Annotated in this window: 55 protein-coding genes and 1 other RNA gene (1 of these 56 cut by a window edge); 29 read left to right on the top strand and 27 right to left on the bottom strand. The window is 55.2% G+C overall.

The window, feature by feature from the left end; translation table 11 throughout:
• Nucleotides 1-42: the 3' end of a GNAT family N-acetyltransferase gene (locus CNE01S_RS06890; protein ID WP_061274586.1), read on the top strand. The gene continues 489 nt to the left of window position 1, outside the view; 42 of the gene's 531 nt are visible here — the last part of the coding sequence; its start codon lies beyond the left edge, outside the window; its stop codon occupies nt 40-42.
• A gap of 76 nt (nt 43-118) precedes the next feature.
• Nucleotides 119-748, top strand: coding sequence for a LysE family translocator (locus CNE01S_RS06885; protein WP_008453726.1), 630 nt, complete (start codon nt 119-121; stop codon nt 746-748).
• Between the two features lie 58 nt (nt 749-806).
• Here CNE01S_RS06885 and yjgA read toward each other — a convergent pair whose 3' ends face one another.
• Complete coding sequence (yjgA, locus tag CNE01S_RS06880; protein ID WP_061274584.1) at nt 807-1,361, bottom strand: ribosome biogenesis factor YjgA; 555 nt, start codon at nt 1,359-1,361, stop codon at nt 807-809.
• 99 nt (nt 1,362-1,460) lie between these two features.
• Here yjgA and pmbA point away from each other — a divergent pair, with 99 nt between their 5' ends.
• Nucleotides 1,461-2,813: a metalloprotease PmbA gene (pmbA, locus tag CNE01S_RS06875; RefSeq protein WP_061274665.1), complete on the top strand. Its 1,353-nt coding sequence runs from the start codon at nt 1,461-1,463 to the stop codon at nt 2,811-2,813.
• A gap of 189 nt (nt 2,814-3,002) precedes the next feature.
• Nucleotides 3,003-3,389 carry a cytochrome b562 gene (gene cybC, locus CNE01S_RS06870; protein WP_061274581.1) on the top strand — a complete coding sequence of 129 codons (387 nt, stop codon included), beginning with the start codon at nt 3,003-3,005 and terminating at the stop codon, nt 3,387-3,389.
• 37 nt (nt 3,390-3,426) lie between these two features.
• Here the strand turns inward: cybC and CNE01S_RS06865 are convergent, their stop codons facing one another.
• Nucleotides 3,427-4,059 carry a CatB-related O-acetyltransferase gene (locus CNE01S_RS06865; RefSeq protein WP_061274579.1) on the bottom strand — a complete coding sequence of 211 codons (633 nt, stop codon included), beginning with the start codon at nt 4,057-4,059 and terminating at the stop codon, nt 3,427-3,429.
• A 387-nt stretch (nt 4,060-4,446) separates the two neighbouring features.
• Here CNE01S_RS06865 and mdcA point away from each other — a divergent pair, with 387 nt between their 5' ends.
• From mdcA to mdcH, 8 genes are all read left to right on the top strand, one after another.
• Nucleotides 4,447-6,102 carry a malonate decarboxylase subunit alpha gene (gene mdcA, locus CNE01S_RS06860; protein ID WP_061274578.1) on the top strand — a complete coding sequence of 552 codons (1,656 nt, stop codon included), beginning with the start codon at nt 4,447-4,449 and terminating at the stop codon, nt 6,100-6,102.
• Nucleotides 6,102-6,971, top strand: coding sequence for a triphosphoribosyl-dephospho-CoA synthase (locus CNE01S_RS06855; protein ID WP_061274576.1), 870 nt, complete (start codon nt 6,102-6,104; stop codon nt 6,969-6,971). The genes mdcA and CNE01S_RS06855 overlap by 1 nt, the downstream gene beginning before the upstream one ends.
• Before the next feature lie 10 nt (nt 6,972-6,981).
• Nucleotides 6,982-7,281, top strand: coding sequence for a malonate decarboxylase acyl carrier protein (mdcC, locus tag CNE01S_RS06850; protein WP_061274574.1), 300 nt, complete (start codon nt 6,982-6,984; stop codon nt 7,279-7,281).
• Nucleotides 7,274-8,104 carry a biotin-independent malonate decarboxylase subunit beta gene (locus CNE01S_RS06845; RefSeq protein WP_061274572.1) on the top strand — a complete coding sequence of 277 codons (831 nt, stop codon included), beginning with the start codon at nt 7,274-7,276 and terminating at the stop codon, nt 8,102-8,104. Before mdcC ends, CNE01S_RS06845 begins: the two co-directional genes overlap by 8 nt.
• Nucleotides 8,104-8,904, top strand: a complete 801-nt coding sequence (gene mdcE / locus CNE01S_RS06840) for a biotin-independent malonate decarboxylase subunit gamma (RefSeq protein WP_061274570.1) — start codon at nt 8,104-8,106, stop codon at nt 8,902-8,904. Before CNE01S_RS06845 ends, mdcE begins: the two co-directional genes overlap by 1 nt.
• Before the next feature lie 125 nt (nt 8,905-9,029).
• On the top strand, nt 9,030-9,989 hold the full coding sequence (locus CNE01S_RS06835; RefSeq protein WP_061274568.1) for an AEC family transporter: 960 nt from the start codon (nt 9,030-9,032) through the stop codon (nt 9,987-9,989).
• A 3-nt stretch (nt 9,990-9,992) separates the two neighbouring features.
• Complete coding sequence (locus tag CNE01S_RS06830) at nt 9,993-10,613, top strand: malonate decarboxylase holo-ACP synthase (RefSeq protein ID WP_061274566.1); 621 nt, start codon at nt 9,993-9,995, stop codon at nt 10,611-10,613.
• Nucleotides 10,610-11,518, top strand: a complete 909-nt coding sequence (gene mdcH / locus CNE01S_RS06825) for a malonate decarboxylase subunit epsilon (RefSeq protein WP_061274564.1) — start codon at nt 10,610-10,612, stop codon at nt 11,516-11,518. The genes CNE01S_RS06830 and mdcH overlap by 4 nt, the downstream gene beginning before the upstream one ends.
• Here the strand turns inward: mdcH and CNE01S_RS06820 are convergent.
• Genes CNE01S_RS06820 through CNE01S_RS06810 form a run of 3 tightly spaced genes read right to left on the bottom strand, consistent with a single transcriptional unit; the run spans nt 11,502 to nt 13,037 of the window.
• Nucleotides 11,502-12,440: a LysR family transcriptional regulator gene (locus CNE01S_RS06820; protein WP_061274562.1), complete on the bottom strand. Its 939-nt coding sequence runs from the start codon at nt 12,438-12,440 to the stop codon at nt 11,502-11,504. The genes mdcH and CNE01S_RS06820 overlap by 17 nt on opposite strands.
• Entirely contained in the window at nt 12,440-12,727 is a 288-nt protein-coding gene (locus CNE01S_RS06815) for a helix-turn-helix domain-containing protein (RefSeq protein ID WP_052048993.1), read from the bottom strand. Before CNE01S_RS06815 ends, CNE01S_RS06820 begins: the two co-directional genes overlap by 1 nt.
• Nucleotides 12,714-13,037, bottom strand: coding sequence for a type II toxin-antitoxin system RelE/ParE family toxin (locus CNE01S_RS06810; RefSeq protein WP_061274560.1), 324 nt, complete (start codon nt 13,035-13,037; stop codon nt 12,714-12,716). The genes CNE01S_RS06815 and CNE01S_RS06810 overlap by 14 nt, the downstream gene beginning before the upstream one ends.
• A 454-nt stretch (nt 13,038-13,491) precedes the next feature.
• Here CNE01S_RS06810 and CNE01S_RS06805 point away from each other — a divergent pair, with 454 nt between their 5' ends.
• From CNE01S_RS06805 to CNE01S_RS06760, 10 genes are all read left to right on the top strand, one after another.
• Complete coding sequence (locus CNE01S_RS06805) at nt 13,492-13,794, top strand: glycine dehydrogenase (RefSeq protein ID WP_038476338.1); 303 nt, start codon at nt 13,492-13,494, stop codon at nt 13,792-13,794.
• Nucleotides 13,795-13,811: 17 nt separating this feature from the next.
• The gene (locus CNE01S_RS06800; protein ID WP_061274558.1) at nt 13,812-14,174 is read left to right on the top strand and encodes an SFCGS family glycine-rich protein; all 363 of its coding nucleotides are present in this window, start codon (nt 13,812-13,814) and stop codon (nt 14,172-14,174) included.
• A 2-nt stretch (nt 14,175-14,176) separates the two neighbouring features.
• Nucleotides 14,177-14,473 (top strand): DUF4312 family protein, encoded by a 297-nt coding sequence (locus CNE01S_RS06795; RefSeq protein ID WP_008453694.1) that lies wholly within the window; start codon nt 14,177-14,179, stop codon nt 14,471-14,473.
• A gap of 24 nt (nt 14,474-14,497) precedes the next feature.
• On the top strand, nt 14,498-15,274 hold the full coding sequence (locus CNE01S_RS06790) for a DUF4311 domain-containing protein (RefSeq protein ID WP_008453692.1): 777 nt from the start codon (nt 14,498-14,500) through the stop codon (nt 15,272-15,274).
• Nucleotides 15,275-15,285: 11 nt separating this feature from the next.
• Nucleotides 15,286-15,927, top strand: a complete 642-nt coding sequence (locus tag CNE01S_RS06785; protein WP_061274556.1) for a DUF4310 family protein — start codon at nt 15,286-15,288, stop codon at nt 15,925-15,927.
• Nucleotides 15,928-15,982: 55 nt separating this feature from the next.
• The gene (locus tag CNE01S_RS06780) at nt 15,983-17,086 is read left to right on the top strand and encodes an amidohydrolase/deacetylase family metallohydrolase (protein WP_061274554.1); all 1,104 of its coding nucleotides are present in this window, start codon (nt 15,983-15,985) and stop codon (nt 17,084-17,086) included.
• Nucleotides 17,087-17,099: 13 nt separating this feature from the next.
• Nucleotides 17,100-18,212 (top strand): DgaE family pyridoxal phosphate-dependent ammonia lyase, encoded by a 1,113-nt coding sequence (locus tag CNE01S_RS06775; protein ID WP_061274552.1) that lies wholly within the window; start codon nt 17,100-17,102, stop codon nt 18,210-18,212.
• 2 nt (nt 18,213-18,214) lie between these two features.
• Complete coding sequence (gene dagF, locus CNE01S_RS06770) at nt 18,215-18,955, top strand: 2-dehydro-3-deoxy-phosphogluconate aldolase (RefSeq protein WP_061274550.1); 741 nt, start codon at nt 18,215-18,217, stop codon at nt 18,953-18,955.
• Nucleotides 18,956-19,047: 92 nt separating this feature from the next.
• On the top strand, nt 19,048-20,199 hold the full coding sequence (locus tag CNE01S_RS06765) for a lactonase family protein (RefSeq protein WP_061274548.1): 1,152 nt from the start codon (nt 19,048-19,050) through the stop codon (nt 20,197-20,199).
• A 46-nt stretch (nt 20,200-20,245) separates the two neighbouring features.
• Nucleotides 20,246-22,156, top strand: a complete 1,911-nt coding sequence (locus tag CNE01S_RS06760) for a BglG family transcription antiterminator (RefSeq protein WP_061274546.1) — start codon at nt 20,246-20,248, stop codon at nt 22,154-22,156.
• Nucleotides 22,157-22,311: 155 nt separating this feature from the next.
• Here CNE01S_RS06760 and dolP read toward each other — a convergent pair whose 3' ends face one another.
• The 4 genes from dolP to CNE01S_RS06740 are packed head-to-tail and all read right to left on the bottom strand — an operon-like array spanning nt 22,312 to nt 25,978.
• Nucleotides 22,312-22,887, bottom strand: coding sequence for a division/outer membrane stress-associated lipid-binding lipoprotein (gene dolP / locus CNE01S_RS06755; protein WP_008453679.1), 576 nt, complete (start codon nt 22,885-22,887; stop codon nt 22,312-22,314).
• A 32-nt stretch (nt 22,888-22,919) separates the two neighbouring features.
• On the bottom strand, nt 22,920-23,510 hold the full coding sequence (gene diaA, locus CNE01S_RS06750) for a DnaA initiator-associating protein DiaA (protein WP_038476306.1): 591 nt from the start codon (nt 23,508-23,510) through the stop codon (nt 22,920-22,922).
• A gap of 21 nt (nt 23,511-23,531) precedes the next feature.
• Nucleotides 23,532-23,927, bottom strand: coding sequence for a YraN family protein (locus tag CNE01S_RS06745; protein ID WP_061274545.1), 396 nt, complete (start codon nt 23,925-23,927; stop codon nt 23,532-23,534).
• The gene (locus CNE01S_RS06740) at nt 23,885-25,978 is read right to left on the bottom strand and encodes a penicillin-binding protein activator (protein WP_061274543.1); all 2,094 of its coding nucleotides are present in this window, start codon (nt 25,976-25,978) and stop codon (nt 23,885-23,887) included. The genes CNE01S_RS06745 and CNE01S_RS06740 overlap by 43 nt, the downstream gene beginning before the upstream one ends.
• Before the next feature lie 62 nt (nt 25,979-26,040).
• Here CNE01S_RS06740 and rsmI point away from each other — a divergent pair, with 62 nt between their 5' ends.
• A complete protein-coding gene (rsmI, locus tag CNE01S_RS06735; RefSeq protein ID WP_061274541.1) occupies nt 26,041-26,907 on the top strand; it encodes a 16S rRNA (cytidine(1402)-2'-O)-methyltransferase in 867 nt (288 codons plus the stop codon).
• Nucleotides 26,908-27,049: 142 nt separating this feature from the next.
• Nucleotides 27,050-27,667, top strand: a complete 618-nt coding sequence (locus tag CNE01S_RS06730; RefSeq protein ID WP_061274539.1) for a hypothetical protein — start codon at nt 27,050-27,052, stop codon at nt 27,665-27,667.
• A 51-nt stretch (nt 27,668-27,718) separates the two neighbouring features.
• Here CNE01S_RS06730 and CNE01S_RS06725 read toward each other — a convergent pair whose 3' ends face one another.
• The 8 genes from CNE01S_RS06725 to kbaZ form a co-directional block, all read right to left on the bottom strand.
• Nucleotides 27,719-29,608 carry an alpha-galactosidase gene (locus CNE01S_RS06725; protein ID WP_061274537.1) on the bottom strand — a complete coding sequence of 630 codons (1,890 nt, stop codon included), beginning with the start codon at nt 29,606-29,608 and terminating at the stop codon, nt 27,719-27,721.
• Between the two features lie 22 nt (nt 29,609-29,630).
• Entirely contained in the window at nt 29,631-30,509 is an 879-nt protein-coding gene (gene kbaY / locus CNE01S_RS06720) for a tagatose-bisphosphate aldolase subunit KbaY (protein ID WP_061274535.1), read from the bottom strand.
• Between the two features lie 10 nt (nt 30,510-30,519).
• Nucleotides 30,520-31,677 carry an SIS domain-containing protein gene (locus CNE01S_RS06715; RefSeq protein ID WP_061274533.1) on the bottom strand — a complete coding sequence of 386 codons (1,158 nt, stop codon included), beginning with the start codon at nt 31,675-31,677 and terminating at the stop codon, nt 30,520-30,522.
• Between the two features lie 348 nt (nt 31,678-32,025).
• Nucleotides 32,026-32,460 (bottom strand): PTS galactosamine/N-acetylgalactosamine transporter subunit IIA, encoded by a 435-nt coding sequence (agaF, locus tag CNE01S_RS06710; protein WP_061274531.1) that lies wholly within the window; start codon nt 32,458-32,460, stop codon nt 32,026-32,028.
• A 12-nt stretch (nt 32,461-32,472) separates the two neighbouring features.
• Nucleotides 32,473-33,342, bottom strand: coding sequence for a PTS N-acetylgalactosamine transporter subunit IID (gene agaE / locus CNE01S_RS06705; protein ID WP_061274529.1), 870 nt, complete (start codon nt 33,340-33,342; stop codon nt 32,473-32,475).
• The gene (gene agaW, locus CNE01S_RS06700) at nt 33,332-34,114 is read right to left on the bottom strand and encodes a PTS N-acetylgalactosamine transporter subunit IIC (protein WP_061274527.1); all 783 of its coding nucleotides are present in this window, start codon (nt 34,112-34,114) and stop codon (nt 33,332-33,334) included. The genes agaE and agaW overlap by 11 nt, the downstream gene beginning before the upstream one ends.
• Nucleotides 34,115-34,124: 10 nt before the next feature.
• Nucleotides 34,125-34,598 carry a PTS N-acetylgalactosamine transporter subunit IIB gene (gene agaV / locus CNE01S_RS06695; RefSeq protein WP_061274525.1) on the bottom strand — a complete coding sequence of 158 codons (474 nt, stop codon included), beginning with the start codon at nt 34,596-34,598 and terminating at the stop codon, nt 34,125-34,127.
• A gap of 24 nt (nt 34,599-34,622) precedes the next feature.
• Nucleotides 34,623-35,915, bottom strand: a complete 1,293-nt coding sequence (gene kbaZ, locus CNE01S_RS06690) for a tagatose-bisphosphate aldolase subunit KbaZ (RefSeq protein ID WP_061274523.1) — start codon at nt 35,913-35,915, stop codon at nt 34,623-34,625.
• 251 nt (nt 35,916-36,166) lie between these two features.
• Here kbaZ and CNE01S_RS06685 point away from each other — a divergent pair, with 251 nt between their 5' ends.
• Complete coding sequence (locus CNE01S_RS06685; protein ID WP_061274521.1) at nt 36,167-36,976, top strand: DeoR family transcriptional regulator; 810 nt, start codon at nt 36,167-36,169, stop codon at nt 36,974-36,976.
• A 59-nt stretch (nt 36,977-37,035) separates the two neighbouring features.
• Nucleotides 37,036-37,412: RNase P RNA component class A (gene rnpB / locus CNE01S_RS06680), an RNA gene on the top strand.
• A 185-nt stretch (nt 37,413-37,597) separates the two neighbouring features.
• Here the strand turns inward: rnpB and CNE01S_RS06675 are convergent.
• Nucleotides 37,598-38,524 (bottom strand): bifunctional helix-turn-helix transcriptional regulator/GNAT family N-acetyltransferase, encoded by a 927-nt coding sequence (locus tag CNE01S_RS06675; RefSeq protein WP_061274519.1) that lies wholly within the window; start codon nt 38,522-38,524, stop codon nt 37,598-37,600.
• A 279-nt stretch (nt 38,525-38,803) separates the two neighbouring features.
• On the opposite strand from CNE01S_RS06675, the gene CNE01S_RS06670 reads away from it, so the two are divergent.
• Entirely contained in the window at nt 38,804-39,901 is a 1,098-nt protein-coding gene (locus CNE01S_RS06670) for an AAA family ATPase (protein WP_061274517.1), read from the top strand.
• Nucleotides 39,902-39,942: 41 nt separating this feature from the next.
• On the opposite strand, the gene CNE01S_RS06665 is transcribed toward CNE01S_RS06670, so the two are convergent.
• From CNE01S_RS06665 to CNE01S_RS06640, 6 genes are all read right to left on the bottom strand, one after another.
• A complete protein-coding gene (locus tag CNE01S_RS06665) occupies nt 39,943-40,737 on the bottom strand; it encodes a hypothetical protein (protein WP_061274515.1) in 795 nt (264 codons plus the stop codon).
• Between the two features lie 16 nt (nt 40,738-40,753).
• On the bottom strand, nt 40,754-41,917 hold the full coding sequence (locus tag CNE01S_RS06660; protein WP_061274513.1) for an MFS transporter: 1,164 nt from the start codon (nt 41,915-41,917) through the stop codon (nt 40,754-40,756).
• Between the two features lie 81 nt (nt 41,918-41,998).
• Entirely contained in the window at nt 41,999-42,790 is a 792-nt protein-coding gene (locus tag CNE01S_RS06655) for a hypothetical protein (RefSeq protein ID WP_061274510.1), read from the bottom strand.
• Between the two features lie 3 nt (nt 42,791-42,793).
• Entirely contained in the window at nt 42,794-44,242 is a 1,449-nt protein-coding gene (locus CNE01S_RS06650; RefSeq protein ID WP_061274508.1) for a radical SAM protein, read from the bottom strand.
• Complete coding sequence (locus CNE01S_RS25720; RefSeq protein WP_245874330.1) at nt 44,242-46,881, bottom strand: glycosyltransferase; 2,640 nt, start codon at nt 46,879-46,881, stop codon at nt 44,242-44,244. The genes CNE01S_RS06650 and CNE01S_RS25720 overlap by 1 nt, the downstream gene beginning before the upstream one ends.
• Before the next feature lie 1,183 nt (nt 46,882-48,064).
• Nucleotides 48,065-48,766: a pirin family protein gene (locus tag CNE01S_RS06640; protein ID WP_061274503.1), complete on the bottom strand. Its 702-nt coding sequence runs from the start codon at nt 48,764-48,766 to the stop codon at nt 48,065-48,067.
• 105 nt (nt 48,767-48,871) lie between these two features.
• Between CNE01S_RS06640 and CNE01S_RS06635 the strand changes: the two genes are divergently transcribed.
• The gene (locus CNE01S_RS06635) at nt 48,872-49,762 is read left to right on the top strand and encodes a LysR family transcriptional regulator (RefSeq protein WP_008453630.1); all 891 of its coding nucleotides are present in this window, start codon (nt 48,872-48,874) and stop codon (nt 49,760-49,762) included.
• Nucleotides 49,763-49,808: 46 nt separating this feature from the next.
• Here CNE01S_RS06635 and mscM read toward each other — a convergent pair whose 3' ends face one another.
• The 3 genes from mscM to rsgA all read right to left on the bottom strand — a co-directional run bounded on the left by mscM (nt 49,809) and on the right by rsgA (nt 55,387).
• Complete coding sequence (gene mscM / locus CNE01S_RS06630; protein WP_061274500.1) at nt 49,809-53,147, bottom strand: miniconductance mechanosensitive channel MscM; 3,339 nt, start codon at nt 53,145-53,147, stop codon at nt 49,809-49,811.
• A gap of 145 nt (nt 53,148-53,292) precedes the next feature.
• Nucleotides 53,293-54,252 carry an archaetidylserine decarboxylase gene (gene asd / locus CNE01S_RS06625; protein ID WP_061274498.1) on the bottom strand — a complete coding sequence of 320 codons (960 nt, stop codon included), beginning with the start codon at nt 54,250-54,252 and terminating at the stop codon, nt 53,293-53,295.
• Nucleotides 54,253-54,331: 79 nt separating this feature from the next.
• A complete protein-coding gene (rsgA, locus tag CNE01S_RS06620) occupies nt 54,332-55,387 on the bottom strand; it encodes a small ribosomal subunit biogenesis GTPase RsgA (RefSeq protein WP_061274495.1) in 1,056 nt (351 codons plus the stop codon).
• Nucleotides 55,388-55,500: 113 nt separating this feature from the next.
• On the opposite strand from rsgA, the gene orn reads away from it, so the two are divergent.
• Nucleotides 55,501-56,046 (top strand): oligoribonuclease, encoded by a 546-nt coding sequence (orn, locus tag CNE01S_RS06615; protein WP_061274493.1) that lies wholly within the window; start codon nt 55,501-55,503, stop codon nt 56,044-56,046.
• Nucleotides 56,047-56,230 lie beyond the last annotated feature (184 nt).

Below are 56,230 nucleotides of genomic sequence, written 5' to 3'. Positions count from 1 at the left end.
TTTGACGATCTCTGCCGCGTCGTGATGGAACGCAGCGTTTAAACCACTCTTCGTTTAACGTGCTCGCCGGCCAATCACCGCCGGGCACTGACGTATTTTTTTTACCAGGACTTGATTGATGGATATCACTACGCTTTTTCTTTATGTCATCGCCGTTAGCGCGGTCATGGTGACGCCCGGCCCGTCGATGTTGTTAGCACTCAATAACGGAGCGACTTACGGGATGCGCATTGCGGGCTACGGCTTTCTCGGTGCGGTACTGGCCGACCTGCTGCTGATTGGCGCGGTGGGCTGCGGCCTGGGCGCATTGTTGCAGGCTTCCGAGCAGCTGTTTGCAGTGGTGAAGTGGGGCGGTGCGCTTTATCTGGTATATCTGGCTTACGTGCTGTGGCGCGCCCCTGCTAAGGCTCTAAGCGTGAGCGCCTCGGCGGCAGTGGCCACGGGAAAAACGGCTTTTTTACGCTCGCTGATGGTCGGTTTATCCAACCCAAAAGGGCTACTGTTCTTCTCGGCCTTTTTACCGCAGTTCATCCGTCCACAGGAGCCGGTAGCGATGCAGTACATGATTCTGGCGCTGGTCAGTGCGATTATCGACTGCATTATGATGACGATTTACGCCTGGGGTGGCCGCCACGCGATGCGCAAGTTCTCTGCTAACGTGATGCGTTGGGTGAACCGCAGCTGTGCGGGAATGCTTGCCGTACTGGCGGTGGGCGTGGCGCTGTATCGACGCAGTAATTTGACCTGAGAAAGGTCAGAAGAAATCGAGCGCTGGCCGCGGAGAATAGCGGGCCAGCGCCAGTGTCTTAGCTTTCCTGCTCTTCGGCGAGTTCGCGAAGGTAAGAGAAGATCTGACGATAGGACTTAGGCGGCTTATTGGCCGCTTTTTCTTTTTGCGCGTTACGGATAAGTACGCGCAGCTGCTGGCGGTCGGCCTGCGGATAAAGTCTCAGGACTTCGCTCATTGCCTCGTCGCCTTCTTCGACCAGACGGTCACGCAGCGCTTCCAGCTTGTGGAACAGCGACACCTGCTGGTTGTGGCGGTTTTTCAGCTTGTCGAGCGCCTGACGGATCGGATCCATATCGCGAGAACGCATCATCTTGCCGATCAGCTGTATCTGGCGGCGACGTCCTTCTTTCTTAATACGCTGCGCCAGTTCAATCGCGGCACGCAAATCGTCGTCGAGCGGGATTTTTTCCAGGGCATTTTTGCCCAGTTCCATCAGCTCAACGCCCAGATGTTTTAGCTCTTCGGCGTCGCGCTTAATTTCACTTTTACTGACCCAGATAATTTCATCATCTTCGTCTTCATTTTCATCATCGGGCACGTCGTCGAGCCAGTCTTCGGGCTGCTTGGTCATATTAGGCTCCTTAAAAAGTTGACGCGGATATTACCAGCAATGGGGCTGCACTGCGAAATTGTTCTGATCCTGTTAGACTTGAACGACTCACCTTACATTATGGCAGTAGCGATGAAAGTAAACACGCAAGTAGCACAACAACGTCAGGTTCTGGAGCAGGCGGTTTCACAGGCGCTGGAGCTGGCGAAAGGCAAGTCAGACGGCGCGGAAGTTGCGGTCAGTAAAACCACTGGTATCAGCGTCAGCACCCGCTACGGTGAGGTGGAGAACGTCGAATTCAATAGCGATGGTGCGCTTGGCATCACCGTTTATCATCAAAATCGCAAGGGCAGCGCTTCGTCTACTGACCTTAGCCCGGACGCGATAGCGCGTACCGTACAGGCGGCGCTGGATATCGCGCGCTATACCTCACCGGATCCTTACGCAGGTGTGGCGGACAAAGAACTGCTGGCCTTTGATGCGCCGGATCTTGATCTTTTCCACCCCACGGAGATTGACCCGGAGCGTGCCATTGAGCTTGCCGCGCGAGCGGAAAACGCCTCCCTGAACGTGGACAAACGCATTACCAATACCGAAGGCGGCAGCTTTAACAGCCATTACGGCATCAAAGTTTTCGGCAACAGCCACGGTATGCTGCAGAGCTACTGCTCCACCCGCCATTCTCTTTCGAGCTGCGTAATTGCCGAAGAAAACGGTGATATGGAGCGCGATTACGCCTACACCATCGGTCGCGCGATGGAAGACCTTAAGTCACCCGAGTGGGTCGGTGCCGACTGCGCGCGCCGCACGTTGTCCCGCCTGTCGCCACGCAAGCTGTCCACTATGAAAGCGCCGGTGATTTTCGCCAATGAAGTGGCAACCGGGCTGTTCGGTCACCTGGTCGGCGCGATTGCGGGCGGTGCGGTGTACCGTAAATCAACTTTCCTGCTGGATTCCCTCGGCAAGCAAATTCTGCCGGAGTGGCTGACCATTGAAGAGCATCCGCACCTGCTGAAAGGCCTGGCCTCCACGCCGTTTGACAGCGAAGGCGTGCGCACCGAACGCCGTGACATCATTAAAGATGGCGTGCTGCAGCAGTGGCTGCTGACCAACTATTCCGCGCGTAAGCTTGGGCTGAAAAGTACCGGCCACGCGGGCGGCATCCACAACTGGCGCATTGCTGGCCAGGGCCTCGGCTTTGAGGAAATGCTGAAACAGATGGGCACCGGGCTGGTGGTGACCGAGCTGATGGGGCAGGGCGTAAGCGGCATTACCGGCGACTATTCTCGCGGTGCGGCAGGCTTCTGGGTTGAGAACGGTGAGATCCAGTATCCGGTGAGCGAAATCACCATCGCCGGTAACCTGAAGGACATGTGGCGCGAGATAGTTACTATTGGCAACGATATAGAAACACGTAGCAACATTCAGTGTGGTTCAGTCTTACTTCCGGAGATGAAGATAGCCGGTCAGTAAAGCAATGTGGCGCGTCCTGCCGCGCCTACCTCAAAAAAATACTCTAAATAATTCGAGTTACAGCCAGGCGGCAAGAGAGTAAATCCCCAGGAGTTTACTTGGGTAAGTGACTGGGGTGAGCGAAAGCAGCCAACACCGCTGTAGCTTGAAGTATGACGAGTAGAAAAAAGATAAAGGAAAGGTGAGTAAATGCGTAAGCAACTGATTGCAATGTTAGCAGTATCATCCGTTTTGTTGTCCGGCGTCGCTTTTGCGAAAGACGTTGGCGACGACATGGACATTATCGCCAAAAACTACAAAACCGTGCTGAGCACCAAAGATGCCGCCGAGCTGAAAACTTCACTGGGCAACATGCGTGAAGCGGCTCTGGATGCGCAGAAAGGGACGCCGCCAAAGCTGGAAAATGAAGCAGCCGACAGCGCCAACATGAAAGAGTACCGCCACGGGTTTGATATCCTCGTGGGCCAGATTGACGGTGCGCTGAAGCTGGCCAACGAAGGCAAAGTGACAGAAGCTCAGGCTGCTGCCGCTGACTTCAAAACCACTCGCGATACCTACCACAAGAAGTTCCGCTAAGGTTTAAAAACGGGCGGGTTATTCCCGCCCGCTCTTGTTACCGCAATGCTCTCACCGCACGTTCCAGCGCATCAATATCGTTATTGCTCAGCAGGGGCTGAATGGCCTGAAAATGCTCATCGCTTAGCAGATAAATTTGCAGCTTCAGCAGCCGCTCAATCACTCCGGGTTCGAAACGCAGGGCGATCGGTTTGGCCGGGTTGCCGCCGACGACGCTGTAAGGTGCGACGTCTTTCGTCACTACGCTGCCAGCGGCGATAATCGCGCCTTCGCCAATGGTCACGCCAGGCATAATCATTGCCCTCATGCCTATCCAGCATCCATCGCCAAGCGTGGTGTCGCCTTTGGCGCGGTAAGCGTCTTTGATGGTTTCGATAAACGGATAAAGGCAAAACCAGTCGCTGCGGTGCGTGTGATTGCCGCCCATCAGGATCACCGCCTCGGCGGCGATACAGACGTAATCCCCAATCCACAGCTGGTCAAGTTCGCCAATGGGCTCCCAGGCTCGACTCACCGCATCACCCTGCAGGTAGCGCACCGCGCTTTGCTCAAAACCGCTATCCCAGCAGTTGCTGTAATAACTGTGCTGGCCTTTGATATGAATATTGGGGTTGGTCACCGTTTCGTGCAGGTATTCGACCTGAGACCAGTGTTTTTCAGTCTTTGACATGTTTTTTCTCACAACAATAGTATGCCGACGGAACAAGGTTCCGTTTCAATTTGCAGACGGGAATGTGTGAGCGCGCTAAGCGATGCGCGGCTGTTTCAGCAGAGGATTGTTGAGGATTGTGGTGAGCAGCATGACGTTAAAACCTGTATTTAAGACCCTCTAACCTTAACACCGGCGGCGGCAGAGTTCACTTTTTTCCTCCCTCGTTTTTGTGTAGCGCACCCTGGCCACTTTCACCTTCGACCTCGATCACAAAACGGTAAATCCATTATTACTCTAAGGCTAATGATTGGTTCCTCAGCTTAATTGATAGCCAACCCGGCGTGGCGCACACTTTTAACCAGACTAAAGCCAATCAAAATGATTCGCTGAATCAGGAGGTTAATAATGAGTGCTAGCCAAACGCCTGCCCGCGTCTGGAACACACGCCGCACCGAGAAGCAGCGGCGAATGGCGTCCAGCAACGTACAGGGCAAGGTGATCCCTACCAGGGACCTCGTCGGTGTAATGGAAAAGCTGATTGCGCCGGGAGACCGGGTGGTGCTGGAGGGGAACAACCAGAAACAGGCAGATTTTCTCTCCCGCATGCTGGCTGAAGTCAGCCCGCAAAAAGTACACGATCTGCATATGATCATGCCGAGCGTCGGCCGCAGTGAACATCTTGATATCTTTGAAAAAGGCATTGCCCGCAAGCTCGACTTCTCTTTCTCCGGGACCCAAAGCCTGCGTATTTCTCAACTGCTGGAAGATGGTCAGTTGGAAATTGGTTCTATTCACACCTACATCGAGCTTTATGCGCGCTTATACGTCGATCTTGCGCCTAACGTCGCGCTTATCGCCGGGTATAAAGCTGACCGTAAAGGCAACCTGTACACCGGGCCGAGCACCGAAGATACCCCAGCGCTGGTTGAGGCTGCCGCCTTCCACGACGGCATTGTTATCGCCCAGGTTAATGAACTGGTGGACGACGACTGTGACCTGCCGCGCGTGGACATTCCCGGCTCGTGGATTGACTACGTGGTGGTTGCCGATAAGCCGTTCTTTATCGAACCGCTGTTTACCCGCGACCCGCGCCTGATCAAGCAGGAACACATCCTGATGGCAATGATGGCCATCAAAGGCATTTACGCCGAGCACCAGGTGCAGTCCCTGAACCACGGGATCGGCTTCAACACCGCCGCCATCGAGCTGCTGCTGCCCACCTACGGCGAACGGCTTGGCCTGAAAGGCAAAATCTGCAAGCACTGGACCCTGAACCCACATCCGACGCTGATCCCGGCGATTGAAAGCGGCTGGGTGGAGAGCGTGCACTGCTTCGGCGGCGAGCTGGGGATGGAAGAGTACATCCGTGCTCGCCCGGATATCTTCTTTACCGGTGCCGACGGCTCCATGCGCTCTAACCGAGCTATGTGCCAGCTGGCGGGTCAATACGCGGTGGATATGTTTATTGGTTCGACTCTGCAGGTTGATGGCCTGGCGAACTCTTCTACCGTGACGCGTGGCCGCCTGTCGGGCTTCGGCGGCGCGCCAAACATGGGCCATGACCCGCACGGTCGTCGCCATGCCACACCGGCCTGGCTGAACATGATAACTGAACCTGACCCGATGCAGCGCGGCAAAAAGCTGGTGGTGCAGATGGTCGAAACCTTCCAGGCGGGCGTGAAGCCAACCTTCGTAGAAACCCTGGATGCTGTTGAAGTGGCTAAAACCTCAGGCATGCCGCTGGCGCCGGTAATGATTTACGGCGACGACGTAACCCACGTTCTGACCGAGGAAGGGATTGCGTATCTCTACCGCGCCGAGAGCCTGGAGGAGCGCCGAGCGATGGTGGCGGCGGTGGCCGGCATCACCGACATCGGCCTGGGCGTTGACGCTAAGCGCGTCGCGGCGCTTCGCCAGAGCGGCAAAGTGGCTTACCCGGAAGACATGGGGATCCGCCGCAGCGATGCGACTCGTTCCCTGCTGGCGGCAAGCAGCGTTGCCGACCTGGTCGAATGGTCCGGCGGTCTCTACAACCCGCCGGCGAAATTCCGGAGCTGGTAATGAAATTACATCCACAGAAAGGCGTTGAGGCAGGGGCGGGCTGGCTGGCAAGGGCGGCAACCCAAAGCCTGATTGAAGAAGCCCGTCTGAGCCCAAAACCCGGTCTGGTGGACAGCCGGGGAAATGGTGCCCATCACGATCTCAGCCTGGCGCTGATGGAGCGATCGGCCCACAGCCTGACCCCGACATTTCATGCTCTGGCATTACAAAGCTGGGAACGTCCGGCAGACGTCGCGCTGCGTCAGCTGGTAGGGCGCCTGGGGCGCGAAGGGGAGCAGCAGATGATGGCGGCGACCTGCGGGGTGAACACCCACCGGGGCGCAATCTGGGCGCTTGGCCTGCTGGTTTCCGCCGCCGCTATGCACGGTATGGCAGGCAATAGCGCGGAGATTACCGCTACGGCAGCACGGCTGGCTGCGCTTCCTGATGAGGCAGCCCCAAAGAGCTTTAGCAAAGGGTTGAGAGCCACAAGACGCTATCGCGTGCCGGGTGCACGAGAAGAAGCTCAGCAGGGTTTCCCTCACGTTATGCGTCTCGCGCTGCCTCAACTGCGCCGTAGCCGCCAGTCCGGAGCAACCGAGGGCGAGGCTCGCATTGACGCTCTGATGGCGATTATGACTTCGCTGTCAGATACCTGCGTGCTCTCGCGCGCCGGGTTAACCGGCCTGGAAACGATGCAAAACGGTGCCCGCAGCGTGCTGATCAACGGCGGTATTTCGCGCCAGGAAGGCCGCGACGCGCTGGACGTGCTCGACCGCAATATGCTGTCGCTAAATGCCTCACCGGGCGGGGCGGCTGATTTGCTCGCCGCCACGCTGCTGCTGGACCGCATCGCCAACGATGCCACCCCGCTTCACTCACTTATTTAACGAGGGCGTTATGGAACACATTACGTTGTCATTTCCGGCAACCCGCACGGCCACAGGCAAAGCCCTGGCTGGCGTGGTGGGCTCCGGCGATATGGAAGTCCTGTTTTCTGCCGCACAGGGGCAGACTCTGACCATCGACATCACCACCTCCGTCGATAACAGCGAAAAACGCTGGAAATCACTTTTCGAGCGCCTGGCCGCGCTAAGCAGCCTGCCTGCCGGAGAGTTGAAAATTCATGATTTTGGCGCGACGCCGGGCGTGGCGCGTATCCGTATCGAACAGGTCTTTGAGGAGGTGGCTCATGCGTGACGACAGCAGCTTTATTGAATTAAGAGCCCGCGAGCGCGCACGTCTGCTGCTGGATGAAGGCAGCTATCGTGAATTGCTCGACCCGTTCGACGGCATTGTCTCGCCGTGGCTGGGGCCGCAGGGCATTGTGCCGCAGTCTGATGACGGCATGGTCGTTGCCAAAGGCACGATTAACGGTGGCCCGGCGGTGGTGATTGCCATCGAAGGCGCATTCCAGGGCGGCAGCATGGGCGAAGTGTCCGGCGCAAAAATGGCGGCCGCGCTTGAACTGGCGGCGGAAGATAACCGCAATGGCATTCCTACTCAGGCTGTGCTTTGTCTGGAAACCGGCGGCGTGCGCCTGCAGGAGGCCAACCTCGGCCTGGCGGCTATTGCCGATATTCACGCAGCGATTGTCGATTTACGTCGCTACACCCCGGTGATTGGCGTTGTGGCCGGCACCGTGGGCTGTTTCGGCGGGATGTCGATTGCCGCCGCGCTTTGCAGCTATTTGATTGTGACTCGCGAGGCACGTCTTGGCCTCAACGGCCCGCAGGTTATCGAGCAGGAAGCAGGCATTGAGGAATATGACTCCCGCGACCGGCCGTTTATCTGGGGCATGACCGGCGGTGAAGTTCGCTATCAGAGCGGGCTGGTGGATGCGCTGGTTGGTGACGGCATTCATGCCGTGAAGCAGGCGGTCAACGAAGCCATCGCCAAAGGCGTTCCGGCGCAGCATCGCACCGATAACTACGCGTGGTATCTGGATCGCCTGACCCATTTCGACACCAGCCAGCAGGCCGATGCCGAACAGATCAAACAGCTTTTTGGGGAGAAACGTTAATGAGCCAGAAACTGAATCGCGCCGCCGTTTGGCTGGATACCTTAGTTCCGGATGCACCGCGTATGGCGGGGCTGTGCGCCTCCGTACAGGTCGCCGACGGCAACGTTGACGGGAAACCTGCCCGCTTTATCGCCGTGGTGCCCGATGCCAATAACCATTATCCCCGCGCAGCTGGCGGCGAAGTGGGGCTGTTAGAAGGCTGGACGCTGGCAAAAGTGGTCAGCGAAACCATCGCTGAAGATGCAAATAAGGCTGAAAAGCGCGCCATCGTTGCGGTGATTGATGTCCCAAGCCAGGCCTATGGCCGCCGCGAAGAGGCATTCGGTATTCATCAGGCGCTGGCCGGTGCCGCAGGCGCTTATGCCAATGCTCGCCTGGCCGGGCATCCTGTTGTGGGCCTGATTGTCGGCAAAGCGATGTCCGGGGCGTTCCTCGCCCATGGCTACCAGGCTAACCGGCTGATCGCCTTTAACGACAAGGGCGTGATGATCCACGCGATGGGGAAAGAGTCCGCCGCGCGCATCACCTTACGCACCGTGGAGGCGCTGGAGAAACTGGCCGCCACCATCCCACCGATGGCCTACGACATCAGCAACTACGAAACCCTGGGCCTGCTTTCCGCGCTGCTGGATATCCACAACCCGGATGTTCCGCAGAGCGACGATGTGGCAAAAGTGAAGGCTGCCCTGAGCACTGCGGTGAAAGAAGCACGGAGCGAGACTTCGCTGAAATGCCGTCTGCTGGCGAAAAATCGCCACAGTTCGGCGCTGGTTCGCGAACGTATGCGCACCAGCTGGTAATAAAAAAGACAAACCTGCCGGACTCTATAGCCAGGCACGGTACGCCGTGCCTGAGTAAAACAAACGTCCGAAAATAATAAATATCGCGACCGTGCTAACTCTCTTTATTGACTCAAGGTGAAGTTATGACTTACGTGATCGTTCATGCTCTGGCCCCTATTTTTGTCATCATGCTGCTGGGATTTTTCGCCGGCAAAGCGAAAATGGTCGATAACAAAAATGTCTCGCTGTTAAACATTTTTGTCATGGACTTTGCTCTACCCGCCGCGCTGTTTAGCGCGACCGTTCAAACGCCGTGGCTTGGCATTGTTCAGCAGTCACCGCTGATTGTGGTGCTGGTGCTTGCGATGTGGATTACCTACGCGGCGATTTACTTCCTGGCGACCAGCGTATTTAAAAAGTCACCGCAGGATGCCGCCGTGCTGACGCTTACCGTGGCGCTGCCTAACTATGCCGCACTCGGCCTGCCAATTTTAGGCAGCGTGCTCGGTGAAGGCTCTTCGACTTCGCTTTCCGTGGCGGTGTCGATTGCCTGCGGTTCCGTCCTGATGACGCCGTTCTGCCTGCTGATTCTTGAGCGTGAAAAAGCACGTGCGGACGGTGAAAACAGCGGCTCAACGCTGGCGATGCTGCCGGTGCTGATGTGGCGTTCGGTGAAAAAACCTATCGTCTGGGGGCCATTGCTTGGGGTTGTGCTGTCGGCTATCGGGATCCGTATGCCTGACCTGCTGCTGGCCTCTATTAAACCGCTGGGCCTCGCTGCTACTGCCGCTGCGCTGTTCCTGACCGGGGTGATCCTGTCGGCCCGCAAGCTGCAGATCAACACCATGGTGATCGCCGCGACCGTTACCAAGCTGCTGATTCAGCCATTCATCGCTTGGGGCATCGTGCTGGCGCTTGGTCTGACCGGCCCGGTTGCGATTACTTCCATCCTGATGATTGCCCTGGCCGCCGGCTTCTTTGGCGTGGTCTTTGGCAACCGTTTTGGTGTGCAGTCGCCGGATGCTGAAGCCGTGTTGTTGCTAAGCTCGGTACTCTCTATCCTGTCGCTACCGCTGTTTATTACTCTGACTTCAGGACTTTAAATAATGCCGACATTACGCCCCCACGATCTCCTTTGGCTCTCTGACCGCGAAGCGCTGGAAGGTGCTAACGAGGAGTGGGTCACAAGCCAGTGGCGCCCTGCGCTGCCGGTGGTGGTGCGGCGTGATGTCGAGCATGACGGACGTATTCCGGTAGGCGTGCGAGGAATGCGGCGCGATCAGCGAGCGGCAGGTTGGGTTAATCCGGCGAGCGTGAAGCGCGTCGTCAGCCCGGAGGCATTATCCAGCCGTGACCTGCTGCTCAGTTCCCCGTTTGTTTCCATGCCGCCGGTGCAGGGGGCGATTCAACTGGCAAGCCGCCCGTGGGCATGGCGCTGGGGCATTACCGGGAGCGTAGGCTATGCGCTGGCAACCGAAGTGCCGGTGATGCATGCCGCGAGCGACCTGGATTTGCTGATCCGCTGCCCACAGCCGATAGCAAAAGAGGCGCTGGCAGAATGGCAGCGCCTGACCGAGAAGCTGCTTTGCCGGGCCGATACGCAAATCGAAACGCCCTACGGCGCGTTTGCGCTGGCGGAATGGCTAAGGGAAAAGCGCGTGCTGCTGAAAACCAATCAGGGACCGCAGCTTGTGGTTAATCCCTGGCAGCCGGAGGATAACGGATGAAGATACTTTTTACCTTTCCCGGGCAGGGAACGCAGCGGGCGGACATGCTGCAAAATTTACCCGAGCGTGATGCCATCATGGTGCAGGTAAGGGCGGTTTTAGGCGATGAAGCAGACCAGTTGGATAGCGCTGCCGCGCTGAAGCATACCCGCGCCGTGCAGCTTTGCCTGCTAATCGCAGGCGTGGCCTGGGCGCAGGAGCTTGAGCGTAATGGCGTGAAGCCGGACATGGTCAGCGGCCTGTCTATCGGTGCGTTTCCGGCCGCGGTGATGGCTGGCGTCATCAGTTTTTCCGATGCCCTGCGGCTGGTGGCGCTTCGTGGCGACCTGATGGAACAGGCTTACCCAGAAGGTTACGGCTTAACGGCCATCGTAGGGCTGCGTCTTGAGCAGGTTGAAGCTCTGGTGGCGGGGAGCGGAACCTATATTGCGAATATCAATGCCGAGCAGCAAATCGTCATTGCCGGGAGCGAGCAGGCTATGGCGGAGGTGGCACACCGGGCGCTGGAGCAGGGGGCGCAAAAAGCTCGCCAATTAGCGGTTAGCGTGCCGTCCCATTGTGCGCTGCTGAATGAACCCGCACAGCAGCTTAAGCAGGCGTTTGCCGATGTGGCATTGAGCCGCCCGTCCTGCGCTTATCTCAGCGGCAGCACGGGCCGCGTGCTTTGGCTGCCGGAACAAATTGCCGAAGATCTGGCGCTCAACATGGCGCGGACGGTGCGCTGGCGAGAGGCGATGGTTGCCGCCAACGAGCGCGACGTTCGTCTGGCTATTGAAATGCCGCCGGGCAGCGTACTTTCGGGCCTGACACGGCAGGCGTTTCGGGAAGGAATCACCGTCTGCCGCGAACAGAATAGCGTGGCGGCCATCGTTCATCTTGCGGAAAAAACTAAGGCGGCGCGTTAGGCGTATCGATAAACGAGCGGGCGTACATGCGCCCCTCGGCGGCCAGCGCCAGCAGGTTCGGATCAAGTTCACGATTACGGGCGAAGACGATAGCGATGGTCTGCTTCATCTGGTACTGCTCGGCAAGCCTTAAAAGCTGCACCGAATTTTCATACACTTTCTTCATTCTGCCGGGCATCAACGTTAGCCCGACGCCCGCCTGTACCAGGCTGACCATCGAGAAAATGTCGTTTACCCTGGTGACGATTTCCGGCTCGAAACCGGCGACGCTAAAGGCTTCCTGAAAGCCCGCGTAGGTAGCAAAGCCTTCCGCGAGCGAAACAAACTTCTCACCGTGGAACTCACGTAGATCTGCCGGGTGGTTGGTGTCGAGCGGGAAGCTGGCCGGGGCGGCGAGGAAAATATCGTCCCGGAACATCGGCAGGACTTCCAGCCTTGAGCGATCGACTTCGCCTTCGGAAATAGAAATCAGGATGGCGTCCAGCACGCCGTCTTCCAGCATATTCAGCAGCACCTGATTTGAGCCCATGGTGAGGTCCATTTCCAGCTCTGGCCGTCTCAGTTTCATGCCCATGATCAGTTTCGGAACGGTTTCGAGCGTCAGAGAATAGAGGGTGCCGATGCGCAATCGCCCTTGGCCAACGCCCGCTGCCTGACGGGTTTCATCGATGCCGCGCGTCATCAGCGCCACCACTTCTTTGCAGTGTTCCAGCAGGGTGAGTGCAGATTCCAGCGGCACCAGATTACGCCCTTTATGGATAAACAGCGGGCAACGCACGCCTTCTTCTAGCGTATGCAGCGCGCGATGCACGCTAACCCCGCTAATACCCAGCGCTTCGGCGGTACGAGCAATGTTCCCTTTCTCCATAAACTCCATAAAGATCTCAAGCTTACGGAAGGTGATTTCAGCGTCGATTTTCATTAGAGGATAATCTTTGGATGTTTGACGCCGCAGGCTTTTGCATAGCGGACAACAGTTTCAATACTGGCTTTGATAATATTGGCTTCCATACGAGAGACCGTTGGCGGGGTGACGCCCATACGTTCGGCAACCTGTGCGCGTGTTAGCCCTTCATGGCTGCGCCATTCCGCAAGCATTGCCTGCAGACGCAGCTTACGCTCTTCGGCTTCATAGGCGGCCTGGACTTCGGGATTGGTTAGCAGGTCTGCACGCGCTTTTTCCCAGTCGATACTTTTACTCTTTTTCATTGAGCATCTCCTCTAGTCGTTGAAAAGCCAGCCTGATTTCCTCAGTTGGTGTTTTTGCCGTTTTCTTAACAAAAACCCGTAAAAGATAAATAACTCGTCCTTTTTGGTAGACGTAAAGCCCCCGTGCGATATGGGTCCCCATCGTCCTTATTTCAAACAGCCCATTGCCTAAGGGTTTGCTATCAGGCTCACGCAGCGATGTCGCATTTTGTTTAATTTTATCAATCAGACGCAGCATTTTTGCCTGAACGACGGGAGGCAATTCGGTTATTTCATTGAAGACATCCACGTGCAATTGAACGCTAAACATACGGTCACTCCCTGACGAGGTTAACATAGCAATTAAATTGCCTTATAAGCTAATTTTTATTGCCGATGCTGGTGGCAAAACCAGGCGAAAATCAGCCTAAAGCGCGCCTGACTTCTTTTCTATCTCCCGCTTTTGTTTTTGCGTAATGCCTCGTGAACGTCGATTCCTTTGCCATAAGCAACGCCAATAATGACCGCAAAACTGTCCTCCCATCACACTTTCGAACAAAAAGGGCCGCTGGAAAACGGACCTTTTATCACTCGGTTATGTGACCAGATTCACGGTAAGCCAGCGTAAAACCGTCGTTCCGGGCCTTTATGTGGAACAGATCACTATTGCCTCGCCAATTTCCACTTCGAAGTGGAAAACAACTCGCTACAAACCTTCCACCCCGCCACGTAGTTTAAAAAACAGATTAGTTAACGAGGTACCCAGGGTGAATAACGGAGCGGTAATGGTTAATGAAGCCGAGGAATTAACGACGCGTATTCAGGATTTTATTTACGCGCTGTTCAAAAGTAAGCACATCACGCCTAACGCGGTACAGGAACAAATGCTGGCCTCCCACGTGAAGGCGATGATTCATCGCTCTCTCACCGGGGAGCCGTTACCAGAAGTGGAAGAGAGCTTGTTCGAGGAGATCTCCGCCGAGTCGATGGAAATGGCGCAAGCGGTGGTCGATCAGTTCGGGAATCTGCCGGTAGAAGAAGCGTGGTTGCTGTCAGTGCATTTCGAAGTGGCGAAAGACAATCTTTGAATCATCAGGAGAAAAAAATGGAACAAATTACCGTAGTGATTGGTGACCGTCTGGGCAAAGGCCAGAAAGTTGCAGCAGGGATCGAAAAAGCGGGCGGTCGCGCCGTGGTTATTCCAGGCGTCGCCGCCGACATGAAGCTGGGCGACGTAATGAAAGCAGAAAACGCCACTTTTGGTATTTCCTTCTGCGGCAGCGGCGGCGCGGGCGCTATCACCGCACAAACCAAACACGGCTACAAAGCTAAATACGGCATGCGCTCCGTTGATGAAGGCGTGACGGCGATTAATGAAGGCAACAACGTGCTTGGCTTTGGCTTTATGGACAAAGAAGAACTGGGCGAGCGCCTGGTGCTGGCCTGGAACAAGAAGTACGGCAACTGAGTATGAAAGAGAAATTCGCAACTACGGTGCGAGTCAGCGGGCGCGGCGATACCAAAGCCAAAGCCTTCTCCGACGCCCTGAACCACGTTCAGGGCACGGTGCTCAAATCCACCAACCACATTCTTCTGCGCATTGAGCCACAGGATGTGCAGGTTGTTCAGGCGCAGGTCAGGGTGCGCAAAGAAGCTTTTCTGTTCTTCTTCCTGCGCCGGGAAAGGCGGAGCTACAGCGTGGAGCTGGATGTTTCCGTCAACGTGACGGCTCTTAACCTCGATGAGGTAGATTTCGTCGCACAATAAAATAACACTAACAAGGGCAGACTCATGTTCTTAATCATATTATTCAAATCACTCATTATCGGCGGCCTCGTCGGTGTGGGCGTTGGTGCCGGGGCCGCGCGTATGTTCCATGCGCCAACCTCTCAGGGCATGGGCGCATTTCGTACACTCGGCGAGCTGAACTCCTGTGAAGGGGACCCGGCTTCTCACTTCTCCTTTGGTCTCGGCTTCTTCTTCAACGCCTGGGCATCTTCCGTTGCTGCGGGTGCATTCACCCAGGACGTTGACCACCGCATCATCCCTAACTGGGGTGCGGCGGCACTGATGGTGAAGAACCGCAACGTGGCGGAAACCCTCCACGACCCGAAAAAAATGGCTATCGCCTGCGGCATCATCGGCATGATCGTGGTGGCGTTCCTGAACTCTACGGCCTCTGCGGTGCCGGCTGCGCTGCAGGTCACGGCAGTCAAAGTGCTGGTGCCAGCGGCTAACCTGCTGGTGAACACCGTGATGCCGGTTATTTTCTGGCTGGCGGCTATCGACGCGGGCAAAAAATCCGGTTTCTGGGCAACCATTTTCGGCGGCGCAGCGCAGCTGATCATGGGCAACGCCGTACCGGGTCTGGTGCTCGGCATCCTGATCGGTAAAGGCGTTGAAGAAAGCGGCTGGCACCGCGTTACCAAAGTGATGATGACGGCAATCGTTGCCCTCTTTGTTCTGAGTGCCTTCTTCCGCGGGTTCGACATGAAGATGATCGAGTCTTTCCACATGACCGTGCCGAACTGGCTGGATCTGCTGCATAACTCGCTGAGCGGCAAATAAGGGGATAACGCATGGAACAGAATAAAGGCTTTTGGTACGCGGACTGGTCATTCCCAATCTTTGTTGGCCTGCTCTCCTCCGGCGTGTTTGCCGGGACACACATGTACTACCTGTATGGCATCGGCGCTTTTAACGAAGTGGCCTTCGTGGCGATGCTGAAGTCAGGGATTGATACCGGCGTTTACGGCGCGGTGGCGGCGTTCGGTGCCAGCTTCCTGTTTGCCCGTATCATCGAAGGCTCCCTGGTGGGGATCCTGGATATCGGCGGGGCGATTCAAACCGGCGTAGGCCTCGGCGTTCCGGCGCTCCTGCTGGGCGCGGGTTTTGTTTTCCCGGTCGCTAACTTTGGCGCTTCGCTGGTCACCGGCCTGGTGATTGGTTTGGCCATTGGCTACATCATCATTCTGGCGCGTAAGTTCACCATCAACCAGAGCGACTCCACCTACGGGGCGGACGTCATGATGGGCGCGGGTAACGCCTCCGGCCGCTTCCTCGGGCCGTTGATTATCCTCAGCGCCATGACGGCTTCGATTCCCATCGGCATCGGCTCGTTGGTGGGTTCTCTGCTGTTTTACCTCTGGGGCAAACCGATCACTGGCGGGGCGATCCTCGGTGCAATGATTTTAGGCTCGATCTTCCCGGTAGCGTTGTAAGCAGTATTTCCAGGGCGGACGGGCTGCGGCTCGCCCGCCAGTTAAGGAGAAAAATATGTTTGACCTGATCCTGCGCGAGGCGCGGCTGGTGGACGATACCGTGATCGATATCGCCCTGAAGGACGGCAAGATTGCCGCCTTAGGCAAGATAACCGGCGAGGCAACTGAAGAACGCCAGCTGAACGGCGAATACTACGTTAGCGCTGGCTGGATTGACTCCCACGTTCACTGTTACCCCAAGTCCCCTATTTACCACGACGAACCTGATAGCGTAGGGATTCACACCGGCGTGACCACGGTCGTTGATGCCGGCAGTACCGGCGCCGATGACGTCGACGATTTCTATCAAATCACCCGCAGCGCGACGACCGAAGTTTATGCATTGCTGAACATCTCCCGCGTGGGGCTGATTGCCCAGAACGAACTGTCCAATATGGCGAATATCGACGCTGACGCCGTGCGCGGCGCGGTGAAGCGCCACCCGGACTTTATTGTGGGCTTAAAAGCACGCATGAGCAGTAGCGTGGTGGGTGACAACGGCATTACGCCGCTGGTGCGCGCCAAGGCTATCCAGAAAGAAAACGGTGATTTGCCGCTGATGGTGCACATTGGCAATAACCCGCCGGACCTTGATGAAGTGGCTGAGCTGCTGACCAGCGGCGATATCATCACCCACTGCTACAACGGCAAGCCAAACCGCATTCTCAATCCGGCCGGGCAGCTGAGAGCCTCCGTGGCGCAGGCTATTCAGCGCGGCGTGCGTCTGGACGTCGGGCACGGCACCGCCAGCTTTAGTTTTGACGTGGCACGTGTCGCGATTCAGCAGGGCATTCTGCCGCACAGCATCAGCTCGGACATCTACTGCCGCAACCGCATCAGCGGCCCGGTGCATTCACTCGGCGCGGTGATGTCTAAATTCCTCTCCATTGGCCTGTCATTGCCTCAGGTTATCGACTGCGTGACCGTTCATGCTGCCGATGGATTACGTCTGAAAAATAAAGGCCGCCTGGCCGTAGGGCTGGACGGCGACCTGACCGTCTTCGAGCTGCGCCGTCAGCCAACGGTATTTACCGACGCAGAGCAGCAAACGCTGACGGGCGATCGGGCGCTGGTTGCGCTGGCTGCGGTGCGCGCCGGGAAGTGGTTTGACTGTGAATAAGGGAAAGCAGAACATGTCTTCGATCTATGAAAAATACAATTTAAAACAGGTAATTAACGCATCCGGCCGCATGACCGCCCTCGGCGTGTCCACGCCACGCCCAGAAGTGGTGGACGCGGTAACCACCGGCATGAATCACTACTTTGAAATGAAGGATCTGGTGAATAAAACCGGCGCCTACATTGCCGGGCTACTCGACGTTGAGGCGGCGACCGTGGTGTCCTGCGCTTCTGCCGGTATCGCCCAGTCCGTGGCGGCGGTGCTGGTGAAAGACAATCAATGGCTGATCGAGAACCTGCATGCGGCCCCGCTGGAGAACAACGAGATCGTGCTGCCGAAAGGCCACAACGTTAACTTCGGCGCGCCGGTTGGCACTATGGTGAACCTGGGCGGCGGTAAAATCGTCGAAGCAGGCTATGCCAACGAATGTTCAGCGGATCAGCTGGCTGCGGCTATTTCTCCACGCACGGCGGCCATTCTGTATATCAAATCTCACCACTCGGTGCAGAAGAGCATGCTCAGCGTAGAGCAGGCCGTGGTGGTGGCACGTAAACACAACCTGCCGCTGATTGTTGACGCTGCGGCAGAAGAAGATTTGCAGTGCTATTACCGCTCAGGAGCCGACCTCGTGATTTACAGCGGGGCGAAGGCTATCGAAGGTCCAACCAGCGGGTTGGTGATCGGCAAAGAGCAGTACGTCGAGTGGGTGAAGCTGCAAACTGGCGGCATCGGGCGCGCGATGAAAGTTGGCAAAGAAGGCATTCTCGGCCTGACCTGCGCGATTGAACATTACCTGAGCGCGGCCAAAGAAAGCGGGGCCGAAATGGTCGCCAAAATGACGCCGTTTATCGACAGCCTGAACACGCTGAATGGCGTAACCGCCCGCGTAATGTGGGACGCAGCCGGCCGCGATATCGCCCGCAGCGAAATCAAGTTCGACGAAGCGACAGTCGGCATCAGCACTGGCGAGCTGGTTAGCGCGCTGAAGCAGGGCGAATACGCCATCTACTTCCGTGGCTACAAGGCGAACGAAGGCATTATAGAAGCGGATGTGCGTAGCGTAAGCGCGGCACAGCTGGAGATTATTTACCGCTGCATCAAAGCGCTGGTAAGCAAGGAGAAATAAGCATGAAACTGACCCCGAATTTTTACCGCGACCGCGTGTGCCTGAACGTCCTGGCCGGCTCTAAAGAAAACGCCAAAGAGATTTTCCAGGCGGCAGAAGGCCACGTGCTAGTCGGCGTGTTATCTAAAAATTACCCGGACGTAGAAAGTGCGGTTGCCGATATGCGTGACTATGCGGCGCTTATCGACAACGCGCTGTCCGTCGGCCTTGGCGCGGGCGATCCGAACCAATCTGCAATGGTCAGTGAAATCTCCGGCCAGATTCAGCCTCAGCACGTCAATCAGGTCTTTACCGGCGTGGGCACCAGCCGCGCGCTGCTGGGCCAGAATGACAGCGTAGTCAACGGCTTGGTTTCGCCGACCGGCACCGTAGGAATGGTGAAAATCTCCACCGGCCCGCTAAGCTCAGACGCGGCAGACGGCATCGTGCCTGTTGAAACAGCTATTGCGCTGCTGAAGGATATGGGCGGCAGCTCAATCAAATACTTCCCGATGGGCGGGCTGGACTGCCGTGAAGAGTACCAGGCGGTTGCTGAAGCCTGTGCGAAGCATGACTTCTGGCTGGAGCCGACCGGCGGTATCGATCTCGAAAACTTCGAAGAGATCCTGAAGATTGCGCTGGATGCTGGCGTGAGCAAAGTGATCCCGCATATTTACAGCTCGATTATCGACAAGGCCAGCGGCAATACCCGTCCGGCGGATGTGGCTACGCTGCTGGCGATGACGAAGAAGCTGGTGGGGTAAGTAAAGAGTAAAAGAAAGATCCCCTCTCCCTTTTAGGGAGAGGGTTAGGGTGAGGGTATAATCCTCATCAACCACACTTCGAGGACAAACGCATGTCTGCACGCACTCTGCTTGTTGCTTCATTTGCCTTACTCGCCGCCGGCAACAGCGCGGCGCAAAGCCATTACGCCTGGGTTGGCACCTACAACCCGAACGGCGAAGGTCTTTATCGCTTCCTGGTTGACGCTAAAACCGGTGCGCTTAGCGATAAAACGCTGGTTAGCTCGCTGCCGAACGCCGCGCAGCTTACCGCGTCGCCGGACGGCAAGACGTTGTACGTTGCCAGCGAAGCGGAGAAAGGCGTGATTGCGGCGCTACGTGTGGGCGATGACGGAAGTGTGACCGAACTAAACCAGGTTTCTTCCGGTGGCGCAGGCCCGGTTTACCTTTCCTTGACGCCGCAGGGCAAGCACCTGCTGGTGGCTAACTATGTGAGTGGCTCTATCGCCGTACTGCCGGTTAATGCCGACGGTAGCCTGCTGGAAGCCAGCGACAAACATCAGGACAGCGGCGAGCCGGGCGCGGCGAAACCAGAAGCAGCGGTAGAAGGTAGCTTCGCCGCCAGCGATCATAACGGCCCGCATGCCCATATGATTGCCGCCGATCCAAGCGGCAAGTTTGTTTTCTCTACCGATCTTGGCCTGGATCGGATCTACCAGTATCGCTTTGATCAAAACAAAGGCGTGCTGGAGCCAAACGATCCGCCGTTCATCTCCGCCTCTTCAAAAGGCGCAGGGCCACGCCACTTTGTCTTTTCTGCAGACGGTTCAGGCCTGTGGCTGATTAACGAAGAAGCCTCTACGCTTACCCATTACAGGCTTGACCGTGAGAAAGGCACGCTGACCGAAGGGCAGACCATCTCTTCGCTGCCAAAAGGCTATAAGGGCACGAGCTTTGCGGCGGGCCTGGTGTTGAGCCACGACGGTAAGCAGCTGTATGTAGCCAATCGCCTGCATAACAGCATCGCGCATTTCAGCGTGGGTGCTAACGGCGAGCTTACGCATCAGGACGATATCTGGACCAGAGGCGACTATCCACGAGGCCTGACGCTGGACAGCACAGGCAAACATCTTTATGCCCTGAACCAGCGCAGCGACAACATTACTCGTTTTAGCGTGTCCCCGGGCAACGGTAAATTAACTTTTATCGAGGATTATACGGCGGTGGGAAGCCCGTCACAGATGGTCTTCACCCCGTTTAAGTAAAGCAGGACGGGGCGCTTAAACGCCCCGATAACCAAAGGAAGCGGTAGTGAGATTCCCCAATCAACGGCTGGCTCAGCTTTTTGAGATGCTGCAAAACGAAACGCTGCCCCAGGATGAACTGGCGCGGCGTTTGTCCGTTTCTACTCGTACGGTTCGGGCCGATATCACGGCGCTTAATGCACTGATGTCAGGCTTCGGGGCTCAGTTTACGCTTACCCGCGGTGCGGGCTATCAGCTGAATATCGAGGATACTGAGCGTTACGGCGAGCTGGTTCAGCACCGCCCACGACAGCTTCGTATTCCGCGTACTTCTCCAGAACGCGTGCATTACCTCGTGGTGCGTTTTCTGACGGCGGCGTTTTCACTGAAGCTGGAAGATCTGGCCGAAGAGTGGTTTGTCAGCCGCGCCACGTTGCAAAGCGACATGGCCGAGGTGCGTGAATGGTTTAACCGCTATCATCTGACCATTGAGACGCGCCCGCGCCACGGCATGAAGCTGTTCGGCAGCGAAACGGCTATCCGCGCTTGCCTGACGGATCTGCTGTGGCAGTTAACCTTAGAGGACAGTGAAAACCCGTTATTGACGGAAGAAGCGCTGAACGCGGGTGTTCCGGAGTTGCTCGCCGGTTCGCTGCACGATTGCTTTACCCGCTGCCACATCCGCCTGACTGATGAAGGCGAGCAGTTTATTCGCCTCTATTGTTCGGTGGCGGTGCGCCGCATCAGCGAAGGGTATCCGCTGCCGGAATTTACGGCGGATAACGTTGATGTCCAGGTGAAAGAGGCGGCCAGACAGATCGCCGCTCTTCTTCAGCAGCTGGCGGGTAAGCCGCTTTCCGACGCTGAAGAGCAGTGGCTGCAGGTGCATATCGCCTCGCGGCAGGTACAGGAAGTGGCGCCGAGTGCGATCAGCGCCGACGATGACGAGGCGCTGGTTAACTACATCCTGCGCTACATCAATACCCACTATAACTACAACCTTCTTAGCGACGAGCAGCTGCACGCCGACCTGCTTACCCACATCAAGACGATGATCACCCGGGTGCGCTATCAGATAAACATTCCGAATCCTCTGCTGGCCAACATCAAGCAGCATTATCCGCTGGCTTACGATATGACGCTGGCGGCGGTCTCAAGCTGGGGAAAATATACCCCTTACGCCATCAGCGAAAACGAAATTGGTTTTCTGGTGCTGCACATCGGCGTGGGCCTGGAGCGCCACTACAACATTGGCTACCAGCGTCATCCTCGCGTGCTGCTGGTTTGCGATACCGGGAATTCGACTGTACGTATGCTGCAGGCCATGCTGCTGCGTAAATATCCGCAGGTGGAAGTGACCAACATTATCTCTCTGCGTGATTACGAGCAGCTCGACACCGTGGATGAGGACTTTGTGATCAGCACGGCTCGCATCAATGAGAAAGAAAAGCCCGTTGTGATGATGGCGCCGTTCCCGACGGACTATCAGCTCGAGCAGCTTGGTAAACTGGTGCTGGTGGACAGAACTCGCCCGTACATGCTGGAGAAATTCTTTGATGCCAGCCATTTCCGCATTATCGACCAGCCAATGACCCAGCAGCAGCTATTCCTGACGCTCTGCGAGCAGCTGGAGCGGGAAGGCGTGGTTGATGCAGATTTTCATCCGTCTGTGGTGGAGCGTGAAGCCATTGTCAGCACCATGCTTGGCGAAGGTATTGCGCTGCCGCACTCGCTGGGCCTGTTGGCGAAAAAAACGGTGGTTTACACCGTGCTGGCGCCGCACGGTATCAGCTGGGGTGATGAGACGGCGTACGTGATCTTCCTGCTGGCTATTAGCAAAAGCGAATACGAAGAGGCGATGGCGATTTACGACCTGTTTGTGACGTTCCTGCGCGAGCGGGCAATGGTCCGGCTTCGCGAGAGTAGGGATTTTGACAGTTTTAAAGCAGTGGCGATGGAGTGCCTGAGTAAGCTGTAACCTCCATTGACCCTCACCCCGGCCTTCTCCCTGTGAGGGAGAGGGGGAATTCAATGGGCAAATTTATCCGACCCTGAAGGGCATACGGGGATTTACCTGGCGGGTTTAGGTTTATCCCCTCTCCCCTGTGGGGAGAGGGTTAGAGTGAGGGGCAGTTATTTTAGGATAGTGAACGCGGTGGTCACATGCTTCACGCCGCTTACTCGGCTGGCAATGTCCGCCGCGGCTTTACCTTCGCGTTCGGTTACCAGGCCAAGCAGGAACACCTCGCCATTCTCCGTCGTGACTTTTACGTTAGAAGACTTCACCTGATCGCTGGTTAGCAGCTGAGAGCGAACTTTTGTGGTGATCCAGGTATCGCTCGACGCGACGCCCAGGCCGACCGGAGCCATAATTCGAATCTCGTTATAGACTTCGGTTGCGCCGTCTACGCCCAACGCAATTTGCTTAGCGCGAGAAGCAAGATCTGGGTTAGGAGACTGACCGGCCAGCAGCACTTTGCCCTGGTAAGCCGTCACGTTAATACGTGCTTCTTTCTTGATTTGCTCATCCTTGTTGAGCGCGCTGTTCACGCGTAATTCAAGCGTGCCGTCATCAACCTGCGTCCCGACGGTGCGCGGGTCGGTTGCGGTTTTTGTCGCCACGGCGGCACTTCCCACAACAACGGCACCGACGCAGCCCTGCAGCAACAGCGCGGAAATAAGAACTGCGACTGGCGTAATGGCCTTCATGTTCATTCCTTCTCCTTTCTCAAAATTAGCTATTAGCCATCCTGGTGCGGAAATAGCGTATTGTCGATCAGATCGCATAAACAGTTCACCGTCAGCATATGCATCTCCTGGATGCGGGCGCTGCGATGAGAAGGGATTCGGATTTCAACATCCTGTGGCCCCAACAGTCCTGCCAGTTCACCGCCGTCATAGCCCGTCAGCGCGACGATAGTCATGTCGCGGGTGACAGCGGCTTCAACCGCTTTGACAATATCACGGCTATTGCCTCGGGTGGAAATTGCCAGCAATACGTCCCCGGCGTGGCCCAGCGCACGAACCTGTTTGGCATACACTTCTTGATGCAGACGGTCGTTAGCGATCGCGGTTAAGACCACATTATCTGCATTAAGTGCAATGGCCGGTAAACTAGGACGCTCTGTTTCAAAACGATTGATCATGCTGGCAGCAAAATGCTGTGCGTTGGCGGCGGAGGTGCCATTGCCACAACAGAGGATTTTGTTGCCGTTCAGCAAAGACTGAACCAGCGTCATCGCTGCACGGGAGATGGCGTCCGGCAGGGCTTCCGCTGCGGCAATCTGAGTTTGAATACTTTCCGTGAAGCAGCCTTTGATTCTTTCAAGCACGTTGATTCTACCTGGAGTTTTTTAGATATCGGCGGCAAACGCGTTGGTCAGCCACTCTATTTCATTGCCGGTGAAAGCTAACACATCGAAACGGCAATCTACAGTATCAAAACTTTTGCCGCTGCCGCTAAGCCAAACCTGCGCGGCGTATAGCAGGCGCTGTTGTTTGCTGCGGGTGACGCTGGCGGCTGCACCGCCAAACTTATCGTTACGCCGGAAGCGCACCTCTACGAAGACGATAACCTGCCGCTGTTTCATTATGAGATCGATTTCGCCGCCGCGAACATGCACGTTCGCCGCAACGAAGCGCAGTCCCTTGCGCTCGAGGTAGCGGCGCGCCTGCTGTTCATAGCGCGCGCCGCGTTGCTGGCGGTTCAGGATACCGGGACTATCTGGCCCTGATTGAATTGCAGCCAATTTAGCTTCCTGTTAATGACGCAGTCCTGGTTGGCGGTCAGCTGCCCGGTGTTGCCGTTCACCTGGTAACCCGGCACCTGGCGTATCTGGGAGAAGTGGCTTGCCAGCGTCCAGGCATCCACGCCCATCGCATACAGGCGCGCCAGCGAGTAGTCATTATTGACGCTGCTTAACGCCTGCTGCATCAGCTGCGGGTTGCCGCCGGAAAGCATCGGGATTTCGCTAAACTGCAGTCCTTCCATTTCCAGACGATAGTCCGGGCCATTAACGCCCTGCGAGCTGCGAGAGCTGGCATAAAGTTGCGCGCTGCCGCGGCTGCCCGTGCGCATCGCAATCATTGGTTTGATCAGCGCCACTTCTTCAGAAGTCGCGATGATGTAGACCGCGTCTACGTTGCCGCTGCTGCCAGCGGTAATTTGTGCATCCGTGGGTGCTGCCGGGATGGTTAGCCCGCCAATGGTCACGCCTGGAGGCGTATTGGACGGGGTGCTGACCGGGGTGCCGGTCAAGGCGATGCCGGAACCGCTGTTAATGCCGCGCTTCAGGTCGCTCACTGAACCAAATTTCTGCTGCAGTACCAGACCACCGCCGAGTTTCTGCCATTCGGTGGCAAAGGCTTTCGCCACCCGGTCACCCAAGGCGTTAGACGGGATCAGCATCAATGGATTGCGGTGGTTTTGCTGCCAGATATGGTCTGCGGCGTCGCGGGCTTCATCTTCCGGAGAAAGCGCGAAGTAGCAGATGTTTGGGCGGTTCTGGACGCTTTCTGGCTGGTTGAGAGCCAGAATATTCAGCGGGCTGTTGGTGCTGGCTAGCTGGTCAACATTGTTTTTCAGCAGCGGGCCGACGACCAGCGTGGCACCGTCCTGCTGTGCCTGAGCCAGAACCTGTGAGAGCGGCTGACTACTGGTGTCGTAGATTTTAATTTCCGCCGTCGGGCTCGCGGCAACAGATGGCGCGGTTTGTACGTCCGGTTGGGCAGCCGGCGTTGTGGTTTGTGGTGTTGCGGCCTGTGCCTTCTGGTCTGTCAGATCGCTGACGGACGCGCTTGCCGGGCTCACTGCAGCATTAGGATCTGCGGGGGCCTGAGGCTCTTGCTGCTGAGGCTGTTCTTGAGGCGACGCAGCCTGTTGTTGCGCATTAGGATCTACGGGCCGTGTGGCTGACTGCACGGCTGCAACCGGCGAGACGCCGTTGTTTTTCGCCGCTTCAAAACCTTGTTCAATGGCGCGACCAAACACCGCTGCCTGGCCGTTTAACGGCAGCAGAAGGGCGATTTTACCGGTTGAGGCCGGCTTGAAGTTTTGTACGTTCACCAGTTGGGTTGGCAGCGTTTTTGAACCTGGATTGTTCGGGTAACGCGTTTGCCAGTCCTGAATGCCGGCTTTCAGCATGTTTGGATCGTTACGGTTATCGCTCCATACGTGCTGCAGATCCAGCCAGCCCTGCAGGGTATTTTCGTCGGCGTTAATCACCAGACTGTTCATTTGCTCCGGCGAGAACTGCGACAGAATCTGCCAGGTACCATCAATGTTCTTCTGGTGTGTGTCGCCTTTGAGCAGCGGTTCCTGAGCAATGTAGGCGCGCAGCAGCGCTAAAGACGGGCGTCCCTGAGAAGCGTCAATCACAGCCTGGTAATAACGGCTCTGTTGGCCCTTGTCGAGTGTGCTCGGGTCAATCTTTTCCAGCAGGGCAGAGGCGGCGTTGAAGTCTTTCTGCGCAATCTTCACTTCCGGCACCAGCAACTGCTGTTCACGAGCTTGCGCATCGGTGAGTTGCTGCGGCAGTTGGTTATACAACGCCACGGCCTGCTGAGGTTTACCCTCTTTTAGCAGGGAACGAATGGCGAGTAATTGCCAGTTGGTCTTGCTATCATCTGCACTTTGCTGCATTTGCTGCAGATAGTAAGCGGACCCGGCGGTGGTCTCGCCCTGCAGCAGCGTAGCGGACTGATCCGGTGCTTGAGTAGAGCAGCCGGCAAAAATCAGCGCCGCGAGCAACACAGGCAGGCAGCGCCCGGCTTTCGAACGATTCAAGGTTGAGGGTAGCATTCTGTATCCAGTGGTTTTTATATCCCAATGTACAATATTAAATCGGCAATACGGATGAGACAATGAAACAACACGAAACGGCGGCGATTTCAGCCAGTACGCTCTACATCGTCCCGACGCCTATCGGCAATCTCGGGGACATCACCCAGCGGGCCCTCTCGGTGTTGCAAAGCGTTGATCTGATTGCCGCAGAAGATACTCGCCATACTGGCCTTTTGCTGCAGCATTTTGCGATTAATGCGCGACTCTTCGCACTTCACGATCACAATGAGCAACAAAAAGCCGAAACGTTAGTGGCAAAACTGCAGGAAGGCCAAAGCATCGCGCTGGTGTCCGACGCCGGTACGCCGCTGATTAACGATCCGGGTTACCACCTGGTGCGCACCTGTCGCGAGGCAGGCATTCGCGTAGTGCCTTTGCCTGGCCCGTGTGCCGCCATCGCCGCGCTTAGCGCTGCGGGCTTACCGTCCGACCGCTTCTGCTACGAAGGTTTTCTGCCTGCAAAATCAAAAGGCCGCCGCGATGCGCTTAAGGCCATTGAGCAGGAGCCGAGAACGCTAATTTTCTATGAATCAACCCACCGCCTGCTGGATAGCCTCGAAGATATCTGCGCGGTGCTGGGCGAATCCCGCTACGTGGTGCTGGCGCGCGAGCTGACCAAAACCTGGGAGTCGATTCACGGTGCACCCATCGGCGAACTGCTGGCATGGGTAAAGGAAGATGAAAATCGCCGTAAAGGCGAAATGGTACTGATTGTTGAGGGCTTTAAAGTCCAAAGCGATGACGAGCTGCCGGCCGAAGCGCTGCGTACGCTTGCATTGTTGCAAACAGAATTACCGCTGAAAAAAGCCGCTGCGCTGGCCGCCGAAATCCACGGCGTGAAGAAAAATGCCTTGTATAAACATGCTTTAGAAAACAGCGAGAAATAGTTTTCTCGAGCCGTCTCCTGGTTTTTACATCGCAACGCGGTTAGCGTTTAAAAAACGAACTCCCTGGTGTTAATTTATGCATGACTGAATGACTTTAAGGGAGTTAAAGTTTATGCCGGTATTGATACCAGGAGATTCGAATATGGTTGTGATGCCTTTTTCCTACAGCACGGCGGCGGTAAAACGCTCTTTCGAGGTGATTGAAGAGCTGACGTTTGCAGGTCAGCATTTTCTTATCATTTTTGACAGGCTGACGCCGAGAGCGGCAATCATTAAAGCCGAGCCTGAAGGGGATGAAAAGGATCTCCGACACACCGTAGTTGCCATGCTAGAACTCAAGAATCAAAAGACGATTGGCGATAACGTTATTTCTGTGGATCGTTTTTGGGAGGATCAAAACGTTCTGCAGGTTGAAGGCGTTTGCGTCGAAAGGCAGCTTCAGGACGCTGGCTTTGCCACGCAGCTTTACGAGGCGCTTGTACTCAAGTGTGGCTTGATTTTAATGAGCGATAATATTCACTATGCCGGGGGCAAGGCGCTTTGGCAAAAAATAGCCAGAAGCTCCAATCAACTCTCCGTTTTCATTCTGGATTCCGATGCCGGGCGATTTTATCCTTATGACGGCGCAAAAGCCGCCTATAACGGAACAAGTATTCCGGAAGATAAAATCTGGAGCACGCATCCTGATAAAGAACATTTTGGCATCGTCCTGATTGCCGAAGATAAAAGACGTGTTGCTGCGCTGATATCCGATCAATAAAGCGTGGTTAAGGAGCGCAGAGACAAATGATTCTCTACGCTCTATCGTCGTTTAATTTACCGGCGTAGCCTCAATCACCAGCGTTTCCAAAGGCTTCAGCGTCACAATCAGCGGCTTACTATAGTCGTTAGCCAGCGTCTCGTTCTTGCTGTAAACCTTCTTCAGCGTAAAACTCGTGGCCTCACCGTTTGGCACTTCAAAGCTCTTACCCAGGTCGAGATAGTAGCTTTGCGGCTTATCCGACGGGTTGCGTAGGCCTAAAATTGCCTTTTCTTTACTCCACGATGCCCAGCCGTAAATCTCAAGCTGCGTTGGGTCGCCGCCAATCCAGTGGCTGTCGACCAGCACGCTGCTGTTTGCCCGTGACCATTTGGCCGCGTCGGCGAGCGTGTCCCATTTGGCGTTGTTCAGCATTGAAGGCGTGATGTACAGCTCCTGCAACTGCGTGCCGGTGGCGAAGTAGCTCCAGGCCTGGTCCGCAAAATCCTGGTCCGTCTGTACTTTCTCCAGCCCAAAATAGGCATGTTCGGCGCTGACGATGCCGTGGTACATCAGGGAGTTAATCGGGAACAGCGGTCCTTTACGCACAATCGAACGATAAGTCTCCGCATCACGATAGGTTATCCACTGTTGCACCGGCGAACCTTTGCCGTAAACGTTGATGTCATCGCCCTGGCGCCAGATTGAGTCGGCGTAGAACAGCCAGGAAGGGCTGGCATTGGTGCCGGTCGTCAGGTTGATGAACAGGTCTTTGTTGGCGGCACGCATGTTTTTGATGAGCTCAATGGAGGCATCAAAGTCAGAGGCGTAGGGGCTGCCTTTGATGTACGAGTTCGCGTTGCCCATGCCGTCGAGCTTAAACGAGGTGATATGTTCATTTTTGATAAGCCCGATGATTTGCCGATCAAAATTGCGGAAGTAATTGGGGCCTGAGAGCGCAAACTTTCCGTCCACGGTTTCAAAACCGTTCTCTTTGGCGTGTGAAACTCGCACGTCGCGGGGTTTGTTGTAACCCCCCCACGGTGACAGCCACAGACCGACAGAAGTATGCAGGCTGTCGGCTTTTTCTTTGATGGCACCAAAGCCGTGCTTAAACGCCGGGCCAAACAGCCATTTTCCGGTTAAATCGTCCCAGCCGTCATCCAGCAGGAAGCCGTCGAGCTTCACGCCCCGCTTGCTTATCAACTCGCTGGCATATTCATCCATGCGCGTCAGCACGTCTTTCTCGGTGTAGGGCGTAAAGAAACCGATGTCCATCCAGCTGTTGTAATGCAGATAGGGCTGATAAGGGCGTGGACGCATGGCGTTGATAAACTGGTTAAAGCTGCGGCGGAGCTGGTCGGTAGCTTCAAACGTTCCGAAGTAGACCGTATAGGTCACCGGCGCGTCGGTTTTAATCGGTGTTTTGAGTTCGACGTTCAGGTTGGTGGTGGTTTCGTACGCGTAGGTATTCACAATCGGCTTTTGCGGCAGCATATAGAAGCTGTCCGCGACGATCGGGGAGCTGTTGATGGCACCGTTAACATAAGGCGCCTGAGCCTGGCCTTTGGTCGGGAAGAACGTGATTTTCGCGACATCGCGAGGCTGGCCTTTGGCCTGCAGCGTATAGTCCACTGCCGCATATTTGCCCTTCAGCAGCTTCAGGGTCACATTGACCGAGAAATCGTCCCGCTCGTAATCAATCTGGATGGCGTCTGCGGCTTTGCTGACGTTTTTAATTTTAAAGTCGGCGGTATGGATAACTTTTTCATCCGGCAGCGTCAGGAAAAACAGCTCGACGGGCGCCAGTTTATGGTCGGACAGCCGGTCTTTCACCACCACCGCCGAGCCTGAATCGTCGAAAGAGACGGCAAGGTTAGTATTTTCCAACTGGTACTGAGCCGCCAGCACGGCGTTGCTCATGAACATCATCAGCAGAGAGCTTTTTATTATTGTCTTCATCAGAGGTCCTTACGGGAGTGAGTTACAGGGCTGCTTCTGATTCGGGCAGCAATTTATTCGCCGATCCGCATACCGCGACTTTGCTGCGCACAACCTCTTTCATCGCATCCATGCCGACGCGCATGTAATAACGCGGGTCGTTGCCTTCCGGGTTAGCGCTAAACCATTCTTTCACCGCGGCGGCGAAGGCGATTTTTAATTCCGTTGCCACATTCACTTTGCAAACGCCAAGTTCGATAGCACGGCGAACAAACTCGTCCGGGACGTCGCTCGCGCCGTGTAGCACCAGCGGCACGCTGACGACGTCACGGATCTCGCCCAGCCGTTTGAAGTCTATTTTCGGGCGTTTGGTGTACAGGCCGTGCGCGGTGCCAATAGCAACCGCCAGACTGTCGACGCCGGTGAGCTCGACAAAGCGACGGGCTTCCTGCGGATCGGTCAGGAAAGCGCTTTCCTCATCCACGTCCATGTCGTCCTCCACGCCGCCGAGGCGACCCAGTTCGGCCTCGACGCTGCAGTCGTTGCGGTGGCAAAACTCGACCACGGTTCTCACCAACTTCACGTTGTCAGCAAAGGGGAAGTGGCTGCCGTCAATCATGGCGCTGCGTACGCCCGCGTTAACTTTTTGGCTGATGTCCGCCAGGCTTTCGTGATGATCGAGGTGTAGCGCCAGCGGCATGCCGTAGCTTTCGGAATAAGCGTGGCATAGCGCGTAAATCTCTTCGAAAGCGATGTGTTTAAAGGTGCCCGGTGTACCGGCGAGGATCACCGGAGAATGCAGTTCTTTGCAGACTTCAAGAATCGCCTGGATGGTTTCGGCATTATGGATATTAAAAGCGGGCACCGCATAGCCTCTGGCCTGCGCGTCCTGAAGCAGATACTTCGTGGAGATAATGCTCATGATTAACCTCTCAGCCTTTCCAGGGATGAATGACGACGCCTTTAACTACGCGGTTAACCGTCCCGCTGGCGGAAGGCGTGTCCGGCGTAATGCCTGCTTTAACGGAAGAGGTGAGCGCGAAGACCTGGGCATACATCAGGAAGCAAAACGCCTGCTCAACGTCGAGGAACGTGCGATCTGCCGCAGGCAGCAGGATATGCGGGCCTGATACGAGCTCGGGGCTGGTGGAGGACGAAATGGCGATCGTCTGCATAGCCAGGCTGTCGCGGCGCAGCTCCGCCAGCAGATCCAGATCGTACTGGCGAGTGTACGGATCGCTGGAGACCAGCACGACCGCCAGCGTCTTACTGTTGACCAGGGATTTTGGACCATGCCTGAAGCCGGTTGGTGTGTCATAAAACGCAGCCAGCTTGCCAGCCGTGAGTTCAAGCACTTTCAGAGAGGCTTCTCGCGCCACGCCCTGCAAGCCACCGCTTCCCAGGTAGACCACGCGTTCGTAGGGGAAATCACCAAATGGGATTTGGCTGAAATCGCCCTGTGAATGAATGATTTGGGCGCAGCGGTGAGCGACATCCTGAAATGACTGCGTATTGATAGCGTCCGGGGCGAAAACCGCAAGACAGCTCGCCATCATGGTGGTGATGCTGCTCGTCATGGCAAAACCACGATCGTGAGTTTCTGCAGGCATCAGCAGCGGCAGTGAACGGTTGTCCTCGAGCGCGCTGCGGTAGAGGCTCCCGCCCTCGTTACAAGTGATGGTTATGTGATGGCAGGATTTAACCAGCTGGTTGGCAAGCTCTACCGCAGCGACGCTCTCCGGACTGTTACCTGAACGGGCGAAGGAAACCAGCAACGTGGGCTGTTCAGGAGAGAGATAGTCCAGCGGATTGGTCACCAGATCCGTGGTCGGCACGGCAACAAACGGTTTGCCGGTGTGGCGAGACAGCCACGGTGCAATGATGTCGCCGATGAACGCTGAGGTTCCCGCGCCAGTAAGGATAATTTTTAACTTGTCGTTCGCAAGTAGCGGATCAAGGAAGGCGGCGATCTCGTCGCGGGTGCGGTCTATCTGTTGCAGAGAGCGGATCCAGCTTACGGGCTGTTGGCGGATCTCTCTTTCAGTCCAGGTCGTGTGGCCGCGATCTGTGGCAGCGGAAGTTTCACTCATGACTAAGTCCTTAGCATTGCAGCGTCAGATGTCGGCTTTTAATTGTCTGGCGACTTTCGTTTTGTTTCATTTAAAGGTTTTTTGTGCTTAAAGGGAATGTATAGAAAGGTATTGATAAGATCAACATGTAAGAAAGAAATAAAACGAAAATCATGGAGTTGATCGTCATTTTGTTTTAATTAATTGATTTAAAGTGATATTTTTAATATTGAAGCAATGTGGAAAAGAAAAAGAGAGGTCTGCGGCGGAGCAGGCCGCAGGCCAAAGTGATGCATAATGAAAGCAGCAGGAGCCGCCGCTTTCATTAAACGGGGGCGAAACAGGAGAGTGGTTACCCGGTGGTTTGCGTCAGATGCCTTCTTCGCTGGCTTCCGTTGCCCGATGGCGCGCCATTTCGTCGACCAGGCTGGTCAGGCCGCGGTGCCCGCACTCCAGCGCCATCTGGCGAAACTCGCTGCCGTTTAAGCCTTCTCGCTCAAGTACCATTTCCAGCAGTAGCTGCAGATTTACGCCTGTGACGACCTCGCGTCCGGGGTTCTCGAGTGCCAATGTTGAAGCGACTCGAAATGGCGTACCGCCAAGCAAATCCGTCAGAAAGACCAAACCTTCGTGTTCATCAAGCTGACCGATAGCCTCGCGAAACTGTTCTGTCAGTCGTGCCGTGGAGGAGGTTTCCGGAAAGTCGATGGCAATAATCTGCGGCTGCTCGCCGAGGATCTGTTTCATTGCCTGTTCCATCCCGCTGGCAAAGCCGCCGTGGCCGCTCAAAATGATGCTTAACATCTGCTTTTCTCCTTAGAGGAAGTGAAGGAACTTCCCAACAACGGCTAAAACGACGGTGATACAAATCAGGCGCAGAGGGCTCCAGCCCCGGCGTACCAGGGCGTACATTGCCAGGGTATACACCAGCGGTAAAAACGCAGGCATCAGCTTGTCGATGACGTCCGTCTGAAGCTTAACCACCGCATCCCCGGCGGTAATTTCAAGCGTAGTAGACAGGCGAACATAGGTTGCAACAAGAGCGCCGATAACGGTCATTCCGACGATGGAGGCGGCATGCCCGACCTTACGTGTATTTGCCTTAATTAACGGAATGGCGGCCACGCCCATACGGTAAGCATAGTGCGCCAGGCCGAAACGCAGGCCCAGGTGCACCACGTTAAACAGCACGATAAACACGATGGCACCGAGTATCGACCCCTGCAGCGCCAGGCTGGCACCGATACCTCCGCAGATTGGCAGCAGCGTCAGCCAGAACATCGCATCCCCGATGCCGCCGAGCGGTGCACCCACGGCAATTTTTGTGCTCTGGATGCTGTTTACATCCTGTTTCGAACGCTCCATGGCCAGAATAATGCCGATCACAAAGGTGACCAGGAACGGGTGGGTATTGAAAAAACCCATATGCCCCTGCATGGCCCGCGCCAAATCGCGTTTGTTGGTGTGGATCTTTTTCAGGGCGGGCAGCAGGCCATACAGCCAGCCACAGGCCTGCATACGCTCGTAGTTAAACGAGGCCTGCAGCAACATTGAACGCCATGCCACGCGGTTGATGTCTTTTCGGGTTAGCTCTGCGCCAATAGTCTGGTCTTCATAAATATTGTCATTGGCGATGGTGTTCTCAGGCTCAATAGCCTGTGAAAGCGTTTGGGTATCAGATGCCATCTTCGAATTCCTCTTTCTGGACGCGAGCGGGCTGCGGTGGTGTAGGGTCTTTACGCATCAAATCCATCAGGGCCAGCGCAAGCGCGGCGGCGGCAATCGCCAGCACGGGCAGTTTCAGCCAGGCTGCGCCGACAAAACCGATGATGAAGTAGGGGATATAAACGTTTTTCATCATGATTTTCAGCAGTACGGCGAAACCGATAGCCGGCATGATGCCCCCGGCGACGCCAAGCCCGTCAATCAGCCGCGCGGGCAGCATATCGATGGCTGTTTTGGCATGTTCGGCCCCAAAATAAATAGGTAAGAAGGCGCACAGAAAATAGAAGATGCCGAGTGTGAGCATCGCCAGATAGTTAATGTGCTCAATGCCTCTGGTATCGGCGTTCGCCGCCATGCGATCGGCACGCGCCATGACGCCGGACATCACGGAGAACAGGAAGGTGATGCCCATCTGTACCGCAACCGCAAAAGGCACCGCGACGCCGACGGCCACCTCGGGCTTCACGCCGGTGGTAATGGCAAAAGTGGTGCCGACGATGGTGCCGATAATGACGTTAGGCGGCTGCGCGCCAGCGAGCGGAGCAAGGCCCATCCACACCAGTTCCAGGGTGCCGCCGGTGAGAATACCGGTGTGCAGATCGCCAAGAATAAGGCCAACCAAAGGGCCAAGGACGACGGGGCGGTGCATATGGGTCAGGCCGTTGAACATATCCAGACCGGCGATAAAAGCCAGCAGGCCCAGGGCTAACGCTTGCAGTAAGCTGATTTCCATAACAAATACCTCAGAGAAGTTTATAGAGATCCTGAGCTGATTCCGTCGGTACACCCTGGACAAAACATTCGACGCCGGCCTGTTTCAGGCCGGAGAAGGCGGTAATGTCTTGTTCATCAACCGACACGGTTTTAGCAACCTGCTTTTTGCCTTCGACGTAATGCATGTTGCCTACGTTGATGCGCGTTACCGGCACGTTGCCGTTCACCAGGGTGAGGAAATCCTGCGGGTTTTTGCAGACCAGCAGGATTTTCTGGCGATCCGCCGCGCGGTGAATGTTGTCGATGACTTTTTGCAGCGGCCAGAAGCGCACCGCAATCCCTTCTGCCAGCACCATCTCCATCAGGTTCTGCTGGATGGGATCTTCCGCCACCTCATCATTCGCGACCAGCACCAGGTTTGCGCCGGAAAAACCGACCCACTGCACGCCAACCTGACCGTGAATCAGGCGCTCATCAATGCGGCTTAAGACAATATTTGGCATGGTATTTCCCTTATTATCGTTGTGTTAATGAGGAGACGGCTCACCGTTACAGGCCGCGTGATACTGGCGCAGCACATCCTGAATATGGTCGATAATCAGCTCATGAGGTTTGGCGGCCAGCTGTGCTTCCCGCACTTTGGCGTACTGAAGCGGCAAATATTGGCTGATTAACGGTAGCGGAATAGGTTCATGGGCAAGATTCCTGACCAGCACATCGTAAGCCTCATCGATGTCGCGATCCGGCCAGTAGTAGCGCACCCGGTCAGAGTAGCTGTAGCCGCGTGCCAGACGTAGCGCATCACCGTTGCCGTGATAGTGCTGCTGCCAATGCTCCGGGTGATCAAGCATTACGCTTTCCAGGACGTCCCTCAGGCCGGAGCATTTGTGTGCCGGGAGCAGCTCTCGCTCAATGGCCGAAAGGGAAAAAAGGGCTTCGCGCAGGGCGAAAGTCAGGCCCGGGCCGACTTTTAGTATCGCAAAGTGATCTTCTACCAGTTGCTGCAGCGCCTGTGTGGTCTGGTAATCCGTTGAGTGTGCTTCAAAAACCATCGTTGGCGAATCTGTAATGAGTTTGCTCAGCGCGCGGGCTTTTTCCGGCTGGTAGTCAATCACCTGGGTGTGGTCGAACTCGACGCCCGGTTGAACAACAAGGCCAATAATTCGCGGCCAGATAGCACTGAGGCCCTGTTCTGCAAAGGCCCGTCGATGAGATTCCAGCGTAGCGTTTGCGGCCTGAGGCGTGGTAACGGCGAGCTCGGCGAGAGTTTCATGGGCACCGCCAGGGACCGGCACTTCGGTTCCGATGATGTACACCAGATCGGCATGGCCAAAGTGGTCGATACAGGTTTGCTCGGCAATCAGCGCCAGCCTGGCCGCTCGCCCGGCAACGACCTCATCCGTGAGCGGCACCGAATCGTCGGCACAAGACATGCTGCAGTCGAGATGTATTTTCTTGAAGCCTGCGGCGACATAGCTGCGGATCAGCTCTTCTGCATGGGACATCGCCTCTTCGGCTGGCCGTGTTTGCCAGCGATTTGGACCAAGATGATCGCCGCCGAGTATCAGGTTGGAATAAGGAAAGCGGTGCTGTTCAGCGAGCTGATAAACGAAACCGCAGAAATCCGCAGGCGTCATCCCCGTATAGCCGCCGTATTGGTCGACCTGATTAGAGGTCGCTTCAATAAGCAAGCTGGTGCCGGCTTCGCGAGCGTGGCGCATTGCAGCCTCAAGCACCAGCGGATGCGCGGAGCACACCGCGAAGATCCCACTCTGGTTGTTCCGTTTGTGGTTAGCAACAAATTCGATCAACTGTTTCACTTTCCTCTCCACGGCGATGGGTCAAAACATTTTCTTTCGATTCATTTCATTTTATCGTGCCTGAATGGCCTTTGAGAATAAAAAGAAAGATACTGGAATTGAGATCTGTTTCGCAAAAGAAACATAATGAAAGCGTTGGGCGCGCGTATAACGCCTTTTGAACGAAGATTCCTGGGGCTTGCTTTCTGCTAAAAGAAAGGTGTTAATAGGCAAATAGAAATGAAACGAAAGATATATTGAAAGGTTACCCTATGAGCAACAACGATACCGCAACGGACAAACGTATTCCGGGTACCAGCGAAAGACGCGAGCAGATTATCCAGCGTCTTCGCCAGCAGGGAAGCGTACAGGTTAATGATTTATCTTCTTTTTTTGGTGTTTCTACCGTTACCATTCGCAACGACCTCGCGTTTCTTGAAAAGCAGGGCATTGCGGTTCGTGCCTACGGTGGGGCGCTGATTTGTGAACCGGGCAGCGTTGTAGCAGAGCCTTCTGTGGAAGACAAAAGCTCGCTTAACACTTCCCTGAAGCGCAGCATCGCTCGTATTGCAGCGGATTTGATTCAGCCTGGCGACAAGGTGATTCTGGACTCCGGTACCACGACATATGAAATCGCCCGGCTGATGCGCCAGCATAAAGAGGTGATTGCGATGACTAACGGCATTAACGTGGCAAACGCACTGCTGGAAGCGGAAGGTGTTGAGGTGCTGATGACCGGCGGGCATCTGCGTCGCCAGTCGCTGTCGTTTTACGGCGATAGTGCGGAACAGTCGCTGCAAAATTATCATTTCGACATGCTTTTTCTCGGCGTGGATGCGATCGATCCAGAACGCGGTGTGAGCACCCATAACGAGGATGAAGCGCGCCTCAACCGCAAAATGTGCGAAGTTGCCGAGCGGGTTATCGTGGTGACAGACTCCAGCAAATTTAACCGTTCCAGCCTGCATAAAATCATCGATATCCAGCGCATTCACCGGGTGATTACCGATAAAGGTATTCCGGCAGATAGCCTGAACGCGCTGCGCAAGAGCGGGATTGATGTGGTGCTGGTGGGCGACTAGCATTTCGTTTCTGGTGAGCCTGCGTGACAGGGGAGATGAAACCCTCTATACTGCGCGCCGAAGCTGACCAGACAGTCGCCGCTTCGTCGTCGTCCTCTTCGGGGGAGACGGACGGAGGGGAGGAAAGTCCGGGCTCCATAGGGCAGGGTGCCAGGTAACGCCTGGGGGGGAAACCCACGACCAGTGCAACAGAGAGCAAACCGCCGATGGCCCGCGCAAGCGGGATCAGGTAAGGGTGAAAGGGTGCGGTAAGAGCGCACCGCGCGGCTGGTAACAGTCCGTGGCACGGTAAACTCCACCCGGAGCAAGGCCAAATAGGGGTTCACATGGTACGGCCCGTACTGAACCCGGGTAGGCTGCTTGAGCCAGTGAGCGATTGCTGGCCTAGATGAATGACTGTCCACGACAGAACCCGGCTTATCGGTCAGCTTCAACTCATTCATGTCGAAACGCCCTGCAGGTGAAAACCGGCGGGGCGTTTTGCATTCAGGGACAAAAAGATGAATGACTGTCCACGACGCTATTCATGGCAGGAAGGCGGCTTATCGGTCAGCTTCAACTCATTCATGTCGAAACGCCCTGCAGGTGAAAACCGGCGGGGCGTTTTGTTTTTAAAAAAGATTATTTCAGCGTTTTAAGCATGCAGATCTCGCAGCTGTTATGGCCGGTGTTGCCCAGGCTGCCGTCCAGATGCTTAAAACCGAACGCTTCGTAGAGTGAGACCGCCGAGCTGAGTTCATTTAGCGTTTCCAGGTAGCAGTAACGATAGCCGAACGCTTCGGCTCGCTCTATCGCCAGCGCCATCAGGCGTCTTCCCAGGCCCAAGCCCGTCGCGCTGCTGTCCAGATACAGTTTCTGTAATTCACAATATTCTTCACCTGCGCCCTGCAGAGGTGCAATGCCAACGCCGCCTAAAATCTTGCCTTCGCGTTCAACTACCCAGTAGCCAGAGCCAGATTTTTGGTAGGCGCTGGTCAGGTCATTCAGCGCCGGATCGTGCAGGCTTACGCCTTCGAGATGGTCGATTTTGTTATCTCGGAAGCTTTGGCGGATAACTTCGGCGATAGCGTGATTGTCTTCCGAGCAAATTGGCCTGATCTGGACATGAAGATCTCGTTGGCTACGGGCATTCGCCAGCGCACGAGTCAGCGATTTGACCGACTGATAGATCTGCTGTTTTTCACTGTCTGATGCCAGAGAAAGAGCCTGGGCTGTGAAATCGTTAGCGTGTTCGGTAAGGTCTTTAAGTACGGTAGCCCCCTCATGACTCAGGTTGAACACTGCGGCTCTCCCGTCGCTTTCATCCTGCGTTCTTGCCAGTAGATTGGCGTCTTCCAGACCGCGAAGCGTTCTGCTGATGCTGGATTTCTCCACGCATAGCCGACGCGCCAGTTCGGTTACCCCGGCCGGTTCACGATCGAGCTCGATCAAAATATGACTTTGTAACGGTGACAGATCGGTTCCGCTGCTTTTCCGGTTCAGCATGCCCAGCTCGCGCACCATCTCGCGCAGCGCGGCGCGGAATTCTTCAATTTCGTTGGTATGCATAACAACTCACATCAATGAGGGAAATGTATTTAGTTAACGCTGTTAACTAGTTTGTGTATCATACCGAAATTATGAGGGCAGGCAAGTCACCAGGAGGCCAGATGCAAAACAGAGAACCCGACGCGACGGACAGAAGGATTGTGATCGGCACGATCGTTGCGGTGCTGTGCTTTTATATTGCGATTGCGTTGGGATCGCTTTGAGGCACTGGCGGCAAAAAAGTGCGCTTTACCGGGTATTTGTCATAATGACCACCGGGTTTCACTGCGGCGAATAATCATGATCAAATCCCTGTATATCGACAACTATCGTTCCGTGCGCAAGCTTTCCATTGATTTGGGAAGGTTGAACGTGGTGTTTGGGCCGAACGGGTGCGGTAAGTCTAATATTTATAAGGCGATCCACCTGATCCACGGCGCGGGAAGTGGACAATTGTCTCACTGGCTTTCTGATGAAGGCGGGATCCAGAAAGCGATGTGGGCGGGAGATCGCGCCCGGGGTTACGCCAGCGCGCCGCGCAGGCTGACGCTGGCGGTAGAAACCGACACGTTTGAATATGAGCTGCAGGTGGGTTTCCCCGAACCGCTGCCGTACCCGACGATGTTTGGCCTCGATCCTATCGTTAAAGAGGAGCAAATCTGGCTCAGTGGCTACCGGCGCCGCCCTTCGTCGTCGGTAATGCAGCGGCGTAATCAGACGGTGTTCCTCAATAACGTCAACGGCGAAAAGGTCACTCACGCCGCCACGCTGTATGAAAATGAATCCCTCTTTGGCCAGCTTGGTGAGCCGCACCTTTACCCGGAAGTTTCCAGCGCCAGGGAGACGCTGCGTAACTGGCGCTTCTATCACGAGTTCGATATTTCCAAAGGGGCAGGCCTGAGGCTACCGCAGGTGGGCTACCGGTCTCCTGTACTGTCCGGCGATGGTCTGAATCTGGCCGCTGCGTTTCAGACCATCGTCGAAATTGGCGACAGTGAGCTGATGTTTACCGTGCTGGATGAGGCCTTCCCGGAGTGTACGTTTTTCTGCGATAACACCGGTGGGCGCTTCCAGATGATGATGAACCGACTGGGGATTAACCGGCCTCTGGAGGCTGCTGAATTTTCTGACGGCACGCTGCGTTTTCTCTGCCTGACGGTAGCGCTACTCAGCCCAAGGCCGCCACAGTTTATTGCCCTCAACGAGCCGGAAAATAGCCTGCATCCGCAAATGCTCCCGGCGCTTGCCCGTCTGATTGCCGAGGCCAGCCGCTATACGCAGATTTGGCTCACCAGCCACTCGCCTGAACTGGCAACCCTTATCGAAAAACACGCGTCGTTCACGCTATACGAGTTAGGTATTGAGAAAGGGGAAACCACGATGGCCCAGCTCGCATAACGCCGCTTTCCCTTCCCCGTCAGGAGAAGGGAAACGTAAGGTTACAGGCTACCGGCGATGGTGATGTAGTCGGTATAAAGCTGCGGTGCGCCGGAAAACGACGCCAGTTCGCGCCATTCGTCGTACATCCTTTCGCTTTCCTGATGTTCCTTCACGAACTGCAGTGATTTCTCCGTGGAAACGTCGAGTTCCGGGTGGAAAGAGTTCAGCGAGGCCAGGCTTTCTATCTCGAGCATCACCAAATATTGCTCGATGCGGTTGCCCCCGGTGCCTTTCAGCATATGGAATTTCCAGCCCGGATAGTCGTCGATGCGGTGAACGTTGTCCCGGATAAACGCATCGAAAGTCTGCGGGGAAACGCCCGAGCGTAGCGCCAGATTATGCAGCCCGAGCACGCGTTTAATCGGCTCCTGCCCGTCCCGTAGCTGGTAGTTTGGCCCTTCCGCCAAAGAGCTATGTTCGTTTTCAGCGAGCTGCTGATAGGTGGAGAAAATCGTTGGCAGCTCGCCAAACGTCGCGAAGGTTTTCCAGGTGTTGATAAGCTCGACGCCCGTCGGATGATCGCGCCAAAAAGCACGAGCCTGCTCCGTTTGTTCCCCCTGGCTATCAATATAGCGCGAGTAGCTGTCGGCATTTTCTGCTTCGTACAGCATCAGATATTGGTTCTGACGCTCGCCGCGCAGGCCTTTCAGCAAGGTCCATCGCCAGCCCGGATAGGCCGGGATCTGCACGCCTTTGGCCTGAACAAAGGCTTCAAACGTCTCTTCGGTTACCCCCTTTTTCAGGTTAAGGCCCACATAGTGAAGGCTGAATACTGCCGGTGATGATTGACTCATACAAACTCCTGTTTCATTAACGCTGGCGAGAAATAAACGGCGAACCTGAAGCCACAAACAAAAGCAGCAACAGAGCACCGCTGAAGGTCAAACTGAGCCCAATGTGATGGGCGATAAAGCCAATCAGCGCGGGCCCCGCAAGCAGGCCGCTGTAGCCAAAAAGTGTGACGGCAGGGATAGCGAAATCCGCTGAAATTCCGGGCTGATTACCGGCAGAGGTGAAGAGAATGGGGATAATGTTGGCGAGTCCGGCCCCGATCAGGATAAACCCCGGCAAGGTGCCCCAATGGGTGAAGACAAGCAGGACAATCCCGGCGGCGGCAATGGTGCAGCCGAGGAGCAGCACCAGCTTGCCGCCCAGAGCGCTGACCAGACGATCGCCGCTGAGCCGCCCAAGGGTGACGGTGAGGGAATACAAGGTGTAGCCGAAGCCCGCGAGCGAAGCGCTCATGCCTCGCTCTGAGGTCATAAATACCGCCGACCAGTCCAACATGGCGCCTTCAAGCATGAAGACGAAAAAACAAAGTACCGCGATGACCAGCACCGGCGGATGGCTCAGGACGCGTAGCGTTTCGCCCTTGCCGCTTGTGGCACTGCTCTGTTTGGGCAAAATGTTCCGGGAAGAAGCGGCGAGCAGCAAAGCAAGAAAAATGCCAATAGCGGACACGGCAAGCAACGGCGTTGCCCCCAGCCACAGAAAGAAGCTGACGCAGCCCGCGCCGGCAATGCTGCCGATGCTGTAAAAGCCGTGAAAGCCGGACATTTTTGCCTGCTCGCTTTCCTGTTCGACCACAACGGCGTGGGCATTCATTGCGACGTCGAGCATGCCGTTGAAGGTGCCGAACAGCAGCAAAGCCAGCGCCATGGCTTCGCGCTGGTCAAACAGCATCAGCAGCGGTAAATCCACGGCAAGCCCCAGCACGCTGAGGATCATCAGCCGACGGCCGCCGAACCGTGTAATCAGGCGGCCGGTAAACGGCATGACGAGCATTGAGCCTGCGGCTATGCAAAAGAGCAGTAGTCCTAAAGCGCCGTCGTTAATATCCAGCCGCGCTTTGGCAAAAGGAATAAGCGGAGCCCACGACGACATGGCTAAACCGGCCATAAAAAATATGGCGCGTGTGGCATGTTGTTCCCGCGACTGTACGTCCGCCAGGGTTGGGGTTGAGTTAATCGTCATAGTAATTTCGTGACTCAGTGTATGGATTCACTCGCGTGAATGCGTCGTGCCCGGTCCTTCGGGCACGCGCGGCGGCAAGGGTTAATTGAGACTTTCTGCTACCGAGAGGTAATCGGTATAGATTTGCGGCGACCCGGAAAACGAGGCGAGCTTTTTCCATTCCTCGTACATTTGTTTGGTATCGCGGTGCGCCCTGGCAAATTTTGCCGCTTCGTCGGTGGCGATATCCGGCTCGGGGTAAAAGACATCCAGCGCCTCCAGGCTGGCGATTTCCATCAGCACCACATACTGATCGAGTCGGTTACCGCGCTCTCCTTTTAACAACCGGAACTTCCAGTCCGGGTAATCTTCAATCCGCTGATGATTGCCCTCGATAAAGCTTTCAAACTGTTCGGCGCTGACGTCAGGGCGCAGCGCGAGGTTGTGAATACCTATCACCCGAGCAACCGGGGGCTGCTGCTGGTAGCGGGGGCCCGGCTTGACGGTGCTTTTCTGATTTTCGGCCAGCAGGCGATAATCAGTGAACAGCGTAGGCAGTTCGCTGAAGGTCCCGTAGCTGCGCCATTCGGCCAACAGCACTTCCGCATCCGGATGCTGCCGCCAGAACTCGCGGGCCTGTTCGGTCTGGTTGCCGTCTGCGGCCATATAGCGATCCCGTATTGCCGCATTTTCGATTTCAAACAGCATCAGATATTGCCCGGCACGTTCGCCACGCAGCCCGCGAAGCAGCGTCCAGCGCCAGCCCGGATAGCAGGGAATATGCACGCCTTTGTTTTGCACAAAGGTTTCAAAGGCCTGCGAGGTAATGCCCGCTTCGGTGTCTATCGCGATGTAAAACAGGCTGAAAACCGGCGTGGTTGAAGAGTGGCTCATGCGTTACACCTGCTCTGCGTCGGCTGAGATAAATTGGGTGTTAATGATGGCTTCAACCAGCGTGACGCCGATGGGCGTTAGCGTGACCACGCCCTGCTTAATCACCACGAGTTCTTTTGCCTGCAGCTTTTCCAGCGTCGGTTTGATGATGCGGTTTTCAAAAAAGCTGTTGCCGTTGAAACGAGTTGCGAACACGGCGTCGTCAACCGGAATCAGCGTGGAGAGGGCCATTTTGAAGGCGTTAACTTCGCGCTGTTCCGGTGAAATACCGTGGCTTTCTTCGATAGGCAAGCGGCCTTCGTCGAGGTACTGCTTATATTGCTTATAGCCGGTAATGTTGATGGCTTCGGCGCGGGTGCATTTCGAACTGCCGCCCAGGCCAATGGCGACTTCGGGATACTGTTTATCCAGATCGGTGATTAGCCCTTTCCACTTTTCAGCTTCCAGGTGGTTCTGGTGGAAATACATCGTGGGGTGTTCGCGATAGCCTTCGTTGAGATATTTTTCGACCAGTTCGCGCATTTGGTATTGCTTGCCCAGCCCCGGGAACGTCATGCTGTTCATGTTGATCAGGCCTTTTTTCTGCCAAAGGCTTTCGCGTTCGCCGGAAACGCCGGTGCGCGTTTTCATGAACTCTTCCATGTGCAGCTTGGTGCAGACTACGTGGGAGAGATCCAGCTCCAGGGTGCGCTCCATGTCGTACTTCACGTCATCCACGGTTTGGCCCAGCATGCCGTAGATAAGATCGACGCTGACCCAGTCGATGCCCTGTTCCCGTGCGCTGCGGATGGTCTCTTCACACTCATCGGCGGTGTGCTGGCGGCCACAGGCGGCAATAATAGCGTCGTTAAAGGATTGGGTGCCGAAGCTGATTTTGCTGAAGCCCAGCTCTTTCAGAATGCCGATGTATTCACGGTTTAATGTCCCAGGTTCGCCTTCAAAGCGAAGCGTTGCCGCCGAGAAATTAAAGTGTGTGTAATAGAAATCCATCAGCCGACGCAGTTCCGGCTCCGGGAGCAGGGAAGGCGTGCCGCCAAAGATGTTGAATTCGCCAATTTCCGCCTTTGACAGGCTTGGCACTTTTTCCAGCCACATCTTCGCTTCTTTAATGTTGTAGTCCACGAGATCCCGGAATACACCTTCTGCCGAAGGCGATTTCGGATTGAGGATCACCGTTGGATACTGGCAGAAGTGGCAGCGGTAACGGCAGGTGGGGATATAGGCCCACAGATGGATCTGTTTCGCAGCCCGAATGTCGTGCTCCATATCGGCAAAAAACGATGTCAGCGGGTAGTGCTCAATGTCACCGGGAAACACATGGCAGCCAAAAGGATCTTTGTGGACGTAGTCCAGAAAAGCCTCGTTATCCGGTTGGGAGAGGAAGTCGTAAACCGCCGGAACAGGGTAAGCCGGGTCGAGATCTTTTAATGACGCGATAGCTTCGGTATTCATCAGAAAACACCTCCGTTGGCAAAGTAGTTGTGGGCTTCACCGGACTCGCGATCTTCACAGAAGTACCAGACGAAGCGTTCGAAATCTTTTTCCGCAACGTTGTCAAAACAGGCCGGGAGCGGAGGGGCAAAGCCAATGTCTTCCCCAACGGCATTGCGCAGCGCGGTGAATATCTCGTGGCGGAACTCGAAATAGAGCCGGTAGGCCGGCGTTTTGTAGCTATGAATCGGCTTGAAGTCGATGATGCTCATCTCACGCTTAATGGCGTGAATGCGCTGGTAAAGCCGCTCTGCAACCTGCGGGGAGAAAAAGGCTCGCACCCGTTCGTTCTCCAGCAAAATGTGCGGATTTAGCAGGGCCGGAAGAACGATGTTTTTCGGGATGTAGTCCTTAATGGAGTATTCCCAGCCCTGTCTGGCCTGTTCCTCGGTGAGGTCAATCAGCGTGTTGTTTTGGATTGAGACGTCCGGGCGCACGTCTTTCATGATGATGATGCCGTCGCTACCGTAGGCGATGCCGTTGATCACATCGTCAATGATGGTGTCAACGCGGCGGCTGTTGATTTCCACAAAGGATTCTTTGGCGTAAACAGGTTTGCCGCCCCAGGCGATGATCTTGATGCCGAAATCCCAGTCGTCGGACAGGTGCTCAACGAAGCGGCCTTTTTCCAACTGGTAGAAGATCTCAATGCCGCCAATTTTTTCGTACAGGTCGCGCTCAACGGCGAAGCCTTTGCCATCCGGGAAGCCGCCAAACAGCGAGAATGACACGTCGCGGCAGCGCAGGGTTTTTTGTATTTCGCGAAAAAGGTTGGGGCGCTGCTGGAAAGCCTCGCGGTTGTAGTAGTAATTGCAGGTGCCGAGGTCGCCATCGTCGGCAATCATTTTTTCTATCAGGGTATGCAGCCAGTAAGGATCCACGGTGCAGTCGGCATCGGCAGAAACAATATAGTGTTTATTGCTTTTTCCCAGCCGGGCATCACGCGCCCTTGAGCGCAGGGCCGCATAATCCATACCGCATTTACGGGCCGAAGAGACACCCTGAATCTTCTCCTGGATAATGTGCACATCCATCGCCGGATGTTTTTCTTTGAAGTGGTTTATCTTTGCCACGGAATCATCGCGGGAGTTGTTGTCCACGATAATCACTTCATAAGCGTCATGGGTTACCAATCGGCCATGAGTTTGTTGGTCAAATAACGAGGCCAGAACTTCATCTATTCGGTCGCTTTCATTGTAAACAGGCAGCACTACCGAGACGAAAATGTTATCGCGCATATCTACTCCTGGGGCGGTGATATTCAGAATGTCCATCACGTTGTTAGAAAGGATGTTTTTGCCGATGGCGAAGTTCTTCGCGGCAATACGGTCCATTTGAGGTTTATTGGTCAGCAGCAAAAAGACTTCGTTGATAAAGGCTTCGTCAGGCAGGCCGTCCTGCCCGTCTGAGATAGGCATTACCGGGGCTTCAAAGCCGTGCTGGCCGTAGACTTCCGGGTAATATTCATAGCGGGTGGTGATATAGCAGCGCTGGCTGCTGATCGCTTCACCAATCGGGTTACCGTAGCTGTCGTAGTCCCATGAGGTCAGGAACGACACCAGGTCACAGGAATGGTAGAGATCTTCTATGGTGATTTTCCCCAGGCTTTTGGGCATGAAGTTATGGTGCAGCGGGCCAAGAAATTTCACGTAGGGGGCAATGTCCAGCTCCTGTGCCAGGCGTTCCAACTCGCCTGCATGCGTGGCGTGTTCACGAGTATCACCGGCAATCAACAGCCAGACGGATTTATCAATATTGTGTTTTCTGAACAGATGGTTAAGGCGTTGCACCAACAGCACGTCTCGGTCCAGGCGCTTCTGCGGAATGATGCGCGTCGTTCGGGCAATGACTATGTCCCGTTCGGGAATGTTCAGGGATGCCCGGATGTTTTTCAGCGCCTGCTGCCCGGTAAAGCTGTAGGTATTTTTTACCACGTGAATATCGACTTCCCGGTGGCACCAGTGTTCCAGCTTTTCTTTGAGATCGTTATTCAGCGTAACGTAGCTAATAAAAGGGGATTTGACAGGTTTAATGGCATGGTTATACGGCGGTAACCCATACTTCATGATATTTTTTTCGCTGTTCCACATAAGGTCGTGATCGCGCCAGATAACAAAATTCCCTAACTGGTGACGATGGCCGTATTGTTCGATAGCGAGATAAAGCGCGTGGGTGTAAATAATATTTTCTGGCAGCGTGCCGTTTTCGACAATGACGGTGCAAATTCGAAGTTGCTCCCATTGAAGTAAAATTCTTTCGGCCAGGCTTTGGGCGGAATATTCAACGGCACGGATTATTTCTGCTTTTTCTTCAAATGAAACGGAAAGCCTTTCACTGATAAGTACGGCGTGGGCTTTCTCAATAAACTCCGGAGAATAATGGGGGACAGAGGTAATCCCGCTGATGCGCGTTAAGGTAAACGCATCGCGATAAATTTCGGGCTCATGATCGTAAGGCTTATTAAAATTTCCTTTGTCAACTTTAATGTCGTACCCGAGGTCGAGATAAGAGTTGATGCCTTTTTGCTTAAGACTTTGTGAGACTTTTAATGCTTCAACCGTAATACCCGATACGGCGACAGCATCAAAAGAGATAAACATGGCATACCTTTGACCATAAACATCCATGGCGACTACCCCTTTTAAGCGAAACTGCTACGCTTATTTGTTGTAAGCAATTGATACATCCCGAGTGGCTTCGTTTTCAATGGCGCCCGAAGCCCTTCGGAACCGGCAAAATCAGAAAACGTCGTTAGCGCCCTGCTGGCGCTGGCTTTCAAGTGCTGTATGTATCAACGTGCCTGCAAGAATAAGCTTGCGGGATAGCTAAACGCTGTAGCGTTCATCAGTGTTATATTTGTATTTATTTTTAGGCCGAGAGTGTTCGCCGGTTTTCTTAATTTTTCCGGTTCTCTTCATCTGGCATTTTTCTGATTTTATAATTTCATTTTATGATTTTTTGTCTGATATCGAATTCTCAAAAGTGGTTCAAAAGACCGTGCAATCTTAAACGTCTCTTTTTTTTGTCGTAAAGCGGGAACGTTCCAGTTGGTGAGCGTTATCACACATTCTGTTTTTGTTTTTAAAGCGATTTTTTTAATAACCTGACGAGCATTAATATTCATTTCAGGCCTTTTAAATAATGAATCAGGTAAGCGTTTAGATGTTGGTTTTAAAAAGTCAGTGAAAATTGGGAATGTTCCCAGTGTGGCGCGAATTTGCTGATGCTGATTCTGCTATTGTCACTGTCGCAAAGCTGACATTTGCGAAATATCTAAAGAGATTTCCCACTTTAAAATAATAAAAGAGCGCTCCCAGAAACGCAGAACCCTGAGTTTTGATATGGGAAGAGTAAAACTCACAGCAGGTGTTCGTAACTTATTATAAATATTGGGTTATTATTTAAATCATGACAAATAGTAAGGGGTAAGTGAATCGCCACCATTAAATATTTACTTACTATATGGGGCTTTTACAGAATCGGAATCGATAGTCTACGCGCGCGTTGATTGAAAGACTGAATGAAGATTTATCGAAATATTTGAATGAGTTAGCGGTTATGCCGACCCTGCAGACGACTATTAATCAAAGCAATAAAGTTCTAAGGCTAATGAGAATATATCGGGGTTGTTATTTGTGGGCATGGCAATATTTCGCCGGATACGGCTTTTGGCCAGGATGATGGGAGGTTTGCATCACTTTCTACAGGATAAATTCTGTGGAGAAATACCCAGGGATGAGGGGAAAACTGCCTCTTTCTGAGCGAAAGAGGCAGAGGGTGAAACTAAACCGGTAGGTCGATCAGCAGGCCGCGCAGGGGCGTATCGGCTACCAGAGTGATATTTGCTTCATCACGAATAAACGCGCCGTCGCCGCAGGTTAACGCTTCCTTCTCTTCTGTGGACGTCACCGCGTGCACCGTGCCGTGAATCGACTGCAGATAGGCTCGTGGGCCGTGAAGCTGGAAGCTTAACTGCTCCCCTTTTTCCATCTCAATATGGTGGACCCACACTTGCTGACGCAGCTGCAAACTGCGATTGCTGCCGTCCGGCGAGGCAATCAGCTGATGCGATGCTCCCGCTAATGGGATCTTCTGTACCTGTGGATTTTCACGGTCCGGGCAGGCATCCAGCCACAGTTGCATGCGCGTCAGCGATTTTTCCTTGCTGAGGTTGTGCTCGCTATAGCTGATGCCTGGCTGGGTGGAAAGCAGTAAGACTTCGCCAGCGCTGGCCTGAATATGGTTGCCTTCGCTGTCGCGGTATTCCGCTTCCCCTTCCAGAATCAGGTTGAGGATGTCTACTTTCGGGTAGCCGCGCGGTTGAAACGAGGCTCCGGGGGCCAGAACTTCCTGGTTGAGCACGCGCAGGGAGGCGTAACCCAGCAGTTTCGGGTCGAAGTAGTGTCCAAAAGAAAAGGTGTAGCGAGCCTGCAGCCATCCGTAGTCAGCTTTACCACACTGTTTGGCTGTTCTTGTCGTAATCATAATTCTTGACCTCTCTTTACACTAAACCCATGTTAAGGGTCTGGACGCTGCATTGTTAGCCAGTTAATCTGCTCGGTATGTTCAAATTTCCTGAATGAGAACGAAATGGCAAAAGAAAGGGCGTTGACGCTGGAAGCGTTAAGGGTCATGGATGCGATCGACAGGCGGGGGAGCTTTGCCGCTGCGGCCGACGAGCTGGGGCGTGTACCGTCCGCGCTTAGCTACACCATGCAAAAACTGGAAGAAGAGTTGGATGTGGTGTTGTTTGACCGATCGGGTCATCGCACCAAATTTACCAACGTGGGGCGTATGCTGCTGGAGCGAGGGCGCGTGCTGCTCGAGGCAGCGGATAAGCTGACCACCGATGCGGAAGCGCTGGCGCGGGGCTGGGAGGCAAACCTGACCATCGTCACTGAAGCGTTGGTGCCGACGGAAAAACTGTTCCCGCTGGTCGATAAACTGGCTGATAAAGCCGACACTCAATTGTCTATTTTTACCGAAGTGCTGGCCGGGGCCTGGGAGCGCCTGGAGCAGGGCAGGGCGGATATCGTTATCGCGCCGGATATGCACTTCCGCAGTTCCTCGGAGATTAACTCCCGCAAGCTTTACAAAGTGATGAGCGTTTATGTTGCCGCGCCGGACCACCCGATTCATCAGGAGCCGGAACCACTTTCTGAGGTGACTCGGGTGAAGTATCGTGGCGTGGCGGTGGCGGATACAGCCCGTGAAAGGCCGGTGTTAACGGTGCGCTTATTGGACAAGCAGCCGCGCCTGACGGTGAGCTCTATCGAAGAGAAGCGGCTGGCGCTGCTGGCCGGACTTGGTGTGGCGACGATGCCGTATCCACTGGTTGAGCAGGACATTGCCGAAGGTCGTCTGCGGGTGGTTAGCCCGGAATATACCAACGAGATTGATATTATTATGGCGTGGCGACGCGACAGCATGGGCGAGGCCAAAGCCTGGTGCTTACGCGAGCTACCCAAGCTGCTGAAATAAAAAAACGCGTTGGTTTTTGCCAACGCGTTTTTTTCCTTCCTTAAAATTACAGGCTGCCGGGTGTTCTGGCGGCTCTGCCCGCGGATTTAATCGTCTTACTGCTGCGCTGCCCGCCGAGGCTTTCCAGACGCATCTGGAACGGTGGGAACGGCATCTCAATGTTGTGCTCGCGGAAGCCCTGCAGAATCAGCTGGTGGATTTCGTGGCGCAGCGGCATACGGTGGCCCATCTCCGCTGCGTGAATACGCAGTTCGAACATCTGGATACCCTGCTGGAGATCGACCAGGAAAGCTTCCGGCGGTGGCGTATCGAGTACCAGCGTGCAGCGGTGCGCTGCTTCCAGCAGGACCTGGGTGACCTCTTCCGTATTCGCTTCTGACGGGGCCGGAATGGTGAGCACCACACGCGTGACCGAGTCCGAAAGTGACCAGTTGATAAACTGCTCGGTAATGAATGCCTGGTTCGGCACGATGATTTCTTTTCGGTCCCAGTCGCTGATGGTGGTCGCACGGGTGTTGATTCGCGTGATGGTGCCCGTCAGGTCACGGATGGTCACCGTGTCGCCGATACGTATCGGCTTCTCGAACAGAATAATCAGGCCAGAGACGAAGTTGGCGAAGATCTGCTGTAAACCGAAGCCCAACCCCACGCTGAGTGCGGCTACCAGCCACTGCAGCTTGGACCACTCAATCCCGATCATCGAGAAACCCACCAGCCCGCCAATCAGCAGCAGCAGATATTTGGTGATGGTGGTGATAGCGTAGCCGGTGCCTGGCGTTAAGTTCAGGTGTTGAAGAATGGCCAGCTCCAGCAGCGCGGGCAGGTTACGCACCAGCTGGGTGGTAATAATCAGCACCAGGATGGCAATCAGCACCGCGCCGAGCGTAATTGGCTCAATGCTTTCCACTCCCTGAACCGTTGAGGTCACGTCCCACAGCGTAATGTTGCCGAGGAAGCCAAACGCCGAGTGGATTTCGGACCACAGAAAAATCACCGACAGCAGGGCAATCAGCATCAGAATCGAGCGAACCAGGCGCAGAGACTGGGCGCTGATGGTATCGAGATCGACTTCCGGCTCGTCCACGGTTTCTACCGAGCCTTCGGTGCTGTTAGCATGCGCCGTATCTTCTTCCCCACGCGCTCGTTGGGCAAGGATTTCAGCCCGGCGGTGTTTAGCGCGGTCAAACGCCAGACGGCGGCGCTGGATAAGCATCCAGCGGCGGATGATGTGATAAACCACCAGCAGCAGGAACCAGATGGCTACGGAGGTTTCCAGACGGGCCAGCAGCGCCTGAGCCGTCATCAGATAGCCGACGATAGCCGCCAGAATCGCCATCAACGGAGCACAGAGCAGCAGGTTCCACAGAATGGTGTTCACGATGTTGTCGCCATCGCCCTGCTTATCGAGATAGAGCGGCAGCCCGGCGCGTTTCAGGCTGAGCGTAACGATAGCCAGCGCGCCGCAAATCATGATGAAGCAAAGCCTGCCCAACGAGGCTGAAAATTCCCGGTCGTTGAGATTGTCGAACATAATCAGCGCCATGATCAGCGGCACAATCAGGCCGATGCTCATGATGTAGTAGCGCATGGCCCGGCCTACGCGCTCGCGCGGCCAGCCGAAATGCACCACAAACAGCCCGGTAGGGCGGGCGAACGTCGCACAGATCATCACCCCCCAAAGCAGAGGCACCGTTGCGGTAACGCCGTCGCCTATTGCTACCGCGATGGGATAAGGCCACGCTTCTTGTAAACCATAACCCAGCGTTGCCCACAGCACGGGGAGTGGAGAAGCGACCAGAATCGACCAGAACACGGTGCGCAGCGTCAGGCGGAAGTGGTCTTGGGTCACTTTTCCGACTTTGGCGCTGGAGCGCTCGAGGAAGGCGGTGAAGTGGCGGCGCGAGCTAATGCTAAACCCAACCAGAATCAACGCGCCAAAGAGCGGCAGCAGCGTCTCTTTGCTGGTCACCATCATGATCGCGGCTTTACCCAACTGGCTAAAGGTATCCAGCGACACCAGACGTCGCAGATCCTGGACGATTTCCAGCGGCCAACTGATGCCGATTGGGCTGACGTCAGACGTCCAGAACAGGTAGCGGTGGGTCGCTTCGTTCACTTCTTTAAGCGCGTCTTCCAGCTGGCTGTTCGCCACTTTCAGCTTGGTTAATTCGAGAATCAGGGTATCGCCGCCCTGCAGCAGCGAGTTCAGCAGCTCGCGCTGGGTGCGAAGCTGCGCCTGCAGGATCTTATTTTGCTCGGCGGTCAGCGGGCTGCCGTCAGCCTGGCGAACCTGGCGTAGCTTGGCATGTTTATTGAGCAAATCTTCATAGTGCAGGCGTTCTACGCGCAGTTGAGCCAGCTCGGTGTCCAGCTGCTGCGGCTTTGGCATGTCCGGCAGGCGGGCAACCTGAGCGCGCAGTGCTTCACCCAGCACGTTAGAGACGCCCAGCCACTGGGACTGCTCGCGTAACGTGTTGAGCGCCTGGCGCACCTGCAGCGTCTGGTTATTGGCCTGACGTTGCTGAGAGGCCACCAGGTCCATACGCTGGGCCTGTTGATTGAGTGCCTGAGACAGTTCGCGGTTATTTTTGAACTGCTCGAATATTTCTGGCGGCAGGTTAGCGCTGGTTTCCGCCAGCAGCTCGGTGCTTTCCAGCGCCTGTTCCGCTTCACGTTGGCGCTGGCTGTTGAGCTGGTTTCTCAGGGCCTGGAGATAGGCGTCCAGCTGCGTACTCTGCTTTTGTGCCAGCTCGGCGCGCATACGCGCAAGCTCCTGGCGGTTGTTAGCGGAAAGCTGAGCAAGTTCGAGTTCATCAACCTGAGCCTTCAGGCGGGCGGATTCAGCCTGCAGCAGGAAGTGCTGGGCTTGGGCGAGGGGCGTGCTGCCGCTTTGCTGAGAGCCCGCGCGACGTTCAATGTCGTTGAGCTGCCGGCGTGTATCCGTTTGCTGTTGAGGGAGCTGGCTTAGCGAGTCGCTGATGTCGCGGGTTCTTTCCTGCTCCTGCTGGGCAAGACGGCTTTTGTCCAGAAGCTGGCTGCTGACCTGCAAAATCTCCTGGTTTAACGCGTCGCTGCTCATGCCCGGCGGCACTTCTTCAGGTTCATCGCGCAGGTTGGTCAGCTGTTTGCGTAGGGTTTGCGACAGCTTAGGAAAGTTATCAATGACTTGCTGGTATTGTTCGGCGCGTTCGAGTGAGGCTTTACGCTCGTCTAACGCGTTCAGCGCCGACTGGAGTGCTTCTACAATTTCCGCCTGGTTTGGCGTGTTTTTGGCGGCCTTAGCCTGCTCCAGTTCCTGCGAGATTTGTTTTGCATCGGGAGCCGTCGCTGCGTATGCCCCCAGGCTGAGGCACCAGGCCATCAGGAAAGTGATAATCAGGCGCACGTCAGTTACCTATAACGTTGCTGGAAAAGAGGGAAAGCCATGTTTCCCTCCTGGATGTTTTAGCAGAAAATCAATGGGTTGATTTTCGTTGTTAAGCGCCGTCGTTTTTCAGACGTTGGGGTTGCCAGCCGCCTGATTTTAGACGTTATTCTGCGGTTTTTGGTTCTTCGGATGCGTCTGCTTTGGTGGCCAGCACCTCGGCAGGGATTTCGCTCACCGGGACTTCAGGCTCAATGACGGGCTCGCTTGAGACGGCCAGCACTTCGCCAATTTTCGTGACTGACAGGCTTTTCAGCTGTTCTGCCAGGTTTACTTTGCCCGGTGCAAACAGGTTAATCACCGTCGAGCCCAGCTTGAAGCGGCCCATTTCCTGACCTTTCAGCAGCGCAACAGCGCCTTCGCTTTCGCCTGCAGGCCAGGTCCAGCGTTTAATAACGCCTTCACGTGGTGGCGTAATAGTGCCGGCCCAAACGGTTTCGATGCTGCCAACAATGGTAGCACCAACCAGAATTTGCGCCATTGGCCCAAACTCGGTATCGAACAGGCAGATCACGCGCTCATTACGGGCAAACAGGTTAGGCACGTTTTGCGCGGTCAGGTGATTCACGGAGAATAGATCGCCTGGCACATAGATCATTTCACGCAGAATACCGTTACACGGCATGTGCACGCGGTGGTAGTCGCGAGGTGAAAGGTAGGTTGTGGCGAAGCTGCCGTTGCGGAACAGGTCGGCCATCAGGTAGTTACCTGCCAGCAGTGCTTCCAGGCTGTAGTTATGGCCTTTCGCCTGCAGGATTTTGTCTTCTTCGATGCGGCCCAACTGGCTGATTACGCCGTCGGCAGGCATGACCAGCACGCTCGGATCGGTATTGACCGGGCGAACGTCATCGCGAAGCGGACGCACAAAGAAGTCGTTGAAGGTACGATAAGCTGCGGTGTCCGGCTTCTGCGCCTCGTTCATGTCTACTTTGTAGTATTTGACGAACAAATCGATGACCAGTTTGGTCAGCCAGCCAGCACGTTTGCTCGCGCCCCAGCCCGCCAGGCGAGTCAGCCACAGTTTTGGCAGAATGTACTGCAGCGAAAGTTTAATGTTGTCTAACAAAATAGCCTCCTGGCTAAATGCCCTTGTATGCGGGCCGATACAGAAAAGGGGGCGATTCTAGCGACGCCCAGCTTAATTGTCAGTTGTCAGTATCAGAAAAGCTTTTACGCGTTTTTACCTGCGCCATGCTTTCCAGAATACGGTGATAGTTTTCGAAACGTGTTTCGGCTATTTCACCTTTCTCCACGGCCTCACGCAGGGCACAGCCTGGATCGTTGTCGTGGCGGCAGTCGCGATATTTGCAACGGCCTAAATAATCATGGAATTCGACAAATCCGTGGGTGATTTGTTCAGGTTCCAGGTGCCAAAGACCAAACTCACGCACGCCGGGGGAGTCTATGACATCGCCGCCGCCAGGGAAGTGATAAAGGCGAGAGGCGGTGGTGGTGTGCTGACCGAGGCCGGAAACGTCGGAAACGTCATTCACCAGAATTTGCTTGTCGGTGAAACCTAACAGGTTGTTCAGCAGGCTTGATTTCCCTACGCCGGATTGCCCCGCAAAGATGCTGATGCGGCCTACGAGTTCAGCTTCAAGGTCTTTAAGCCCTTCCGCTTTGTAGCTGGAGACCATCAGCACGCGATAGCCAATTTTGCGGTAGATATCCATCTGCTCGTTAACGAAGGCGCGGCCTTCATCATCCAGCAGGTCAGTTTTGTTCAGTACCAGCAGCGGCTCAACGTCGAGGGTTTCGCAGGCTACAAGGTAACGGTCGATGATATTCAGCGACAGCTCCGGCAAGATGGCCGAAACGATGATGATTTGGTCGATGTTTGCCGCAATCGGTTTTACGCCATCGTAAAAGTCTGGACGGGTCAGTACGGAGGTTCGCTCGTGTACCGCCTCTACGATCCCTTTTTTAGAGATGCCTTCGGCGGCCTCTTTCGCTAAGCGCCAGACTACCTTGTCGCCGGTAACCAGCGAACGAATGGTGCGACGAATGTTGCAGCGGTGCACTGTGCCTTCATGCGACTCGACGTCTGCATGCTGGCCAAAGCGGCTGATTACCGTGCCTTCGCGCGGTTCACCAAACTGGGCATCGTCGTAGTCGGCTTTCTCCACGGTTTTTGTCAGACGACGCTGGTGGTTTGCGTTGACGCGGCGCTGTTGTCCTTTGGAGAGTTTATTTTTGCTCAAGCGTACTGGCTCCTGGTCGCCCCTGGTGGGCAAAACCTCTATGATACACACTATTTTATACGAATTAACCCATCGTCAAGGGTGGGCGACGCACAAGAAGGGTGGAAAATAGCATGAGTGGAAACGAAAACAATCTGATTTGGATTGATTTAGAAATGACCGGTCTGGATCCCGAGCGGGATCGCATTATTGAGATTGCTACCCTGGTGACCGATGCCAACCTGAACATTCTGGCAGAAGGGCCGACCATTGCGGTACATCAGTCCGATGAACAGCTGGGGTTGATGGACGACTGGAACGTTCGTACCCATACCGCCAGTGGCCTGGTTGAGCGGGTGAAGGCAAGTACGATTGACGATCGTGCGGCTGAGCTGGCGACGCTGGAATTCCTGAAGCAGTGGGTGCCGGCGAATACTTCCCCAATTTGCGGGAACAGCATCGGGCAGGATCGTCGCTTCCTGTTTAAGTACATGCCCGAGCTGGAAGCCTACTTCCATTATCGTTATCTCGATGTGAGCACGCTGAAAGAGCTGGCGCGCCGCTGGAAGCCGGAAATTCTGCCGGGCTTTAAAAAGCAGGGGACTCACCAGGCGATGGACGATATTCGCGAGTCTGTGGCGGAGCTTGCCTACTACCGTGAGAATTTTATTAAGCTTTAAAAACAGTCCCCTTACCGAAAGGTGAGGGGAAAATAACCAATGTCGACGATAAAATAATCATCATGGCGATTTAACCAGCAGTCAGACAAAAATCGCGAAAAAAAACGTTTGAGGGCTTGCGACAAAAACGAATTCTCGTATAATGCGCCTCCCGTACCGATGCAGAATTTGCAGCGTTACACAG

The sequence above is a fragment of the Cedecea neteri NBRC 105707 = ATCC 33855 genome, assembly GCF_001571265.1.
In the GTDB taxonomy this organism is placed as follows: domain Bacteria; phylum Pseudomonadota; class Gammaproteobacteria; order Enterobacterales; family Enterobacteriaceae; genus Cedecea; species Cedecea neteri.
This window is presented reverse-complemented; position numbering and strand designations above follow the sequence as displayed.

Bases quoted from the DNA above. Each gene is read 5' to 3' on its own strand.
- CNE01S_RS06885 (WP_008453726.1), top strand. From the start codon at position 119: ATGGATATCACTACGCTTTTTCTTTATGTCATCGCCGTTAGCGCGGTC.
- yjgA (WP_061274584.1), bottom strand. From the start codon at position 1,361: ATGACCAAGCAGCCCGAAGACTGGCTCGACGACGTGCCCGATGATGAA.
- pmbA (WP_061274665.1), top strand. From the start codon at position 1,461: ATGGCAGTAGCGATGAAAGTAAACACGCAAGTAGCACAACAACGTCAG.
- cybC (WP_061274581.1), top strand. From the start codon at position 3,003: ATGCGTAAGCAACTGATTGCAATGTTAGCAGTATCATCCGTTTTGTTG.
- CNE01S_RS06865 (WP_061274579.1), bottom strand. From the start codon at position 4,059: ATGTCAAAGACTGAAAAACACTGGTCTCAGGTCGAATACCTGCACGAA.
- mdcA (WP_061274578.1), top strand. From the start codon at position 4,447: ATGAGTGCTAGCCAAACGCCTGCCCGCGTCTGGAACACACGCCGCACC.
- CNE01S_RS06855 (WP_061274576.1), top strand. From the start codon at position 6,102: ATGAAATTACATCCACAGAAAGGCGTTGAGGCAGGGGCGGGCTGGCTG.
- mdcC (WP_061274574.1), top strand. From the start codon at position 6,982: ATGGAACACATTACGTTGTCATTTCCGGCAACCCGCACGGCCACAGGC.
- CNE01S_RS06845 (WP_061274572.1), top strand. From the start codon at position 7,274: ATGCGTGACGACAGCAGCTTTATTGAATTAAGAGCCCGCGAGCGCGCA.
- mdcE (WP_061274570.1), top strand. From the start codon at position 8,104: ATGAGCCAGAAACTGAATCGCGCCGCCGTTTGGCTGGATACCTTAGTT.
- CNE01S_RS06835 (WP_061274568.1), top strand. From the start codon at position 9,030: ATGACTTACGTGATCGTTCATGCTCTGGCCCCTATTTTTGTCATCATG.
- CNE01S_RS06830 (WP_061274566.1), top strand. From the start codon at position 9,993: ATGCCGACATTACGCCCCCACGATCTCCTTTGGCTCTCTGACCGCGAA.
- mdcH (WP_061274564.1), top strand. From the start codon at position 10,610: ATGAAGATACTTTTTACCTTTCCCGGGCAGGGAACGCAGCGGGCGGAC.
- CNE01S_RS06820 (WP_061274562.1), bottom strand. From the start codon at position 12,440: ATGAAAATCGACGCTGAAATCACCTTCCGTAAGCTTGAGATCTTTATG.
- CNE01S_RS06815 (WP_052048993.1), bottom strand. From the start codon at position 12,727: ATGAAAAAGAGTAAAAGTATCGACTGGGAAAAAGCGCGTGCAGACCTG.
- CNE01S_RS06810 (WP_061274560.1), bottom strand. From the start codon at position 13,037: ATGTTTAGCGTTCAATTGCACGTGGATGTCTTCAATGAAATAACCGAA.
- CNE01S_RS06805 (WP_038476338.1), top strand. From the start codon at position 13,492: ATGGTTAATGAAGCCGAGGAATTAACGACGCGTATTCAGGATTTTATT.
- CNE01S_RS06800 (WP_061274558.1), top strand. From the start codon at position 13,812: ATGGAACAAATTACCGTAGTGATTGGTGACCGTCTGGGCAAAGGCCAG.
- CNE01S_RS06795 (WP_008453694.1), top strand. From the start codon at position 14,177: ATGAAAGAGAAATTCGCAACTACGGTGCGAGTCAGCGGGCGCGGCGAT.
- CNE01S_RS06790 (WP_008453692.1), top strand. From the start codon at position 14,498: ATGTTCTTAATCATATTATTCAAATCACTCATTATCGGCGGCCTCGTC.
- CNE01S_RS06785 (WP_061274556.1), top strand. From the start codon at position 15,286: ATGGAACAGAATAAAGGCTTTTGGTACGCGGACTGGTCATTCCCAATC.
- CNE01S_RS06780 (WP_061274554.1), top strand. From the start codon at position 15,983: ATGTTTGACCTGATCCTGCGCGAGGCGCGGCTGGTGGACGATACCGTG.
- CNE01S_RS06775 (WP_061274552.1), top strand. From the start codon at position 17,100: ATGTCTTCGATCTATGAAAAATACAATTTAAAACAGGTAATTAACGCA.
- dagF (WP_061274550.1), top strand. From the start codon at position 18,215: ATGAAACTGACCCCGAATTTTTACCGCGACCGCGTGTGCCTGAACGTC.
- CNE01S_RS06765 (WP_061274548.1), top strand. From the start codon at position 19,048: ATGTCTGCACGCACTCTGCTTGTTGCTTCATTTGCCTTACTCGCCGCC.
- dolP (WP_008453679.1), bottom strand. From the start codon at position 22,887: ATGAAGGCCATTACGCCAGTCGCAGTTCTTATTTCCGCGCTGTTGCTG.
- CNE01S_RS06740 (WP_061274543.1), bottom strand. From the start codon at position 25,978: ATGCTACCCTCAACCTTGAATCGTTCGAAAGCCGGGCGCTGCCTGCCT.
- rsmI (WP_061274541.1), top strand. From the start codon at position 26,041: ATGAAACAACACGAAACGGCGGCGATTTCAGCCAGTACGCTCTACATC.
- CNE01S_RS06730 (WP_061274539.1), top strand. From the start codon at position 27,050: ATGGTTGTGATGCCTTTTTCCTACAGCACGGCGGCGGTAAAACGCTCT.
- CNE01S_RS06725 (WP_061274537.1), bottom strand. From the start codon at position 29,608: ATGAAGACAATAATAAAAAGCTCTCTGCTGATGATGTTCATGAGCAAC.
- kbaY (WP_061274535.1), bottom strand. From the start codon at position 30,509: ATGAGCATTATCTCCACGAAGTATCTGCTTCAGGACGCGCAGGCCAGA.
- CNE01S_RS06715 (WP_061274533.1), bottom strand. From the start codon at position 31,677: ATGAGTGAAACTTCCGCTGCCACAGATCGCGGCCACACGACCTGGACT.
- agaF (WP_061274531.1), bottom strand. From the start codon at position 32,460: ATGTTAAGCATCATTTTGAGCGGCCACGGCGGCTTTGCCAGCGGGATG.
- agaE (WP_061274529.1), bottom strand. From the start codon at position 33,342: ATGGCATCTGATACCCAAACGCTTTCACAGGCTATTGAGCCTGAGAAC.
- agaW (WP_061274527.1), bottom strand. From the start codon at position 34,114: ATGGAAATCAGCTTACTGCAAGCGTTAGCCCTGGGCCTGCTGGCTTTT.
- agaV (WP_061274525.1), bottom strand. From the start codon at position 34,598: ATGCCAAATATTGTCTTAAGCCGCATTGATGAGCGCCTGATTCACGGT.
- CNE01S_RS06685 (WP_061274521.1), top strand. From the start codon at position 36,167: ATGAGCAACAACGATACCGCAACGGACAAACGTATTCCGGGTACCAGC.
- CNE01S_RS06675 (WP_061274519.1), bottom strand. From the start codon at position 38,524: ATGCATACCAACGAAATTGAAGAATTCCGCGCCGCGCTGCGCGAGATG.
- CNE01S_RS06670 (WP_061274517.1), top strand. From the start codon at position 38,804: ATGATCAAATCCCTGTATATCGACAACTATCGTTCCGTGCGCAAGCTT.
- CNE01S_RS06665 (WP_061274515.1), bottom strand. From the start codon at position 40,737: ATGAGTCAATCATCACCGGCAGTATTCAGCCTTCACTATGTGGGCCTT.
- CNE01S_RS06660 (WP_061274513.1), bottom strand. From the start codon at position 41,917: ATGACGATTAACTCAACCCCAACCCTGGCGGACGTACAGTCGCGGGAA.
- CNE01S_RS06655 (WP_061274510.1), bottom strand. From the start codon at position 42,790: ATGAGCCACTCTTCAACCACGCCGGTTTTCAGCCTGTTTTACATCGCG.
- CNE01S_RS06650 (WP_061274508.1), bottom strand. From the start codon at position 44,242: ATGAATACCGAAGCTATCGCGTCATTAAAAGATCTCGACCCGGCTTAC.
- CNE01S_RS25720 (WP_245874330.1), bottom strand. From the start codon at position 46,881: ATGTTTATCTCTTTTGATGCTGTCGCCGTATCGGGTATTACGGTTGAA.
- CNE01S_RS06640 (WP_061274503.1), bottom strand. From the start codon at position 48,766: ATGATTACGACAAGAACAGCCAAACAGTGTGGTAAAGCTGACTACGGA.
- CNE01S_RS06635 (WP_008453630.1), top strand. From the start codon at position 48,872: ATGGCAAAAGAAAGGGCGTTGACGCTGGAAGCGTTAAGGGTCATGGAT.
- orn (WP_061274493.1), top strand. From the start codon at position 55,501: ATGAGTGGAAACGAAAACAATCTGATTTGGATTGATTTAGAAATGACC.